The organism is Haladaptatus sp. DYF46 (assembly GCF_021083305.1).
Lineage (GTDB): Archaea > Halobacteriota > Halobacteria > Halobacteriales > Haladaptataceae > Haladaptatus.
The window spans coordinates 171,147-228,817 of the sequence record NZ_JAJFAY010000007.1; the positions used below are offsets into that span (position 1 = coordinate 171,147).

Annotated in this window: 35 protein-coding genes and 1 tRNA gene (2 of these 36 cut by a window edge); 13 read left to right on the forward strand and 23 right to left on the reverse strand. The window is 50.3% G+C overall.

Translation table 11 applies throughout. The features are described 5' to 3' along the window. On the forward strand, nt 1–1,368 hold the 3' portion of the coding sequence (locus LJF34_RS24100; protein ID WP_342765906.1) for an alkaline phosphatase D family protein. Its footprint begins 639 nt before the window's first position; 1,368 of the gene's 2,007 nt are visible here — the last part of the coding sequence; its start codon lies off the left edge, out of view; its stop codon occupies nt 1,366–1,368. Nucleotides 1,369–1,520: 152 nt separating this feature from the next. Here the strand turns inward: LJF34_RS24100 and LJF34_RS24105 are convergent, their stop codons facing one another. From LJF34_RS24105 to LJF34_RS24115, 3 genes are all read right to left on the reverse strand, one after another. Continuing rightward, nucleotides 1,521–2,762 carry an orc1/cdc6 family replication initiation protein gene (locus LJF34_RS24105; protein ID WP_231188432.1) on the reverse strand — a complete coding sequence of 414 codons (1,242 nt, stop codon included), beginning with the start codon at nt 2,760–2,762 and terminating at the stop codon, nt 1,521–1,523. Between the two features lie 810 nt (nt 2,763–3,572). Beyond that, the gene (locus LJF34_RS24110; protein ID WP_231188433.1) at nt 3,573–4,142 is read right to left on the reverse strand and encodes a TATA-box-binding protein; all 570 of its coding nucleotides are present in this window, start codon (nt 4,140–4,142) and stop codon (nt 3,573–3,575) included. A 137-nt stretch (nt 4,143–4,279) separates the two neighbouring features. Beyond that, nucleotides 4,280–4,364, reverse strand: a tRNA-Leu gene (locus LJF34_RS24115). Nucleotides 4,365–5,308: 944 nt separating this feature from the next. Here LJF34_RS24115 and LJF34_RS24120 point away from each other — a divergent pair. Next, nucleotides 5,309–6,103 (forward strand): DUF5821 family protein, encoded by a 795-nt coding sequence (locus LJF34_RS24120; RefSeq protein ID WP_231188434.1) that lies wholly within the window; start codon nt 5,309–5,311, stop codon nt 6,101–6,103. A gap of 402 nt (nt 6,104–6,505) precedes the next feature. On the opposite strand, the gene LJF34_RS24125 is transcribed toward LJF34_RS24120, so the two are convergent. Together LJF34_RS24125 and LJF34_RS24130 are read right to left on the reverse strand one after the other, a co-directional pair. Then, nucleotides 6,506–6,985 (reverse strand): acyl-CoA dehydrogenase, encoded by a 480-nt coding sequence (locus LJF34_RS24125; RefSeq protein ID WP_231188435.1) that lies wholly within the window; start codon nt 6,983–6,985, stop codon nt 6,506–6,508. After that, the gene (locus tag LJF34_RS24130) at nt 6,982–7,980 is read right to left on the reverse strand and encodes a ParA family protein (RefSeq protein WP_231188436.1); all 999 of its coding nucleotides are present in this window, start codon (nt 7,978–7,980) and stop codon (nt 6,982–6,984) included. The genes LJF34_RS24125 and LJF34_RS24130 overlap by 4 nt, the downstream gene beginning before the upstream one ends. A 719-nt stretch (nt 7,981–8,699) precedes the next feature. Here LJF34_RS24130 and LJF34_RS24135 point away from each other — a divergent pair. Beyond that, nucleotides 8,700–9,110, forward strand: a complete 411-nt coding sequence (locus LJF34_RS24135) for a TRAM domain-containing protein (protein ID WP_231188437.1) — start codon at nt 8,700–8,702, stop codon at nt 9,108–9,110. 313 nt (nt 9,111–9,423) lie between these two features. Here the strand turns inward: LJF34_RS24135 and lrp are convergent, their stop codons facing one another. Beyond that, the gene (lrp, locus tag LJF34_RS24140; RefSeq protein WP_231188438.1) at nt 9,424–9,882 is read right to left on the reverse strand and encodes an HTH-type transcriptional regulator Lrp; all 459 of its coding nucleotides are present in this window, start codon (nt 9,880–9,882) and stop codon (nt 9,424–9,426) included. A gap of 833 nt (nt 9,883–10,715) precedes the next feature. Here lrp and LJF34_RS24145 point away from each other — a divergent pair. The 5 genes from LJF34_RS24145 to LJF34_RS24165 all read left to right on the forward strand — a co-directional run bounded on the left by LJF34_RS24145 (nt 10,716) and on the right by LJF34_RS24165 (nt 16,271). Beyond that, a complete protein-coding gene (locus tag LJF34_RS24145; protein ID WP_231188439.1) occupies nt 10,716–11,126 on the forward strand; it encodes a cupin domain-containing protein in 411 nt (136 codons plus the stop codon). A 177-nt stretch (nt 11,127–11,303) separates the two neighbouring features. Continuing rightward, a complete protein-coding gene (locus LJF34_RS24150; RefSeq protein WP_231188440.1) occupies nt 11,304–12,137 on the forward strand; it encodes a phosphoenolpyruvate hydrolase family protein in 834 nt (277 codons plus the stop codon). 316 nt (nt 12,138–12,453) lie between these two features. Beyond that, the gene (locus tag LJF34_RS24155; protein ID WP_231188441.1) at nt 12,454–14,043 is read left to right on the forward strand and encodes an ABC transporter permease; all 1,590 of its coding nucleotides are present in this window, start codon (nt 12,454–12,456) and stop codon (nt 14,041–14,043) included. Nucleotides 14,044–14,180: 137 nt separating this feature from the next. Next, complete coding sequence (locus LJF34_RS24160; RefSeq protein WP_231188442.1) at nt 14,181–15,452, forward strand: substrate-binding domain-containing protein; 1,272 nt, start codon at nt 14,181–14,183, stop codon at nt 15,450–15,452. Nucleotides 15,453–15,461: 9 nt separating this feature from the next. After that, a complete protein-coding gene (locus LJF34_RS24165; RefSeq protein ID WP_231188444.1) occupies nt 15,462–16,271 on the forward strand; it encodes an ATP-binding cassette domain-containing protein in 810 nt (269 codons plus the stop codon). Nucleotides 16,272–16,333: 62 nt separating this feature from the next. Here the strand turns inward: LJF34_RS24165 and LJF34_RS24170 are convergent, their stop codons facing one another. Then, entirely contained in the window at nt 16,334–19,360 is a 3,027-nt protein-coding gene (locus LJF34_RS24170; protein WP_231188446.1) for an FAD-binding and (Fe-S)-binding domain-containing protein, read from the reverse strand. Between the two features lie 351 nt (nt 19,361–19,711). Between LJF34_RS24170 and LJF34_RS24175 the strand changes: the two genes are divergently transcribed. Together LJF34_RS24175 and LJF34_RS24180 are read left to right on the forward strand one after the other, a co-directional pair. Beyond that, entirely contained in the window at nt 19,712–20,623 is a 912-nt protein-coding gene (locus LJF34_RS24175; protein ID WP_231188450.1) for a GAF domain-containing protein, read from the forward strand. 189 nt (nt 20,624–20,812) lie between these two features. Next, a complete protein-coding gene (locus tag LJF34_RS24180) occupies nt 20,813–21,580 on the forward strand; it encodes an IclR family transcriptional regulator (protein WP_231188452.1) in 768 nt (255 codons plus the stop codon). A 96-nt stretch (nt 21,581–21,676) separates the two neighbouring features. On the opposite strand, the gene aceB is transcribed toward LJF34_RS24180, so the two are convergent. After that, on the reverse strand, nt 21,677–22,990 hold the full coding sequence (gene aceB / locus LJF34_RS24185) for a malate synthase AceB (RefSeq protein ID WP_231188455.1): 1,314 nt from the start codon (nt 22,988–22,990) through the stop codon (nt 21,677–21,679). 613 nt (nt 22,991–23,603) lie between these two features. Between aceB and LJF34_RS24190 the strand changes: the two genes are divergently transcribed. Further along, nucleotides 23,604–28,301, forward strand: a complete 4,698-nt coding sequence (locus LJF34_RS24190; RefSeq protein WP_231188459.1) for a PVC-type heme-binding CxxCH protein — start codon at nt 23,604–23,606, stop codon at nt 28,299–28,301. Between the two features lie 152 nt (nt 28,302–28,453). Here LJF34_RS24190 and LJF34_RS24195 read toward each other — a convergent pair whose 3' ends face one another. Then, complete coding sequence (locus LJF34_RS24195) at nt 28,454–29,674, reverse strand: Tm-1-like ATP-binding domain-containing protein (RefSeq protein WP_231188460.1); 1,221 nt, start codon at nt 29,672–29,674, stop codon at nt 28,454–28,456. A gap of 517 nt (nt 29,675–30,191) precedes the next feature. Here LJF34_RS24195 and LJF34_RS24200 point away from each other — a divergent pair. Then, nucleotides 30,192–34,121 carry a family 16 glycoside hydrolase gene (locus LJF34_RS24200; protein WP_231188463.1) on the forward strand — a complete coding sequence of 1,310 codons (3,930 nt, stop codon included), beginning with the start codon at nt 30,192–30,194 and terminating at the stop codon, nt 34,119–34,121. Between the two features lie 657 nt (nt 34,122–34,778). After that, nucleotides 34,779–35,822, forward strand: coding sequence for a hypothetical protein (locus LJF34_RS24205; RefSeq protein ID WP_231188465.1), 1,044 nt, complete (start codon nt 34,779–34,781; stop codon nt 35,820–35,822). 554 nt (nt 35,823–36,376) lie between these two features. Here LJF34_RS24205 and LJF34_RS24210 read toward each other — a convergent pair. The 14 genes from LJF34_RS24210 to LJF34_RS24275 all read right to left on the reverse strand — a co-directional run. After that, nucleotides 36,377–40,399, reverse strand: coding sequence for a malectin domain-containing carbohydrate-binding protein (locus LJF34_RS24210; protein WP_231188467.1), 4,023 nt, complete (start codon nt 40,397–40,399; stop codon nt 36,377–36,379). Between the two features lie 593 nt (nt 40,400–40,992). Further along, a complete protein-coding gene (locus LJF34_RS24215; RefSeq protein WP_231188476.1) occupies nt 40,993–42,627 on the reverse strand; it encodes a dockerin type I domain-containing protein in 1,635 nt (544 codons plus the stop codon). Between the two features lie 892 nt (nt 42,628–43,519). Continuing rightward, the gene (locus tag LJF34_RS24220) at nt 43,520–45,289 is read right to left on the reverse strand and encodes a malectin domain-containing carbohydrate-binding protein (protein WP_231188477.1); all 1,770 of its coding nucleotides are present in this window, start codon (nt 45,287–45,289) and stop codon (nt 43,520–43,522) included. A 208-nt stretch (nt 45,290–45,497) separates the two neighbouring features. Next, entirely contained in the window at nt 45,498–46,349 is an 852-nt protein-coding gene (locus tag LJF34_RS24225; RefSeq protein WP_231188478.1) for a sugar phosphate isomerase/epimerase, read from the reverse strand. Between the two features lie 63 nt (nt 46,350–46,412). Next, a complete protein-coding gene (locus LJF34_RS24230) occupies nt 46,413–47,324 on the reverse strand; it encodes a UbiA family prenyltransferase (protein ID WP_255666473.1) in 912 nt (303 codons plus the stop codon). A gap of 27 nt (nt 47,325–47,351) precedes the next feature. Next, nucleotides 47,352–48,227 (reverse strand): sugar phosphate isomerase/epimerase, encoded by an 876-nt coding sequence (locus LJF34_RS24235; RefSeq protein WP_231188480.1) that lies wholly within the window; start codon nt 48,225–48,227, stop codon nt 47,352–47,354. Beyond that, nucleotides 48,227–49,036 (reverse strand): TatD family hydrolase, encoded by an 810-nt coding sequence (locus LJF34_RS24240; protein WP_231188483.1) that lies wholly within the window; start codon nt 49,034–49,036, stop codon nt 48,227–48,229. Before LJF34_RS24240 ends, LJF34_RS24235 begins: the two co-directional genes overlap by 1 nt. A gap of 410 nt (nt 49,037–49,446) precedes the next feature. Continuing rightward, nucleotides 49,447–50,316, reverse strand: a complete 870-nt coding sequence (locus LJF34_RS24245) for a sugar phosphate isomerase/epimerase (RefSeq protein WP_231188485.1) — start codon at nt 50,314–50,316, stop codon at nt 49,447–49,449. A 194-nt stretch (nt 50,317–50,510) separates the two neighbouring features. Then, nucleotides 50,511–51,566: an ABC transporter permease gene (locus LJF34_RS24250; RefSeq protein ID WP_231188487.1), complete on the reverse strand. Its 1,056-nt coding sequence runs from the start codon at nt 51,564–51,566 to the stop codon at nt 50,511–50,513. Continuing rightward, nucleotides 51,563–52,699, reverse strand: coding sequence for an ABC transporter permease (locus LJF34_RS24255; RefSeq protein WP_231188490.1), 1,137 nt, complete (start codon nt 52,697–52,699; stop codon nt 51,563–51,565). Before LJF34_RS24255 ends, LJF34_RS24250 begins: the two co-directional genes overlap by 4 nt. Beyond that, a complete protein-coding gene (locus LJF34_RS24260; protein ID WP_231188492.1) occupies nt 52,692–54,287 on the reverse strand; it encodes an ABC transporter ATP-binding protein in 1,596 nt (531 codons plus the stop codon). Before LJF34_RS24260 ends, LJF34_RS24255 begins: the two co-directional genes overlap by 8 nt. A 318-nt stretch (nt 54,288–54,605) precedes the next feature. Continuing rightward, the gene (locus LJF34_RS24265; protein WP_231188494.1) at nt 54,606–55,679 is read right to left on the reverse strand and encodes a BMP family ABC transporter substrate-binding protein; all 1,074 of its coding nucleotides are present in this window, start codon (nt 55,677–55,679) and stop codon (nt 54,606–54,608) included. Nucleotides 55,680–56,110: 431 nt separating this feature from the next. Then, nucleotides 56,111–57,472 (reverse strand): nucleotide pyrophosphatase/phosphodiesterase family protein, encoded by a 1,362-nt coding sequence (locus LJF34_RS24270; protein ID WP_231188496.1) that lies wholly within the window; start codon nt 57,470–57,472, stop codon nt 56,111–56,113. Then, a protein-coding gene (locus LJF34_RS24275; protein ID WP_231188498.1) for an inositol-3-phosphate synthase crosses the window boundary here: on the reverse strand, nt 57,469–57,671 show its final stretch. Its footprint extends 997 nt past the window's final position; only the last 203 of its 1,200 coding nucleotides appear in the window; its start codon lies beyond the right edge, outside the window — the gene reads right to left on this strand; its stop codon occupies nt 57,469–57,471. Before LJF34_RS24275 ends, LJF34_RS24270 begins: the two co-directional genes overlap by 4 nt.

Genomic DNA, 57,671 nt, shown 5'->3' on the forward strand with positions numbered 1-57,671 from the left:
CTAGCAGAAGAAGAGTTGGACGTCGCCTTCCATCTCGGAGACTACATTTATGAGGGCGATTCGAAAGGTTCCCTCGATCGGGGTCATGAACCGTCACGGGAGATCCGTAGTTTGTCGGATTATCGGATCAGATACGCACAGTATAAGAGCGATTCGAACCTTCAAGAGGCTCACGCCGCGTTTCCTTGGATCGTCACCTGGGACGATCACGAAGTCGCAAACAACTATGCCGATGAGATCGACGAGGGAACTCCACCCGAAGAATTCCTCGAACGGCGAGCGGCCGCGTATCAAGCTTACTGGGAACACCAACCAATACGCCGTTCACGCATGCCCGACGGACCGGACATGCCGCTTTACCGTCGGTTTACGTTCGGGCAATTGGCGGAGTTCGATGTACTCGACACCCGTCAATACCGTGATGACCAAACTGCATCAAGCGAAGCAGCGAACGATCCTGAACGTACCATTCTCGGGGACGAACAGGAACAGTGGTTACTGGACGGGTTCGACGATACTGCGTCTACGTGGAACATCCTCGCCAATCAAGTTCCCGTTGCGGCCACGGACGAAAACGCCGATCCGACCGAAATAGACTTCGGGGGCGGAGACAAATGGGATGGGTACCGGGCCGATCGGCAAACATTGCTCGACGCAATGGCTCAAAATGACGATCTTAACCCTGTCGTCATCACCGGCGACGTCCACCACAACTACGTTTACAATCTCAAAGCCGACTTTTCGGACTCCGATTCCGAAACAGTCGGTACCGAGTACGTTGGTACATCTATCTCATCGTTTGGGGATGCATCCGGACTCACGCAGTATGGTCCATCTGCGGGCGAACCGTGGCAACGACTCTCGAATGCCGACCGTGGGTACGTTCGTTGTACGCTTACTCCCGAACAATTGCAAACGGACTACCGAGTTGTCTCGACCGTCGAGGAACCGACAGCGACGATCGACACCCTGGCATCGTTTGTGACCGAAGCTGGGACCCCTGGTGCACAGTTGGTCACTGAACGGCCCGAAGAAGAACCTATCGAAATTGTTGATATTCGTCCCAATCAGGAGGGAGATCTCAACAATGAATACGTCACGCTGCAGAACGAAGGGGACTCCGAGATAGATATGTCAAACTTCGTTCTCAGTTTTGAAGGTGGTCGTAGTCAAAACTATACGTTCGGGGATTTCTCCCTCGACGCTAGCGAGACGGTTACAATTCGGAACGGAGATGGAGAAGACACCCAGACAACACTCTATACTGGGTTTGATGGTGCAGTCTTGAACAATAGCAACCCCGATACAGTGGTAATTGCCAACGACAAAGGAGTCGTTCTCGACGATGACTCCTATCAAGCACACTAAGTAAAAATCCCACTGGTTATTTTCATTTTTAGATGTATTTTGATCAATTATACTTATTATATTTGGCTGATTTTAAAACCGATCCGAGAAGTATTCAAAGTATTCTACCACGATGAGAACGAGATCACCTCTACGAGAGGGTAAATGGCGTACTAATCATCAACTGAAGATAGAAAGTCACGAATGCGAGAATCTTGTTCGAGAACGGATTTGACTATGTCTGGTTCCTCGAGGAGACGGTGCTTAGCGTGAACCCCCTGTCCACGTCCGCGGCCCCGCCGCTCTGATTGAATCACGTTCAAGAAATCGTGCTCTTTGAGGATCTCTTGAGTGCGGCGTTCGGAGAGCATGTCGAGACCAGTACCGCGTGCAATGTTCTGATATCGACGATAGATTTCCTTGGTAGAGAACTCATCTGCTTGCTTGGACTCGGTGAGGTTAGTAAGTGCTAACAGAATTGTTTTCGCTTGCGTCGGAGCACCAGCAATCAGCTCTGCGAACCGATCGGCTTCAGTCTTTTTCTTAGCCTGACGAACGTGTTCATCAGTTACGGGCACGGTATCTGATTGAGTGGCGATACGGCCAGCATTTCGAAGAATATCGATTGCTTTGCGGGCATCGCCATGTTCTTGGGCTGCAAGAGCAGCGGTTAATGGAATAACGTCCCCCTCGAGGACGTCTTCGCGAAATGCATCACGACGATTTTCGAGGATGTCGACAAGTTGGGTTGCATCATAGGCGGGAAAAACTAGCTCATCGCGTGCAAAACTGGATTTGACGCGTTCACCGAGTTCGTCAGCGAAATTGATCTTATTAGAAATGCCAACGATGCCGATATTCGAATTGGAAATTTGCTGATTTTCACCAGCTCGAGATAGCTTTCGAAGGACTTCATCGTCTTCAAGAAGATCGATTTCATCGAGAATGAGAATTGCAACGTCACAGCAAGTATCGAGAACGTTCCAGAGACGACGATAGTAATCACCGGTTGCAAGCCCTCGTTCGGGAATTGTAATATTGCTTTGTGCAGGTTCGTTGATTTCACGCCCGATCGTCTTGACGACACCAGCTTCGGTATTTTGCTCACCGCAATCGACGTAAGCAGCTTTCACCGTAATGTCGTCTCGCTGAGCTTCGTTAATAACGCGTTCGGTCACACTTCGCGAAATCAGACTCTTGCCCGTACCTGTTTCACCAAAGATGAGAAGATGGGTTGGTTCGCGGCCAAAGATTGCAGGGTTGAGCGCTTCTGCAACTTGTTTCATATGCTTATCTCGACCGACGATCCGATCCGATCCCGGGATGTGCTTGATTTTCAACAATTCTTCCCGGGCAAAAACGGGGTCATCATATCGGAAGAGTGGGTCGCGGTCGTCTGATTCATCGGAAACCATGCGATTGACTACTACATATCCTTCATCCGTAATAAAGGGCGGGGGAGTCGCGGATGTAAGTCGGCAAGAATCACAGGTTCTAGCGGGGATTGATAGTGGTTTATATTTTTTCTAGTGGTTGGGTGGTATCGCGGATGAAACATAGAATAGCAGCCTTTCATTCTGATGTCGGACACCCCTATCGCGTATGTAAATACAAAGTAGACCAGCTACAAAAGACTCAACACGTGTAATAGAGATTGCTCGAAATCTCAGGACGAGCGAAAGCACACACACCACCATCGCGGATGTAACGGATTCATCGAAAGGGAAGTGAAGGCGTTTAACCTCCATAATATCCACATAGGAATTCATTTTCGAATCTGAAAATTGTCGGGCTAGCCGACAATTTCTAGACGTCGGATTAACACAATGGACTCTACGAGACTAACCTATAAATAAGTTTGTAATGAAATACAGATAACGTTGAGATGGCTAACCAATGGGTGGGTTCATCGAGGATTACATTCGCGATGGTGGTGTCTCTCTCGCTTAGAACGACCGACCCATCGGTTTCATAGTTACATCCGCGATGGTGGTGTGTGTGCCGACTGTAGGTGTACTCACGACTGGGAATCAAACTGCTTCAGCATTTTTCTTCACGTGACGACGAGGTACTGTGAAAATTCTATAGTTCATGACTCTATGACAATACTCAGAACAAACGAGTTCAGATGTACTTCACTGATGAACAATTTTTGAACGTTTGTACTCATTCTCGCCCTTCTCACCTTCTACATTCCTGAATTCGGAGACTCGAACGAGAGTAAGCTACGTGCTCAGAAATCCCAGTCTCGCAAGCCGCGTTTTGACCCGCTCAAAACCAGTCTGTGTTTCGGTTTCCGTTTTAGCGCCAGTGATGATGAGCTTTCCACTATTGAACAGGAGTACGACAAGTGATATCTCTTTGAGTCGGTATACGAGCCCTGGAAATTGTTCTGGCTCATACTCCACGTCTTCGAGCCCCAGTCCAATGGCAAGGGCATTGAGGTTGAATGATGTTTCAAAATCAGCACTCGAAACCAAATTTTCAACCGAAATCGATGGCTCTTCTTTCACACCGATTCCGAGATCACGAAGGTGTGTGAATAGCTCGTGAAAACCTCTTTCTACATCCTGCATACTGTTTGCACCAGTGCTCGTGATCGTTCCCGAGCGATACAGAAGCATTGTCGCGGATCGGTTCGGTGATCGAAAAATTACGCCTGGAAATTGATCGGGATTGTATGTTCCACCCGTTAGATCTGCACCGAGACGAGCAACATCGAGTTCTTGATCAATTTCAGAAGTGGCGATGATATTTTCAGTTGTGATTTGTGCCGCTGCTGAATGGGATTCCATCGAATAACTATTACGCTCATAGATAATGATTCAATTGGCATAGGGTTAGCATTGAACGGCGATTGTTCCGTTATTTGGCATGCAAGTATTACTAGTAGCCTTCCTCAAGATGTCTCTTATTACAGTATTGCTTCGAGTGCGAGGGATGGGATTCGAACCCATGGACGTCTACACGAGCGGGTCTTAAGCCCGCCGCCGTTGGCCTAGCTTAGCAACCCTCGCGTCAGTCAATCTTGTGTACTCATCTACCTAGAGCTTTGTATTTTATTGTCTACGTTTGATTTTACTGATTGATGATCACTCTCCCACACCGTCTTTGCATGAGTGATTAGTCATTAGGCCCAACTTTCTGTGATTTCAACGGCGGTCAAAGCAAACTGTCGGTCATTGAAGAGAACGTAGACACGTATCCTAATTCCATCTACTATCTCGAAGAATTAGCATAGAGTATTGATAGTTTCTATTAGTCAATTTCTGACGTAGAGATAAAGTTTAATGACTCTTGTTCCATGTTACCATATACAATGATTAGTAGTGCCGAAGATCAAATAGAAATGCTTCAACGACACCTTGAGATATTCCAACATGTACTCTCCTCCGAACCGATCGGTATTGTCAAACTTTCAAAGAAATCCGGCCATGCAAAACACAAAGTACGATATTCGTTACGGATATTGGAAGATGCGGATCTAATTATTCCGACAAACGACGGTGCGACAACGACTGATGAGAAATCCAAATTCGTCACGGAAACAAATAGCAGAATCGAAGAGTTAAAGGACCGATTTGGGGCAATGAAGATCGGAGAATAAGCGTTTTTTATGGTGGTTTGGTACGATTCTACTCTTGAGGCATTTACCGGGATTAGTATAGCATACTAACTACAGCTATCGGAGAATCAAACTGCTGCTGAGAAGGTCACGAGGTTCTAACCAGCACATATCTCCGAATTCATTGTTTCAAACAACACGAAAGAACACGGGAAATGGATGTATGAACACTTGGAAATTCGGCAAACAAGTTTATCACTTCAAAAACCAAGAACAGATAACAACGAATTCCAATCACGTCCTATTGAAATAGTCTCTTCTTCCCACTGGTTTTAGCTTATGCCTATAATTGACAATGTGAACAAAACAAAGGATGTGTAGATAATCCATCGGGGTATGTCTACAGAAGTAGCCAGATTTGATCAGGAACTTGACAAGCCTGTCCAAGCGCTTTTCGAAGAAACAGACTCTGTTCTAATTGTGAATCCGCCATCGGCGATGTTTCGAACGATCATAAAGATCGCAACATCGTTCGATGATGATCGTCCCGACCTGCAGGTGCTTGCGACATCGGAGGTATTGAAATCATCAACGGAGGACTTCATCCTTGCAAGTCAGGTAGCTGATTTGGTCGAACAAGACTTACTGGAACTCCGCACTGCAACTGACATTGCACGCAGTTCTCTGCTTGTTAGTGATTATAAGATAGTGACGGTGATCTCATTGGATACTGAACTAACAGGTCTCCAATCAGGGGATGAAGAGTTAGTGGAAAACACACAATCCGCGTTTTTTGACGCTTGGGAAGGAGGTGATTCATTCAGCTTGCGAACACCACCGCTTTCGCGTGTCCGAAAAACACTGAGAGAAGAGTTAGGAGATGAGGTCGAGAACGATTTCATGATGGTGTTTGATTCTGTTGACACTATCCCTGGCGAAGAAGATGCATTCGATGAAGTCGCGATCGCGCTGTTGGTCGGCGCAAACAATGAGATACTGCTCTATGATATCAGCAAGTGGGGCGAAGACAGTGGAGTGGCAAGTAAAGCGACATTTTCCCGAATCAAAACTCGACTGGTAGATCGTGGTCTCATCGAGACGGAAAAAGAACCGATCGATGTTGGTCGTCCACGGCTCCGGTTGCTCTTAGTTCCGGATCACTTAGAGGATGTTGAGAATCTAACCGTGTGAGGGACGATGTAATGTAATTAGAATTGCTGATACCGATCCAGTCCTGATCTTAAAAGAGCCCCAATTAAATGACAAATTTGGGATGGTAAGAAGGGACATCAGTAGAATCGTGACGTTAAACAGGTCATTAACCAAGTAGTCGGTCCTCTTAGTATGAACAGTACCCGTCGTCGGTATGCTTCTGACACAAGGTACACCGAGGAAACGTGGCTCCACCGACGCCGAAGGCTCTGGGCTGAGCTGGCCTCTCAGCAATCAATCGACCACGCCTTCCACGAAAGTTCTAATTTGTGGATCTACTGTTTCAATCGTCTGGCTTCACCTACTATGTCGTTTCAGACAAGATAATGGAATTAGGGTTCCGCAGCAGTCACGGGTTACGAGCTATGGCGGAAAAACTTCTCACTGAAATACACCATACCCCTCTTCTCGTAGTAGGTCGGCCACCTTTTCGGGATTTTGAAATGCAAACAAAAGTGCGGCTTCTCGGGCATCTGTTTTTGCTACCTCATCAACATCAAGTTCATCGGCGAGCCTATTTCGGAACGTTGGCTCGTCATTAGTCACTGTGTCTCGTACATGTAGCTCAAGTCGCTTGTCTCTTTCATCGCCAATGTTACTTCGGCGAATGTAGTAGGGATATTCCTCTGATGACGTGTTCGTGGCCAGCTCTGAATTTGATTGGTTGTTCTCTATTGGTGTGGCTTGCTCCAGCGATTCTTCGTGTCTGTTATTTGTTCCTTTTGCCGTCTCTTCTTTCTTCGACGTTTCCTGTTCGTCTATCTGGTTCTCGGTGTCGTTTTGGTCTTCACCTTCGTTTGCCTCCCCATCGTTGCTCCCGAAGTCCAGATTTCCGGACCCTGATTTAAAGGAATTCGTCATACCTCGCTCACCTCGATTTCTTCCTGATCACGAAGATCAATTGTCCGAGTACCCCGTCCGTCGAAATCCAACTCAAGTACCGGATCGATATCCATTCCAAAGGTATCTGTTGCAACAAACACTGCGAGTTGGTAGAGATCGACGAGGGTTTCGACCTCCCGATCTCGAACTTTTCGGATACCGGGTTTACTACTACCACCTTCGCTGCCATCGTCCATCGTTTTCCACCCCTCCTCGACAACCTTGAAAGCCGAGCCGCGTGCCTCCCACATGTCGTCCATCATGCTTTCACGGTCACCGATAACGACTGGTGTATCGAACGCGTCACTGTTCTCGAAATAGCGTAGATATTGTTTGTGAGCGTTTGTTCGACGAACACCCGATGGAACAACGCACGACAGACCGATCTCGATATCGAGATTCGTCTGCATATTTACGACGAGTTCCTCTAGTCCGTCGAGGCTCAGACTACCTTTCCCTGCCGGCTTAACTGGTGCGATGAGTGTACGCAATGCGTATATCGCATTGTATAGTAAGTCTTCAGCTCGAGCGTTGGGGTCAATGAGTATAGCGTCATACGATTCATTTAGGTTCTCTTTCTCCCATAGTAGCCGGTACAAGAGCTCGTATCGGGGGTAATCTTCCTTATTGATGTTCTTCATCCCACTTTCATAGGAAATCTTCTGCTCGAGGTTCGAAGTGAAATCTCCCAGCATGTCGTGGCTTGGAACGACATCCACACCTTCGTCACTCGTTTCGATGAGATCTTCAAACGGTCCGTCCGGCATCTCGAGAATGTGTTTAACGATGTTGTCTGCCTCGGGATCATTGCGGTTCTCACCGAGGTCGAACAGGCTCGTCAGGTTTCCTTCCTGGGGGTCGAGGTCTATAACTAGTACGTCTAGCCCCATGCGAACCAATGGGACGGCTAGATTCGCCGTGAGCGTCGTTTTGTACGTCCCTCCGGACTCCGAGTATACGACCGAGGTTATCATCTTGGTTCTTGTTCTGTGTTTCTATTACATAAATCCACGTCAGACAACTGTGCCAGATATCTCATTCGTATGTCTGTGCTTACTATCTGTAACAGTTGTCTGTAACGGAGGTCTGTAACGATTAACAATAATGGATATCTGTAACAATAATGTGTTCTGAAAAACTGTCTGTTATAGTTGGCTGTTATCTGTATGGGTTGTACCATTCATCTGTATCAGATATCTGTATCGAACATCTGTTCTATGTTTATGTTATGGATGTTCCATAGTCTCGCCAGCTATCAGAAAAGACTGTATGCGCTGACTTCCTCCTATACGTTGCTGTGATCGGCCGCTGTAATGCTAATACGAGACGGTACTGGTCTCCTTACTCTGACCCACTGTCGTAATCTGTCACTCCCAATACGGCGTGGTATTCACGACAATCGCATACATACGTTACAGAGAGACAGTACAGGCAACTGTTACAGATAACTTTTGGTTCAGTAATAGAAGAGGTGAAAAGGGAAGAATCAAATTGATATTCCCTGCTATTTGTGCCCTGGTTCCGAATCCGCTATTGACTCTCTCAATGAGGAATCGAATACAAACGTAGATTGCGTGTTTAAGGCGATTTCCAATCTCTGATGACATATATTTTCCATGTCCCCAATAACTACCCCACGATTCCAAGGGCATTAATACATATATTTATATTTGTGTAGCGTACGGAATCCGTTATGGAGATACCGGACGAACTACTGTGTTTGTTCACTGAGCGTATAGAGGAAAATAACGGATCCTATTGCGTCACAATTCCAGAACAAGAGATTACGAATGGAGACATTCGAGCGAATACCGACTATCGTGTTGCATTGCTCCGATCTGACCGATTAACCAAACCTCGATCGCGGACGGAGACCAGTAGCTCTGATACTGAATCGGGGCCTCCCGTCGAAGTTGGGGAATACCGAGACGTCGAGATCGAAGGCCTCGGTGATCAGGGCGATGGAATTGCCCGCATCGACCGTGGCTATATCATTTTTGTCCCAAATACGGAGGAGAATGAACGTGTGACTATCGAGATAGTCAATGTACAACCAAATGTTGCCTTTGGTGAAGTTGTTGAACGAGAAATAAATGCAGAATAATCCATGACGCAATGAGTCCGAGTAGTAATTCTGCGGGAACGACGTACATTGGTATTGGTCGTTACCGACTAACAGATGAAAGCAGACGTCTGTGAGGCGTCTACCCATCAACTACCTAGCAGACGTTCGTTTCTGAGCCGACGATAGTCCATGGCTATACGACGGCAATTGTGTGTTCATCATTCGCAGACATAATAATTACGATTGGACAGACTTGACTAATTGCTGGAGTAGAAAATCGGCATTCAAAATCAATTCTCCACTAAATCCCAGCTACCTTTAAATGCTAGTCCAATCGCTTCGTCTTTCTATTTCAATTTCTCATTCCGATATCGAATTGTTCGTATTCGGAAACCGAATTCAGGACAACACTGGTATTACTTTCGTTAATGTCCTTGTCTTCGAGTAAGGATTTTATTTTTCGGTTCATTTGGTCCGTATCTTCGAATCTTCCAATCGCGATGATGTCATGGTTCCCGGTCACCTCGTAGACACTGACCATCTGGTCTTCCCGTTGAAGTCGGTCTGTAACGTCCGGAAGTGCGGCACCTTCAACTTTGAGTTGAATGACGGCAGTCACATCATAGCCCAACGCGTCATAATCTACTATCGGTGAGAAGTCTATGATAGCACCGCTGTTCTGCAATTCATCGAGATGGTTTGAGATAGTCGTTACCGATACATCAAGATCACTAGCGAGGTCCCGAAGGCTGGCTCGTCCATCACTTTGTAGAGCGTTTAACAACTCGGCATCGAGATTTTCGTACGCCATTATTTACTATAGACAACCCCCGATACAAATAGTTAAACGATAACGCAATATGCGACTGAATCTAGAGAGACCATAGCTAAAAAATTGAGACAACGGGTATCTTTCTAACAACGAGTACGAAAACTATGGTATCGGACTTGCTCCACGAAAGCAATATTCACAATATGTAAATGAAGTGCCGCCAATTACTATCTAGTCAGTAATCACATGTGTTTCCCTATATAAGAAATTAGGGGCATAATATCATGGGGATTTGTCTTGAATTATAGAATCGAGCGAAAGTATTACAGAATTAGTTCTGTAATACTTTCGCTCGATTGATCCCCTCTAGTCCACAATAAGAGAACAATAATCGGATCTATTCGGTATAGCATTCACCTGTAGCTCAACCTCGTTACTGTCATTATATATTCGTATTTTGGACGATGGCGCGTCGGTGATAATTTCCATTATGAAAATACGGGTGGGCAATGGGATATCGACGAGTGACGTGTGAATATAGATATCGAGTGGGGGTCGACTGGTTTTAGAGGGAGGACTTGAAACCTGTCTTTAAGTAGGATTCTTTCTCAAGCTAACTCGTAGAGAGTGCTTCTCCGCCTGGGTTATTTTATTACTCTTTGTAGTACATTCACTGATACAACTCTTCAGGGATACTCTCGAACGACAGTAGAACGGGTCTATCGTCTACCGGCTGATTTTCATAATGAAAATCGGTGAGGGTGAGAAAACCCATACTCCGAGTTTTCATCTCGGCGCGAGGGACGATCATTCCTGAAATCATTCCACTGACCAAAATACTTAAACCAGCTTGCTGTATTACGATGGACGTTATGGACGAGAAAAAGAGATTCATTCGATCCGAGGATGTGGAGACAGTTCAACTCGATTGGGGGAACCTGAAATGGATGAACACACCCGAGATGACTGGGTCGGAGGCATTCAGTGCTGGTCTAGTAGTGCTGCAACCAGGAAAAGGTCATGAGCGTCATACTCACCCGGACAGCGAGGAGATTCTATATATCCTCAGTGGAGAAGGTGAACAAACAATCGCAGATGAAAAACGGTCGATAGGGCCCGGAGAGATGGTGTACATTCCCGCCGGTGTCGAACACAGTACGATGAACGATTCTTGGGAACCTCTTCGATTTCTAGCGATCTATGGGCCACCGGGACCGGAAGAAGAGATTCGAAACACTGCCGAAGCAACGGTCTTTCCACCGGGTGAATTCCCGGACTCCTGAGACAGGCCATCCTCATCCACGTATGATATATACAGTTTGGCCGTGAGAGATCGCAGAGTCTGTTTTCTCGATGAATTCGACGGCACGAGAGACGACAGTCCTGAACAGTGAGGTAGTTCAGTACAGTGATGATTCTATCGAAATATTGAAGAGAGGTGGGAGAACGTATGTAGTTGGATGAAGTACTCACGTACGGAATCGCTCGATCGCCTAGAATCGACTATTGAATCGGGAGACCCTATTATCGGTGCTGGTGCCGGAACCGGAATTTCGGCCAAATTCGCAGAGCGTGGTGGGGTTGATCTCCTGATTATCTATAACTCCGGGAGATATCGGATGAACGGCCGTGGCTCATTAGCTGGGTTGTTGCCATACGGAGACGCAAACGAAATCGTCGTGGAGATGGGTCATGAAGTACTCCCCGTCGTTGAGGACACCCCTGTGCTGGCAGGTGTCAATGGCACTGATCCGTTCCGAGACATGGACGTGTTCTTGGAGGATTTGCGCCGTCGTGGTTTCTCCGGCGTCCAAAATTTCCCGACCGTCGGACTCATCGACGAAGACAGTACCTATCGTAAAAACCTCGAAGAGACTGGGATGGGCTACGACACAGAAATCGAGATGATACGAAAGGCAGGTAATCAAGGAATGCTCACCTGTCCTTACGTTTTCACCGAGGAACAGGCAGCAGCAATGGCCGATGCGGATGCCGACGTAATCGTCTCACACATGGGGCTCACAACGTCGGGTGACATCGGTGCTGAAACGTCGCTTGACCTGGATGCTGCAGCCAACCGCGTCCAGGCCCATCATGATGCAGCAAAGGAAGTCAAAGACGATATCATCGTCATTTGCCACGGTGGTCCGATAGCGTGGCCCGAAGATGCTGAGCATGTCCTTAACAATACTCAGGGTGTCACCGGCTTTTTCGGAGCGTCGAGTATCGAACGACTTGCAACCGAGGATGCGATCGAAAATCAAGCGATCGAATTCAAGAATATTGAATTCTGAGTAATATTTGGAATCCAATTGATGTTCCCGTGTCGCTATTTTCTGAACGCAAGCACAACCCCGTAAGCACGATATTTTGTCTCTTTCTCGATATTGCCTCGCTGATCGTTCGATTCAAAGTCTCATCGATTCTGTGATCGGTGACAAATATATATTGCTGGGAAAGATATTTGTACCCTCATCTGAACTAAATGCATAGGTGTCGAAATTGGCAACAGAATCGAGGTCCACTCAGAACCGAATAGCTGCCCTCAGGTCATCGATCCTTGATCGGCGTGAATCAAGTGTCATGGTCGGATTAGTTGCGATGATCCTGTTGGGTATCTTCATCAATGCATCGTCGTTCCTCACACTCAACAATTTCGTACGAGTTCTCCGTGGTGCCGCTATCGTTGCGATGGTTGGCTATAGTATGTCCTTGCTGATGGTCACAGCGGAGTTCGACCTCTCGGTCGGATCGCTGATTGGCATCACCGCCGGGCTCGGAGCAGTCATGATTTCCAGTGGGTTCGATCCGATCTTCACCATCATACTGACGATTACACTGGGGACGATTTACGGCGTTACACAGGGATTGCTCGTAACCAAGTTCGGACTGCCTTCCCTGATAGTCACGATTGGGACACTGACGTTACTCCGGGGAGCACACTTCCTATTGTTAGGGGGACAAGCGGTCACAATCTCCGAAGAACAGGCAGGCCCGGTAATGAAAGCGATCGGTGGTACGTACAGTCTCCCATTTACGGTCACGGTGCCGTTCACGAATTTGGACTTGTTCACGATTCCTGTAATCCAGTATGCTGTTCCGTTCATTCATTCGGAGCCACAGCAGTTCGTCAGCTTTCCCGTGCAGATCATTTGGGTACTTGTCCTTCTATTCGTCTTCCACCACATCCTGTTCAAGACGACGTTTGGACGCCACGTTCGGGCGACGGGCGACAACATAAATTCTGCTGAAACAACCGGTCTCGATCCGGAGCGAATCAAAATCGCTTGCTTTGCCATCGTCGCTGCGGTCACATCGTTTGCGGGAATCTCACAACTCGCCTACATCGGGAGCGTTTCCCCGGGTACTGGATCCGGAACTGAATTGATCGTCATCGCAGCGGTAGTCCTCGGTGGGACGAAACTCACGGGAGGAGATGGCTCAATGACGGGCGTGCTAATGGGTGCACTCATTCTTGGATTCGCACAGAATATCCTGACCCTTGGAGGGTTCGGGCCAAAATTCTCACGACTCATTACGGGGCTATTCATCATCGCAGCAATCGGCCTCGACACAGTCTTCTCCGAATTCTCGCCAGAGCTCGTGCGGAACTGGTTTACGAATCCCTTGAAAAAGATGGTTGCGAGTCCACGATCGTTCTTCCAAAACGAAGCTAACGAAAAGGGACCCAATCTATCGATCGCGTTCATTGCGGTGTCGATCGTTGTTATCGGACTGCTCGTTTCGCTAATTATGATGTTGTCGGCAGTTTTTGCTCCCTCCTTTGCAGACCGATTCCTGTTCTTTATTGCAGAAGCGAATCTCTTGGGAGCGGTGATGGTCACCCTTCAGGTGTATCTCCTAATGGCACTCCTCACGCTTCTTGCAGTTCTAACGGTTCACCTCACTGCGACCCGTCTTGGCGGTACTGGTGATGTCGACAACACCATTGCTGCTGTCGGATATGGTCTAGCCCCGGCACTACTTCTGTTCATCCCGATCGTATTGCACGGATTCGCATTCCTTACCATCCTCGTGATAGTAACTCTGGCCATTATCGCGATTCTCGTCGCCGGAACACTGTTCATGGGTGTCAATTCACTCCACAATTTGACTTCGCGTGACGCAATGATTACGGTTGTCACCACATATGGCGTCTGGCTCATCGTTTTGCTATACTTTGGTAGCAATATTAGCTAGGCACAAAATATACTCTGAAAACCATTCTTCAGTTCCCATCTGTCGGATGAGAAAACCCCGATTCCCATCAACTGTCTATCCGAACATATAATGTGAAAAGAAATAAATTTAAGTTCCATAAACTATCTTTGATTATCATGGCGTTTGACCGTGACAAACTTCAGGATGACGACACCTTCTCCATCGAGCTAGGGGTGTCGCGACGAAGCCTCATGAAACAGCTCAGTGCAGTCGGGGCTGTGTCCGCATCGGCCGGTTGTTCAAGTCTCTTACAGGACCAAGGGAACAAGAGCAGCGGGAGTGACGAGAACAACGGTGGCTCCGGTTCAAACGGAGGAGGTGCAGGACCACAAGACTTTGACTACTCTCGAATTCCGATGATCAAGCCGCCATCGGCACCCATTGACAACACAAAGCCAGCAACAGGAGTTGCACGACGTGCTGAGTTCGTGATCCAGAACGTCGCCAATCCCTTCTTTACTCCTCTCATCGCTGGGTTCAACGACGCTCTCAATCAGTTCGGATGGAAAGGTGGTGTAACCGGTCCGTCCGGTGATACACAGAGCCAAAGTAAACAGATCGAGATCATCAATACACTCGTGGACGAGTTGAAAAGTGGTCAGGACGTACTGGTCACGACTATTTTGGACCGCCAAGCGTATCTCGCTCCGATTCAGCGAGCACTGGATAACGACATCGCAGTCGTGAACGGCCATTCGACTCCGGCGAAAAAAGATTGGAACAACGATTGGATGCGTGAGAAGCTCACCTACCGTGATCGGGGGGTTGTAATCCCGCACGTCGGCATCCGTGATAGAGAAGGTGGGATTGCGATGGCGGTAGAAGCATACAAACGAATGCAGGATAAGCTCGATGCCGACGAGTATAAGGTTTTGATCGGTAATGGTCTCCCCGGAAATCCAGCAGTCACTCGTCGGGTTGATCCTGGTGCACGCTCGTACTTGGAAACGAAAGACGACGTGACTCTCATCGATGAAACTCTTGACGTCACAACTGACTTCGCCGAGGCTCAAAATCGTGTGGAGAGTCGACTGTCGGCTGATCAGGATATAAACGTGGTCATGGGTGCGGGATTCTGGACTGCTGTTGGTGCTTCCCAGGCTGTCGAAAGCGGGAGTGTCAGCCGTGATCTCGTCATTTGTGGGTTCGACCTCGTGGAAGCCGTTCTGACGAGTATCAAGGACGGAAGCGTCGACTTCACCATGGGCCAAGATCCCTATGGACAAGGATTTTTGAATGTCCCGCTTGCGTGGATGTATCAAGAGCGTGGGATCGAGATGAAACATCTAGAGTTCGGCGTCACCTTCGTCGACAAAGAGAACGTTGAGTACGCTCTGCAACGGAATACGTGGAGTGAACTTCGAAACTGGCAAAAGAGCAATTTCTAATCAGCAACTATGAGCGACACGATATCCGCAGGAAACGATACGACCAGCCCAAAGGATCGAACCGTTCTCCGAACGCAAGATCTGAGTAAAAGTTTCGGTGCAATCGAAGCCGTCAAAGATGTGAGCCTCGATATTCGAAAGGGAGAAATCCTCGCGATAGCAGGAGACAACGGAGCAGGAAAGTCCACGTTCGTGAAGATGCTCTCGGGAATTCTCACACCAACTGCTGGACAGATTTATGTCCGCGAAAATGGCGTGGACCAGCCACGCCACTTCACGTCGTCAAAAGATGCAGAGAAGGCAGGTATCGCGACCGTTTATCAAGGTCAGCATCTCACTCCGACAAACACTGTTGCAACCAATATATTCCTCGGGTATGAACCTCTCAAAACCGGACTTAGAGGATCGCTGTTTCGTGAAATTGATGAAGAACGAATGATCAAAGAAAGTAATCAACTGCTACACGAGATTGGGTTTGATTTCGATCCCCGATCTCTCGTTTCGGAACTTTCTGGCGGACAACAGCAAGCTGTCGCTGTCGCTCGGGCGTTGATCAGGGACCCACCGATCGTCATCCTAGACGAACCAACGTCAGAGGTTTCCACGACGGGGACGGACAAAATCATTGACCTCGTTAGAAAGATTCCTCAAGATGGTAAAGCCGGTATCCTCATATCCCACAAAATCGACATCGTTGTGGACGTTGCCGACCGAATTGCTGTAATGCGCGACGGTGAACTCGTCGAAGTTCTCGATAGTCGTACCAACGTTGACCGTATGGATATCGTATCTCGGATGCACAAAGAGCGAGAAGTATAATCTGCCATCGCGTTCCGGAGTTCTCGAAACGGGACGTTCCTTCGTGAGTACCGTCCCAACTTTCAGCAGTCGAGTGCCTCGGCCATTTTCTCGATCGGATGTGGTGGACGGGACTCGCCCGGTCGGTCGCCGAGTTGAGAGCGACACGACGCACCGGGTGCCGTTACGACATCCCCGTCACTCCGTTCGACCTGTCTAAATAAGATCTGACCGATCCCCTGTGAAAGCTCGTAATGTTCTGATTCGTAACCAAACGACCCTGCCATCCCACAGCAACTGGAGTCGAGCGGATCGACGGCGTACCCTGCTCGCCGAAGCACCCCGACTGCGTGGTGATCCTTATTGGTGGCTTTCTGATTACAGTGACCGTGGTACGTTAAAACCTCGTCAGGCGTGTTCAATGTGAGTTTCTCATCAACTCGAAGCAAATCCAGATACTCCATGATCTCGTGAGCGGCAGATGAGACCGCGTCAACGTTTGTTCCGTCGAGCAAATCTCCGTATTCGTCCTGAAACATAACCGCATCAGAGGGCTCAACGAATACGATATTCCATCCTTTGTCGACATACGGCCGCAATATCTCGACGTTATGGTGTGCGCGGTCATTCGCCACGTCTAGCATTCCCATCGAGAACGCTGCGCGTCCACTGGGGCGAAGGTCATCGATGATCTGCACGTGAATGCCTGCCGTTTCGAGGACGCGGACGGCCGCTTTTCCGGGTGCCGGGTAGTTGTAGTTCGTGTATGTGTCGGGGAACAATATCACCTTCCTGTCAGCCTCACCGACCGAAACCGAGGAGCCACCACGTCTCGCAAACCATTCTTCGAGCGATTCGTTGCTGAACGTCGGAAGTTCGCGCTCTTTGGATATTCCGAACAACCTCTCCATCACGACTCGACTCCCCGGAATTTCGGATATGAGATTCGACAGCGGGGCCATCATACTACCGAACGCGGAAAGTCGATCGATATTCCCGAATATACGCGTCCGGAGGCTTGGTGTCTCTTCCTGATGATATTGGTACTTGATCTCCGATTTGAGCTTCGCCATATCGACGCCCGTCGGACAGTCACTTTTACATCCCTTACAGCCAACACAGAGGTCGAGCACCTCTTTCTGGAACCGGTCGGAGTAGATCTCTTCCTCCGACAGTTCACCCGAGATTGCGGCTCGGAGCATGTTTGCTCGACCGCGTGTAGTCTGGATTTCCTCTTTCGAGGCACGATACGTCGGACACATGACGTCAGAACTAGTCTGTCGGCACGTCCCACAACCGTTACACAGTTCGACGAGATGTGAAAATCCTCCCTCCTCGTCGAAGTCCAGAGCAGTTTGTGGTTCGATCGATTGGTATTCTCGTCCATAGCGGAGGTTTTCTCGCATGTCCGCACCGACACCCCGGTCATTGTTCGGTCCTGGATCATTCGTCCCGTCCCGATACACGACGTTACCGGGATTCATCATCCAGTCGGGATCGAAGGCTGTTTTGAGCCGCTTGAACGCCTCCCAGAGTTCCTCACCGTACATCTTAGGGTTGAACTCGGTTCGGGCCATCCCGTCGCCATGCTCGCCAGAGAAAGCACCGTGGTGTTCCAGAACGAGGTCGGTCACGTCGTCCGTGATCGAGTGCATCTTCTCTATTCCTTCGTTCTGTTTGAGAGTGAGGATAGGGCGGATATGTAGCGTGCCGGAACCAGCGTGGGCGAAATATGCGGCCGAAGTATCGTGTGCTTCGAGTATGGCCTCAAACCGCTGAACATACTCGGCGAGTTCTTCGGGTGGGACCGTCGCATCCTCGATGAATGGATACGGCTTTGGGTTCCCCTCTAAACTCATCAGCAACGGGATCGCGGCCTTCCGAAGCTTCCACATCCTATCTTGACTGTCCCCCGAGTAGGCTTCCAGCACCTCGAATGCTGCGCCATTATCGACAAAGTGAGAAGTCGTCTCGTCAATTGCCGCCTCGAAGTCGTCGACGAGTTCGTCGTCCCACTCGAGCAGTAGCGCCGCCTTTGAATCGTCGGGTATCGGTTCGACGTACTCGGCATACCCCTCCGATTCACGAGCCAGGCGGAACACTTCGTCGTCCATTAGCTCCACAGCGCTAACGGGAAATTCGAGGGCCTCGGGCACCGCTTCCATCGCGTCCACGAGGTCATCGAAGCAATAGAGTGCTAACGCTGTTTCGCTAGGTTGTGTGACGAGCGAAACCGTCGCTTCGACGATTACCCCAAGTGTTCCTTCGGCACCCACAAATAGTTTCGAGAGATTGATTACTTCGTCGCCATCGTCGTTTTCATAGATGACTTTTTGCAGATTGTATCCCGAGACCGAGCGCTTGAGTGACGGATATTTATCTTCGATCTCCGATTCGTGAGATTCGACGATTTCCCGAACAGTTTGATAGATTCGCGCCTCCAAGCTGTTGCCACCGGCGATCTCCTCGAACTCTTTACTGTCTAAAACGACTTCACGGGTATGTATCAGTGACCCATCCGCGAGAATGACTTGGAGTTCTTCAGTATAGGCGTCAGTGATTCCGTATCGAACCGAGTGAGCGCCCGTCGAATTGTTACCGATCCCGCCACCGATGGTCGAGCGGTTCGACGAAGCTGGATCCGGCGCGAATTTCAAGCCCTCTTTCGCAAGACGGTCATCGAGATGGTCCTGTACACAACCGGGCTGGACCGTCGCTCGTTTGGCTTCGGGATCGATGCTGACGATATCGTCCATGTGCTTCGTGAAATCGATGACGACGCAACCACGACCGACCGTCTGGCCGCCTAACGAGGAACCCGTCCCTCGCGGTAGGATGGGTATTCCATGGCTTGTTGCGACTTCGACAGCCGCTTTAACGTCTTCCGAATCCCTTGGAAGGACGACTCCAGCAGGCCGTGCTTGGTAAACGCTACCGTCCGTTGCGTACAGTATCTGTGCGTATTCATCGAACTGCACCTCTCCGGCTACCTGGTCTCGCAGTTCTTCCGCCAGCGCTGAATACTGTTCGATGTCGGGACGGCTAGACGCCAGTTCCGTGGCCGATGTCTCTACTCCGGGGGGATTATAGAACTCGTCTTCGACTGCCATCGTTACTAATACACATACTTCCAAATTAAAGTCTATGGTTTCACGATATCAATCGATTATACTTCCGACGCAATCCGGGAGCGAACACGGATATCTAACGACACGAAACCATTGTAATCCTTCCTTCCTCTTAGATGCGATTTCTTTCACTGTTATTGCATCAAGTGGTCACGATAATTCCGGATATGGTTTACTCGAATAGTACGGAGGGAGATAACGATCGCGGCACGGGAATCTGTTGGTGGTTATCGGATGTGGACACCTGCCTCAACCGGGATCAGATATGTACAGCATGAATTTAATCACTTGTGGGCGTAGGGTTTATCATCTAGTATTGGGTAATATTATTTCATGGATGATATGCTATCACAGGACAATAACGATATGACACAGTCGAATCCACTGCCGTCCGACGATCAGTACTTGGAGTTACTGGCAAGTGTGCAGAGACTCACCGGAATCGGCATTTGGTCGTATAATACCTCTACCACCGAACTGTGGTGGAGTAACCAGGCGAAGCGGATTCATGAGATCGATATAGAGCGGACGTTGACCCTTTCAGATGTTGTGGACCAATACACAGAACAGGACCAAGACCGGGTGGCGGAGAGGTTTAGCGACGCTATTGAAAACGCAAACCCGTTCGATATCGACGTAGAACTCACTGGAGAAGGAACGACTCCGAGATCGATACGATTGCATTGTGAACCCAAACGAAACGATGAGACCCTCGTTCTCTACGGTGTCGTCCGCGACTTAACCGATATGAAGCGACGGGAGCAACGCATCGAAATCCTTCGTCGAACGAGCCAGCAGTTGCGCGGTGCAAGTTCAAAACAGGAGGTTGCCGAAATCCTCGCTAATGCAGCAAAAAACATCCTCGGTTTAGTCAATACGACGGTTCGATTGGTGAACGATAGCAGAAACGTCCTCCGTACGGTCGAAGCTACCGAAGAATGTCTCGAGCGTGCTGGCGACCGTCCGAACTACTCCATTGACGAGGAGACCCCCGCGGTACGAACGTACCTAACGAGCGAACCGGAGATTCACTCGGATCACCAAAACACTGCAGATGACCACGACCGAGGCGAACTCCAATCTGGGCTTTATGTTCCGATAGGAAGTCATGGCGTACTGAGCGCCGGTGACGTCGTCGTAGATGCTTTCAAGGAACACGACCTTGAGGCTGCCAGTCTACTTGGACAACTTGGAGCGGAAGCGATCACGCGTATCGGGTGGGTTAAACGCTCACGAGCGATATGAGACAGAGTGTCTCAAAATAAATCGAGAGCACTGAATTACATCCCGGAAGAAGACGATATTGTCCGATTTTTTTGGAACCCCTCTGTGATATCTCCCCATTTCATCTCCGGGCGGATGACGGTTCGGGTATTCGAAAAGTGGATTTACATTATGGGAATGATTATATGTTATGATGATAATTGTAGGGATATGATCGGAGATATAACCGGACGACGCCTGAAAACGACTCGGACATCGTTAGAAATTCTCAGGCTCATCTTGGAACACGACGGGCTTAACCTCTCCGAGCTGGATAAGATGATAAACAGTTCGAAAAGTTCTATTTGCAGCCATCTCAATACACTCCAAGACTGTCGATACCTCGTAAAAGACGGTAAAACCTACAACGTCGGATATCGGCTAGCCCTATTAGGCGACCGAACTAAGCATCGATATCCTGACCGTGAGGTCGTAAAGGAAGCGGTAGATCGACTAGCACGAGAATCCGATCAGGAAGCAAACTTTACCATCTTTGAACACGGCCGTCTCTTGATGTTCTATGGTTCGTCGGGGAACGCGGTAAGTGGTGGAAACGACATACAGTATCGATCGGAGTACTACTTACACAATACGGCCGCGGGAAAAGCCATCCTTGCTGAATTGGGTCACAGTCAAATCGAAGAAATCCTCGACCGATGGGGGTTGCCTCGTGAGTCGGAAGCGACGATTACGAACCGCGCGCAATTATACGAATCCTTGGAGGAAATTGCGGCCCGTGGCTACGCGACTGTTGATGAAGAATTCGCCCCCGGTTTGGTAGCAGTGGGTGCGCCAGTCCACGACGAAGACGGTACGATTCTCGGTGGAATAAGCGTGGGAGGCCCAAAATATCAGATAGATTCGACGAAGACCGATCTCGAACTTGCGGGAAAGTTACTGGATGCCGTCGCACACCTCGAATCTCAGCTTCAGTCATAATCAAGTCGGTCACCCTACCGACTATTTTCTATTGGTCTGATGAACGACGGTTTCCCCTTTCTTAAAAAATTGGTGTGACGGAACAGCCGACCGAAATTAGTCGTCGTCTCCGAGGGCCATCGCGCGCTCAACGACATCAGACCCGTACATCTCTTCAATTTCTTCGTGTTGGTCCGGACGATGCGTATACACGTCTTGGAACAACGATATTGGCGTCTGAGCGGCTTGATACGTAGCCTCGTCCCACATTCGATCTTTGTTGACGTCTACCTCTACACCGTTGATGTCGAGCGTCGTTGACTGGGTCATCGCGATTGCTCCTTTTCCGTCTTCTTTAGCAGCCTCGAATTCGGACATCGAGTCAACGATATCGTCCATACTCGGGATATACGACGTCATCTTGAGCAATTCCTCGTGCAGTTCCTCACCGTCGAGTTCGTGTGTTTCTCCCTCTACTTCGAGCAGATAGCTTCCATCGTTTGTTCTTTCGAGTGACAATTCGTCGCCGCTGTAACTCTGATAGCCGTTTTCACTGTCGAGTTCAATCTCTCTATTGCCGACATTCAGCAACCAGCTTCCACTTTCCGGCGGGAGTGGCGCTTCGTTTGCAGCGATAACCTGTCCAGGAGTTAGTGACCAGATACCAGTCATGCCCTTGGCTCGGTTGTCGCTCATCCGCTCGTAATACCCCTCAATGTCACGAATGTCATCGTATGGGCCATCAACCGCGATGAGCCCAGCTGCGCTTGCACCGCGAGAGGTGTTGTGGCGAAGTTCAGGCCACGGCGGGAGTTTCCCGGTGGCAGTCATCGCTTGCATCGCCTTCGTGTAGTCCACCTGCCCGTCGACCAGTAAAAACAACCGCTCGAGGTTGTTCGACGGTTTCCCCATCTCCGTTCGTAATTCACCTGTGGCCAGTTCCGACTCGCCGCATTCAACGATTACGGACATTGAGAGGCTACCCTCTTCGAGTCCGTGTTTGTTTTCGATTATGGTGATGAACTCGTCCGCTTTCTTCCAGTCGTCGATATCACCAACCTCGGGGATAACGAATCCATCGATGTATTCGACAGCACCATTAGCAGGATCGGCCACCTGCATCATTTGTTGGAACCCTTGGTGGCGAGTTGTAGGATTATCGCGGTGCCACACTATGCGGGGATGTATTTCTCCAGGGAAACTATCCCTGTGTTCAGAAACGACACTCACGATGTTCTCCACACCTTCATCCCGCATCGATGGAGCCGTTGCATCCTCGTTGTCTGGAACCCAAACATCGGGGGCTTTCATTCCCTCAAGTTGCGCTGCACTTCGCAGCATCTTTGCAGAATCTGTTTGGCCTTCTACAGCAGTTGGTGAGGTGAAAAACGTTCGTACGAACTCACGCTCATCGCTATGTTTGCTTCTCATATTCTTCGAAGGTAACTGTTCACCATGTCGTATTAAATATTCACCTTCATTTAAAAAATCAAATGGTTTGATAATACCGCTTCCAAACGGAGTTCAACTCGTTTCAATGGGAATAGATGGAAATCGTTTACATTATGTAAACCATGAGTTGGGAATTCAGCTCTAAATTCTTGGAGACAGAGTATCTTAAATACACTCAAATCCCATTTCAATGGTGATAACGGCTATAAGCTGTCTAATGAGGCTTCTCGCAGTTGATAAAGCCGCGAGTAAAAGGGACTGTTTTGAATCATTATTCCTCCTGTTCACAATCACATTACGATCCATTATCCGTTACACGGCTAGCCGTGTAATAGAACGCTTTCTGGGACCTCACTCAGTATTTATTTTCATTATGTAAATTCTCTTCAGGAGGTTACCGCGCCGTGCCTCCCTACCTCGTCGGAAGAGAACTAATCTAATTCAGAAATCAGAGTTGATAGTTGACCATCGAGCATCAATGGCCAATTTACAATAGTGGATAATTATAATATATTAATGTTCTGTTATAGGAATTATTTGCGGGGATGGTATACGTAATGTATATTGCCTCTCTGTATTGTGTTGGGTTATCATGGCAAGCGGCGAAAACTCGACCGACCAGAGTAAAGTAAAGAACGGTGAATCGATTACAACGAGTCGACGAGACTTGATGCGATTAGTCGGCGGTATCGGAGCGGCGGGGGTCATAGCAAATAACCAAATCGGTACGGGGATGGCAGCCAGCGACAGTGTAATCAAACTCGAAGCGATCAAACAAGACCCGACAAATTCCGAGTTAGAGTGGGACATCAACGATGACGGGAGCGTCAACTACGACGACGTCGTCGATTTGTTCCATGATTTCGAAAGCGATGAGATACAGAACAACCCGGAGGCGTACGATTTCAATCAAAACGATCAACTCGACTTCGATGATATCGTTACGTTATTCAAAGACATCGATGATCAGGATGAAGGGAACTACGCTTGGGCCGGTGTCACCCCGGAAAAAATCAATGGCGAAATAAACCCGACGCTCTCACTGACGGCGGGCGAAGATTACACCGTCGAGTGGACGAACACGACCGGAGGAGACCACAACTTCGTGATCGAGGACGCCGACGGTAACGAGGTTCTTTCGAGTGAGTTGATGGGGGAGAAAGGTTCGACCCAGACGGTCGAATTCACTGCAACTGATGAGATGGCCGTCTATTATTGCGAGTCTCACCCCATCTCTCAGCGCGGTAAGATTGAAACAAGCCCGGTAACAGAACCCAGCGAAGAGACCATTAGCGTTCTGATGATGGGTGGGCCGGAGGGAGGAAGTCACAACGCGCCCGCACGCCAGTTACAAATCACGGAATATCTGATGAACCGTGGTATCGAGGTCGCCTACACCGATCGATTGGACGACCTCAAACCTGACGTTCTCCACCGATACGACGCCTGGATCATGTGCGACAACCGCTCTGGATTGACACAGTCCCAGGAAGATTCCATCATCGAATTTGTGGAAAGCGGCGGTGGGTTTATTCCGATTCATAGCGCATCCGCATGCTTCACCGAATCCGATGCGTATATCGACCTCGTCGGGGGGCAGTTCCAAGAACATGGGTACGGCGAAATGACCACGACGTTCGAGCAACCGAATCACCCTATTCTCTCCACTCTCGATCCCATCGTTTCGGAGGATGAAACCTACCGGCACACGAATCTCAACGACGACATCAACGTCCTTGCGTATGGTGATTTCCCGGACTACGGAAGTAACGAAGATCTCGAGCCATGGATCTGGACCCGTACGCAGGGTGACGGGCGAGTATTCTATACTGCATGGGGTCACGGGAGGGGAACATGGGCGACGGACGGATTCAAGAAACTTATCGAGAATGCCATCCGTTGGGTGACCCGAAACGAAGATTCGATCGGGAACGATACGCGTGTCCTCGATCAATTGGAGTTTATCGAGGCAAATATACCGTACTACCCGCCGCCGGAAGGCGGTCTTCTCCCGCGAGAGGTTCCCGAAGAGGTCGGGGAGGGAACGGATTGGAAGCGGATGCAACGGGCACTCGATCCGGAGCAGACGATCGATCGAATGATTATGCCGGAAGGATTCGACCTCCAGCCGTTTACGACCGAAGATATGCTCCCCGACGATGCGCAGGGGAACATTATGGATATGTCGTTCGACGAACAGGGCCGGGTCTGGTTGGCGGTGACGAAGGACTATCCGAACGACCTCGGCGACAATCAGGATAAAATCGTCATTGGAGAGGATACGAATGGTGACGGACAGGTCGATGAATTTTCCGTCTTCGCGGAGGGCCTATCCATCCCGACCAGCATGGTCCTGGTCGAGAACGGTGTAATCGTCGCTCACCATAACGATCCGTCCGAAAGCGGCCAGATGTTGCTGATTCGGGATACGAATGGTGACGATCAAGCTGATGAACGACAGGTCCTTTTCTCTGGATTTGGCAACGGAGACACCCACGCTGGGCCGAACGAACTCGTTCACGGCATCGATAATTGGATCTGGGGTCAGGTCGGCTACTCTGGATTTGGCGGAACCGTCGCCGGCGAACAATACAACTTTAGCTCGTCCATCTACAGGTTCAAACTCGATACCTCGGACACAGTCACCGATTTCGAAATCGTCGGCGGCTTACCCGGAAACCAAGCCGGTCTCGGGATCACCGAGGAGGGCCTCGTCTTTGGGTCGGCCGCGACGTCCGGACGTCCCAGTAATTACGTAGCGATTCCGGATCAATACTACGAGTTGATTAATGGCACGTCACCAACCGATTTTGGACCGGCGTCGGACACGAATCGGTTCCTTCCGGTCACCGATCGGGTTCGACAGGTTGACCGGCACGGTGGGTACACCGCAGCCACTGGCCACACTATCTACACCGCTCGGAAGTATCCCAGGAAGTATTGGAACAACACCGCATTCGTCGGAGATGGGACAGGGAACCTTCTCGGGACATTCTATCTGCAGCAGAATGGTGCAGGCTACAATACGCACTACGCTCACAACTTCGCAGGGAGCATCGATGCGTGGTCTGCACCATCGTATTCAGCTGTCGGTCCTGACGGGTTACTCTGGTTCATCGATTGGTACAATTACATCTATCAGCATAACCCGACGCCGGATGGATTCGAAAACGGACCAGGCAATGCCTACATTACCGAGTTGCGCGATCACGCCACATCCCGGATTTACCGCGCCACGTACGACGACGAGAGTGGGTATCAGCCCAAGGATCTGAGCGACGCTACTCCCTCGGATCTGGTGTCTGCGCTATCCGATGACAACATGTTCTGGCGGCGCACTGCACAGCGTAAACTAGTCGAACGAGGTAAAAGCGATGTTGTTCCCGACCTCGTTTCGCTGGTTACCAGCGAATCCGTCGACGAGATCGGACTTGACCCCGGTGCAATTCATGCACTCTGGACACTCGATGGTTTGGGCGCTCTTTCTGCCGAGTCCGGAAGTGATTCGGCGATAGACGCTTCGATCAATGCCTTAACCCATTCGTCCGCTGGGGTTCGTCTCACGGCACTTCGAGTTGCTCCGACAACATCGGAAACCCGAGGTGCGATTCTCGACAACGACTTGTTGAACGATGAAGACCAGCGGGTTGCGATGTGGGCACTACTTACGCTCGCGGAGACGCCCGAATCCGATGCCTCTGGTGAAGCGGTTTATCAGATGATTAGTTCCGAATCCAACTACGAGGACAACATTCTGGTTGACGCCGCATCAGTTGCTGGTGCCCAGCACGCCGATGGTTTCATCGGTGCATACGAGGCGAATGAGGACACCGACACTAGCCCGCCGGATTTGGACGATCAGCCAAATCTGTTCCAAAATCCATCGATGGAGGAACCTGCTGGTGGATCGGTAATGCCAGTCAGTTGGTCGACGACGACATACACTGGAAGTGCTGATTTCACTTACGAGGACACTGGATATGATGGAGAAAACTGCGTTCGTATCCATTCCGATGATGGGGCAGACGCATCGTGGAACACCTCATTTTCGGTCGAGCCGAATACGGACTACACCATTAGCGGTTGGATTAAAACGGATAATCTCCAGCCGGTCGATGGGTCCGGTTTCGGAGAGGGACCATTGGGAGCAACGTTCAACGTCGAGCAGATCGCCAACACCGGTTCCGGTACGCAATGGGATACGATTCCGGATGGACTGACCGGGACGAACGATTGGACAAAAATCGAGATCACGATCAACAGTGGCGACCACGAGGAGCTTTCTCTCAACCTCTTGTATGGTGGCTACGGGGAGGCAACCGGAACAGCGTGGTTCGATAGCATCTCGTTTACTGACCCGGATGGTAATAACGCGATAACCAACCCCTCGTTTGAAGAAGACGATTCTTCAGGTTCTCAAGCAGATCTCCCCGCTAACTGGGAACCGGAAACGTACGGGGGGACAGCTGAATTCTCGTACACCTCCGACGTCGCCAGATCTGGTGAGGACAGCGTCAGAATTGACTCGACCGATGGCGCAGACGCGTCATGGACTCAATTCGTTGAGTTAGAACCGAACTCCCAGTATCGATTCCGTGCGTGGGTGCGAACCTCGGATGATTTCCACAACACCGGAGATTCGTACGGTGTCACTCTTAACGTTCACTCACTCGGACGGGATTCCGTCACGGACTCGTACGCAGAACCCGTCGATGGATGGAAAATGTTGGAGACGACCTTCACAACCGGGGGAAGTTCTTCCGAGTTACAGCTCAACCTCCTCTTTGGCGGTTGGGGGAACGCGGTCGGAACCGTCTGGTTCGACGACGCAGAGCTGAAGAAGGTCGGTGGTTTCGGAAACGGCCTCGAAGTCGTCTACCAGCGGGTAATGACCCACGTTGAGTCCGGCGGAAATGACGATGACGATTCCGACGACACCACAGTCATCGACCCGGATACTACTATCGAACTGGAAGTCGAAAGCAATGAGGAATGGACAGGCGTTGCACCAGCCTCTATCGAGGGAGAAGGGAATCCGACACTCACCTTAGAGCCAGATGCCGAGTACACCGTCGAGTGGACCAACCGGAACGGTGCTCCACACAACTTCGAGATAGTGGACAGTAATGACGAGGTCGTTCAAGACGTTTCGACCCCGTATCTAGCCACCGAAGGGGAGTCACAAACGGTTTCCTTTACGTCAACCGACGAAATCGCGGAGTACGTCTGTAGAGCCCACAATCTCAGAATGAGGGGCACTGTCGAACTCGCTGGAAGTGATAGTAACTGATGCTAGCGTGAGAGGGCTATCTCTCGATCTACAACGATATTTCGATGGTCAACCGTTCTAAGTATACAGTATGGACCATACACAAAAGATCTATCTGATTCTTCGACACGTCCTTGGAGTGGTCGATGAACGAAAAGAGACTGTCCGGTAGTTCACTCGACGATTCCAGCGTCACGCATGTAGGAATCAAGCTCCTTCGCAATCGCTCGTGCAAATTTCGTATCGTTGATGTGGGCATCGACTTCTACTAATTTCACATCGTCATCGGTGTGACCTCGAAGAGAATCGAATAACGCCTCGTCCGATTCGGATTCGTGGAAATCCTCTCCTTCATCATCAAGCATGGATACCCCTTGTAAGGGTAGCACGAGCCCCGTCGGTCCCGTTGTGGCGTTGAGTTTCTCGGCGATAATTCGGCCGAGTTCTCGATTTTCCTCCGCCGTCGTTCGCATGAGTGTTACCTGCGGGTTGTGGACGTGAAAACGACGGTCGGAAAATTTTTCGGGTACCGAGTCTTTTGGGCCGAAATTAACCATGTCGAGTGCCCCGGTAGAGACGACTTGGGGAATCCCTCGCTCCGCAGCGGCGTCGAGGCGTTCCGGACCAGCACTCAACACACCGCCGACCAATTCATCTGCCCATTCCGTCGTGGTCACGTCCAGAACTCCATCGATCATACCTTCCCTGATGAGTTGTTCCATCGCTTGTCCACCAGTCCCGGTTGCGTGAAAGACGATCGTTTCGTATCCCCGTTCTTCGAGCCACGCGCGTGCTTCTTGAATGCAAGGCGTAGTGACACCAAACATCGATAGTCCGATTGTCGGTCGGTCTTCGACGGTAACGCCGGGGTCATTTGTTACCATCCCAACCATGGCGAGTGCAGCATTGGAAATGACGGTGCCCGAAAGCTGATTGATACCCTCGATGTCCGCGACGGAATACATCATCATGATATCTTGGGTGCCCACATACGGCTCCGTATCGCCGGAGGCGACCGTCGATACCATCAATTTGGGAACGCCAATGGGCAATGCACGCATCGCTGTCGTCGCAACTGATGTGTTGCCCGACCCTCCCAATCCGAGGATGCCATCGAGCGTACCCTCATCGTGGTATCGAGAAACGATGGCTGCTGCACCTTCTCCCATTGCCTCGATCGCTTTGCCTCGGTTTCGTTCGTCCCGGAGGGATTCCAGGTTGCTCCCCCCTGCCTCGGCCACCTCCTTTGCCGTTGTGTCCGGTTCGATTTCCGGTTCACCTACCACACCGGTGTCGATGATATGGACGTCAACAGCTTGTGATTCGAGGATATTTCGAGCAAAGTCGATTTCTTCTCCTTTGGTATCCAATGTCCCGACGATGACCACGCTCATTGGCCGTCTCCCCTCTGACTGCTCCATTTCACTGTCCATCGGTTGACTCGAATATTCTGGTTGCTCAGGTCGAGTGCCCACCACGATAATGATACTGCGTCACAAAACTTCCTAATCGAACGTTTCATACGATGCTATTACCGTGGTCGTTATTTAATACTCGGATTCATCTAAACTGATTTAAACGAATAGTAAACCAGTCCAGCGTCTTTAATCCTACTTCAGAGCCACAAACATCGGCCCTGATTGAATTTCGATAATCGACTGACTGTATTATTCTCTATATCTGTACTTGAGCATGAGGCATCATACAATAATATTCTGGCGAATAATAGCGTTCTGTGCCGCACTTCGTTATATCCTACCTGAATATGTGCGCTATCGTTAACAATCACCCATCTACCCGCCTTCAGTTGTCAATTTGTTATACAGAATGTTTTGTATGGTTACGGGTAATTGCTAGTAATGGACCATCTACTCATTTATAATTTATATTTTTATCATTAAAAAATTACTTATGATTGTAGTAACATCTGAATTTGTGGCCAATCAAAATTCAAGGACGAGCAGTAGAGCTCGTACTGGAAGCGTTAATAGACGAAAAGTATTACAAGCGATTGGAGGTCTCGGGGCAATCGGTCTCTCCGGTATTTCAGGGAATGCAGTCGCTGCCACCGACGAAGACGAATGGATTCAACTCTTTAACGGGGAGGACATCGATAACTGGACGCGGAAATTCACTGGAAAGCCTCCCGGAGAAGGGCATAAAAACACCTTCTCCGTTGAAGATGGGCTGCTCAAAGTGAACTACGACGAGTACGACGAGTGGAATGGCGTCTTCGGCCATCTCTTCTACGAGAACGAGTTCTCCCATTATATCCTTCGCGCCGAGTATCGTTTCGTCGGAGAGCAAGTGTCCGGCGCACCCTCATGGGCCCGTAGAAATAACGGGTTGATGGTACACGGCCAAACCCCCGAGGAGATGGGAATCGATCAGGACTATCCCGACTCCATCGAGGTTCAACTGCTCGGCGAAGAGGCGGGTACGGACAACGAGCGCACGACCGCCAACGTCTGCACTCCGGGGACGAACATCTTCATGGACGGTGAACTACACGAACAACACTGTACCAATTCCAACTCGGACACCTACCGAGGCGATGAGTGGGTAACCGTCACCGTTGTCGTCCGCGGCAATCAGGCGATCCGTCATATCGTCGAGGACGACGGCGTGGTCGTGAGCTACACGAACCCGCAACTGAACAGCGGTGTTCCGCTCGAAGCCGGCACGATTTCCATCCAATCAGAGAGTCATCCGACCGAGTTCCGCTCGATCGAAGTGAAGCCACTCGATCCGGACTCGCCTATTGGTGACGGCGATCCAACTGACCGGACCCCGGTTTGGAGCAGCTATTCAAAGACGGAACTAGCATCCAGTCTCGAACGGCCGATGGCAATCGACGTTGCACCGGATGGCCGCGTATTCTTCACTACACGTGGTCCACCTGCAAATGGCGATGGCACTGGAACCGCGAGAATTCGCGTGGTCGACCCAGAAACGAAAGAAATCACAACTGCCCTGAAAAAAGAAGTCTATCTTAGTGGCGAGGATGGAATGCAGGGTATCGTTCTCGACCCGGACTTCGACCAAAACGGTTGGTTGTATGTCTATTATTCCGTCTCGACCGAGGGTACCGGGGAAGATCCCCACAAGCAACTGTCCCGATTCACTGTCGATGGGGACACCATCGACCCTTCCTCGGAAGTACACGTTCTTCGAGTGCCGGCCGCACCCGAGCCGTGTTGCCACGTCGGGGGAGATCTCGAGTTTGGACCGGAGGGTCACCTCTACATCTCGGTTGGGGATGATACCAGTCCGTTCGAATCGGATGGTTTCTCACCGATCGATGAGCGCGATGGTCGTGTGTTGTACGACGCCCAACGTTCAGCGGGCAACACTGCGGATCTTCGAGGAGGAATCCTCCGAATCACACCACAAGACGATGGCTCGTACACGGTTCCGGATGATAACTTGTTCACTGAAGCACAGGGCTACGGTGAGGAACTTGCCGAGGGGCTGGTCCGCGAGGAGATCTACATCATGGGCTGCCGTAATCCCTTCCGGATGGGCATTGATGATGAGACTGGCGTCCTGTATTGGGGAGAGTACGGCCCCGATTCACGACAATGGGACGCTCAACGCGGACCCACTGGAATCGTGGAGTTCAACCGAGCGAGCGAAGCCGGATACTATGGATGGCCGTATGTTATCGGGCCAAACCTCCCCTATATCGACGGTGAATTCGTAGACGCGGATAACTCTCGAGGTTACATCTTCGATTCGACCGAAGAGCCATTCGACCCCGAGAACTTAGTCAATGAATCCCCGAATAACGATGGACTCACGGAATTGCCAACTCCCAACGAGGCGACGATCTGGTACCCATATTCGTGGAATACGCTCTTGAGTTCACCACCGGACTACGCGACAGAGTACCTCCCCGACGAGCCACCGTTCCCCGAAATGGAAGGAGGGGCACCGATGGGCGGCCCGGTGTATAACATTGAAAACTATTCCGGGGATCAAGCACTCGCCGACTACTTCGACAACAGGCATTTCATCGCAGAATGGGGTGCTGACTGGATCAAAACCGTCTCCTATGATGAGGACGGCGAAATACTCGACATCGACCCGTTCATGCCGAACGAGACGTTCCTATCGCCGATGGACATGACCATCGGACCGGAGGGAGCATTGTACCTCCTCGAGTGGGGAATGGGATACTCAACTCCGGGAACCGAAAAGTCCGGCATTTACAAAATCACAGGAGGTGCGGCCGCGGTCGTGTCGGTCAGCCTCGAGAGTGGCACACTTAGTCCGGAAGAAACTACGACAGCGACAGTTACCGTTCAAAACACCTCTAACAGTGAACTGTCGGATGTACAGCTCTCGCTTGAGTCTGGCAGTGATCAAGTCCAGGTTACACCTCCTTCGGAGACGACCATCGATTCTCTCGAACCACGCGAGAGTCAGGCGATCGAGTTTGAGGTCTCGACCGGCAGCGACCCCGCTCAAGGGACGTACACACTGGAGGCTAATGCGATGTTCACTCATGACGGCGATGATAAGCAAACCGCCTCGAGTACCACTATCACCGTCTTCAATGGTGAACCGATTGAGGAGGGCTTGGAAGCACATTTCCCATTCGACGGCGACACACCCACGAACACCGTTACTGGGAACGATGCAACCGTTCAGGGTGACGTCACGACCGGTGAGTCGGGAGTCGTCGGCAACGCTTACGAGTTCCACACCAACCAGGAGACCGGTGTCGAGATTCCACCGGAGGATGCCGAAGCCGGTGACGGTGTGACTACCGAACCCCTTCCGCTTAACGGAGAAGGTGCAACAGCTGGTGCCTGGGTCAACTATACGGATCACGAACAATGGGCTAGAATACCGTTCCAAGTCGGTGGTTCGATTGAAGACGGTCCGACGGACGGTTGGGATCTTGAATTCAATTCAAACGGATCTGTGATTTATCCTCAGCTCTGGCAAAACGGTAACACCGGTCGTGGTGGTGGCGGTACGGAGATTGCGATCGATCCAGAGACGTGGTACTTCGTCGTAATGGTCGTTGATGGCGGCGATGCGAGACTCCATGTATTCGACCAGGATGGTGAACTCGACACGTCACCTCAGACTTGGACCGGTGGCTCACGAACTCAATCCGATACCGAACCACTCAACATCGGTGTTGGTCAGGGCTACGATATGGCTGGCCGTGTCGATGACGTCTGGGCATACTCCCGGGCGCTCTCCGAGCCGGAGGTCGAGCAATTGTACACGCAATCGCTCGAAGGAGATAACGACAACGGTGGAGTCATCGAACCAGGAACGACGATCAAGCTAGGCGGCACGATCACCGGATGGGCTGGTCAAGCACCAAGTTCAATTGAAGGAGACACTAACCCGACATTATCGCTCCAAGCAGGTGAGGACTACACGGTTACGTGGGAGAACATCGATGGAGCACCACACGACTTCTACGTCCTCGATGCCCAAGGTGAGGAGATGGTTGGAACTGAGCTCGTACGAGATGAGGGGAAGACAGCGTCGGTTACCTTCACTGCCTCGGAAGAGATGGCCGAGTACTACTGTTCGGTGCATCCGACTCGGATGCGTGGTGGGATGTCGATTCAGTCCAACAATGACGGTGACGATCGGCCACCAGTGATCGTTGGTGATTCACGTCCGACTGATCCTGACGGCGATGGACTGTACGAAGACGTTGACGGTGACGGTGAAGTTACGTACAACGATGTGGTGGCGCTGTTCGATAACTTCGAGAGTTCAGCAGTGCAGGACAACCCCGAAGCGTTCGACTTCAATCAGAATGGTCAACTGGACTTCGATGACATCATAGAACTCTTCAACTCTATGTAATTGATCACCCAATAACCTATATTCGCATTTTATCTTCTGTCGAAGCCAATGAATACGATATTTCTTTGACGACAAAAAGAATCAGCACTCTTCCCCGAGATACTGAATTAAAGAGAACAACTATTTCGTAGGGCTTCTTTTATGACTTCTATTTTCGATAAACGAACCAGATTTCACTGAGATTGACAAATGTAAATTATATTTATAGTTGGGCGTTGTTGTTGGAAATCCCATAATAATATATGACGATAGTTCTTTACATTCTGGGGATATTTAGCCACCCCGATCATGTATGTATACTGCCATCAGTTCGAATACTTTGTGGACGGATAACCGTAACCTCTGAATCCTGGTCATATACGTCTTTATCTATAGAATAATTGACAATAGTACTACGTGTAGAGTAAATTGAAATTTGTCGGTATAACATCCGGCAGAATATTTTCATACAGATGATAAATTATGCCTGTCTCGATATAGTCCCCATTTGAATCTAGCCACGTTATATTGTTTCTCCCAAATGGATAGCAAGATAGTGGATTCCCGTAGAGATACTGGAAATGGATAGAGATCATCTGAGCTGCAATCAGCCAGAACATCACACTATTCTGACCACAACAATTAAATAACGAGGGTCTAATAATATATTCGCGTATTATGATACCAAAGCGCAAGTCCAGAATTATTTTGAGTGGCCTGCTAGTATCGATACTGCTTGTCAGTGTCGTTGCAGGTGGCTTCACAACCCAAGGAATATTGCAGCAACAGTCTCCACAGATCTCATCGAATAGCACAGACCTCGACGTCGGTGATACGGGAACTGTTGAAATCACTGCTTCAGAGCTTCCGAACGGACTTTCAGGATTTAATTTCATAGTCCGATTGGAGAATCCGGATGTTGCGACAATTACTGATGCGAAAGTCTCGGATGAATTTGGCATCTCCGAGGTTGAGGTGAGCGATGATGGATCCGAAGTGTTCCTCAAGGCGGCCGATCTCGGGAGGAATATTCAAAATGGTTCATCGGACGTTCCGATCGCCACGCTCGAAGTGAAAGGTGAGCAAGCGGGACAAACCGGTGTCGAGTTTGCGGATCAGAATATCGACTCCGAAGATGGCAGCCCGGCTGACCTCAATTTAGTCGGTGGGACGATTTCGGTCGGAGATGAAACGACGACCACTACTACAACGACTACCACTACTACAACGACTACCACTGCACCGCCAGACGACACCACGACTACCACTGCACCGCCGGACGACAACGACGATACCACGACTACCACTACAACGACAACCACTGCACCGCCGGACGACACCACAACTACCACTGCACCGCCGGACGACAACGACGACACCACGACTACCACCACAACGACTACCACCGCACCGCCGAACAACGGTGACAACGACAACGGTACGACCGCTCCGCCGAGCGACGATAACGGAGACGACAACGGTACCACTGCTCCACCGAACAACGGCAACAGCGGTGATGACGATAAGAAGGCGGTAGACGATGACTGTGATGGATTGAGCAACCAGAAAGAGATGGAACTCGGAACCGACCCGAACAACGCTGATACTGATGGTGACGGACTCACTGACGGTGAAGAAGTCAATCAGTATGGAACGAATCCGACCAAAACGGATTCGGACTGCGACGGGACTCCCGACAACGAGGAAGTCGCAGACTCCTAAACTCTAATATTTCATTTTCGAGGGATGCCACCGGGGCAGAGAGGGAAGACCGTCCCAGATCGTTCTCGAGTACATTATCGCATCGTAATTACCACGCCAATCGTTCGGTGTGTCGTTCGTTACTAATTTCGATGGGGATGCTCATCGGGAGGATCGGTGTCAAAGAGGAGGTAAGCACCTTTGTGTTGTTTGCTTCGGGGATTGTTAAGATCGGATATCGTCCATCCCAGTAATATTGCTTTACTAACTATTGGGCGGTGATGGGATTGGAGACGATTCCATACCGGCTGAAATACACGAACGAAAATGGCCCTTGACACCGGTCTTGTCATCGAGGGTCTCGACGATGTCTCCATCTGTCTAGGTGTTCGCAAACCATTGCGTTTCTCTCGAATGGCTCTCTGATGGAAGTATAAAGTATCCAATACAAAATTCAAGACTTGCTATATCCTACGGCCTTAGCGCCTTGTTCGAATACGGGCAGAATACGTTGCTGCCGGAGTCAACGTGGCGGTTGACTTCCCATTCAAAAAGCGAAAATATGGTGAAGTGGGTTACAGCGAGCGGAAGAACTTAACGATGTCAGCGAAGTCCACTCGGCCGTTATCGTTGAAGTCGTAAGCGCTCGGGTTGTCCTGCACCGCATCCTCTTCGATGTTGTCGAAGAGATCAACCACGTCGTCGTAGTTGGCATCGCCATCGCCGTTAACGTCTTCGTAGGTGCCGTCACCGTCCGGATCCGTCGGCGGTGAATCGCCCACAACTGGCGGGAGATTGTCGTCGCCTCCGGTCTTCACCTCGATGCTACCGCGCATCTGGTTGGGATGGACCGAGCAGAAGTACTCCGCCATCGCTTCAGTGACGGTGAACTCGACAGTTTTAGTCTCTCCTTGACTGTTCATGATGTCGCTGTCGAAGAGCTTCTCTCCATCCCCATCGAGAACGTCAAAGTCGTGGGGGTAGCCGTCGACGTTCTCCCATTCCACGGTGTAGCTTTCGCCTGCCTGCAAGGGGAGAGTCGGGTTGGTCTGGCCTTCGATCCTGCTCGGTGCCTGACCGGTCCACCCGGAGATTTGGGCACCCAACTTGATCGTCGTTTCCGGATCGATCACGTCTGAGCCGCCACTACCGTCAGACGGCCGGATTGCGAACCCACTGAACTTGGAGTTGTCCGACTGCGTTTCCGTACTGATGTTCAGGACGCCGTCGGTGACCTCGACGGTAACCGTCTTCTTCAGTGCGGTGTACCGATCGGTTTCGGCCATAATATCGAGCGGCGAATAGACGGATTGACCCTCGACTAAGACGTTGAATACTCGGTCACCCTCGGTAAGCGACGAGTTCGTCTCTGCGAAGTAGAGAGTCACGTCATACGTTCCATTCTCAACGCCGACGTTGTACGAGAGATCACCGCCGTGATGCTCGCTCTGATAGAGTGCGTCGTGCTCGGTACCCGCAATCGATTCATCGGTCGAGTAGGTACCCACCGCAGTGTTGGTTCCACTTGCGTTCGGATTCCCGAAGACACGGACGCCTTCGCCTGTCTCCGAGGAGAACTCGATTCCATCGATCGTAACGGAGGCGTCTCCGCCACCGGAATTGAAGCCGAACGGTACCGACACCGTCTCGGTTGGAGCAGGGCCTTCAGCCTCGCGGATCGCGAAGCCGCTAAACTTGGAGTTGTCCGACAGTGTTTCCGTACTGATGGTCAGCGTTCCATCGGATACTTCGATTCCTTTGAACGTTCGCGAGACGGCCGTATTCGTCCCGGCCTCGCCAGCGATATCGAACTCCGAGAGAACCTCTTCATCTTCGATGGAGACGTTAAAGACCCGGTCTCCTTCTCCGAGTCCCGTGTTGGTCTCCGCGAAGTAGAGGGTCACGTCGTAGAATCCGTTATCGATCGTGACGTCGAACGAGAGATTACCGCCGAACGCCTCCGTTTGGTAGAGCGCGTCGTGTTCAGTCCCGTCGATCGGATTGGGGGGGTCGGGGTACAGGTTCGTCGTTGCCGCGGTTCCGGTCGAACTCGCGCTCGAATCCCCATACATGGACACGGCGGGTGAGTTCCCGACGTACTCGAGTCCGTCAATAGAGACTGAACCATCAAGCAATTCACCGCCAGCATCGAAGCCGAACGGCGCGGATATCGGTTGAACTTCTTGACGTTCGATTCGCGAGAGTTTCGAACCCTCACCGGAGAATGCTCCGTACTCCGCGACATAGAGCATTCCTTCGGGTCCGATTTCGATGTCGATGGGTGCCTGGAGTTGAATGTTCGAGGCGAGTGGTTTGATCTCGGAGATCGCTCCTTCGGCGACATCGCCGTTCTCGAACGAGACCGTTCTGATCCAGCCAGCACCCCACTCCGCGATGATATACTCACCATCGAGCCATGGTGGGAGTCCTCGCTCGGTATAGCTGTCTTGATGGCGGAAGACCGGTCCACCGATCGGTGCTCCTCCTTGGAAGTCCGGGAACGGTACCTCGTCCGGGAGATCGTAGTCCGATGGGACGTCCTCGCGGGCCGAATCCCAGTTTCCGGGATACCATATGAGCGGATCTCTGGCCGGTGGGAGTTGTTCGATCCCACCACTGTGCGGCGAATCGTTGATCGGTGCGCTCTTATCGAAGAGCCCATTCGACGTTTCGGTCTCGTAATCGTAGTCGTAGAAGGGGTATGGACCAGTAAAGTGCGGCCACCCGTAGTTCCCCGCGCTCGACGCACGGTTGAACTCGTTGAAACCGGGTGGACCTCGTGCATCACTCCAAGTCCGTGAGTCAGCGGAATAGTCGCCCCAGAAGAGCGTCCCTGTCTCCAGGTCGACGCCCGCTTGATAGGGATTGCGTGCCCCCATAACATAAATTTCGGGAAGCACGGTACCCGCTTCACGTGCATCAGCATACTCTGGCCCAGTGAAGAGGTTGCCATCAGGAATCGAGTACGACCCATCTTCCTCAGGGATGATTCGTAAGATCTTCCCGCGGAAATCGGCTGTGTTCGCGGACGTTCGTTGCGCGTCGAAGTAGTCACGACCCTCACGCTCGTCGAGCGGTGCGAAGCCATTATCGGCGGCTACTTTCGAGTAGGAGTTGTCTCCAGTGGTGAGATATAGGTGCTCACCATCGGGACCCCACTGAATATCGCCACCCATGTGACAGCACGTGTCTCGCTGTACGGGAACGCGAAGGATTTCCGTCTCCGAGTCAGGATCGATCTCACCGTCGGACATAGTGACCCGCGACAAGAGGTTGTACGGGTTCCCGATCGACTCACTCGGTGGACGTGCGACATCATCGCCCGTGTCGCCCGCGTTGTTGAGGTATTCCAGTTCCTCCTCGGTCTCCGCGATCGCTTCGTTGGACGGAGAGTAGAAGACGTAGATCCAGCCGTTTTCCTCGAAATTGGGATCAAGGGAGATTCCCTGTCCGCCGTGCTCCATGTTGATTCCGGTGAAGACGTCCTTCTGGAATGCGACGGTGTCCTCGCCACTTTCGGGATCGATCATTCCGAGTTCCATCGTCCCGCCAACCACGCCTGCGAAATAATCTCCGCGGGTGACGTAAAATACCCGTCCGTCATCGGCGACGGCGAGGTCGATGAGATTATCCATGCGGTCGCTGAGAACCGTCTTGCTGTAACTCACCCCGTCTTCGGGGGGCTCCGGCATGGGTTCGGGATAGACTGGAAGCTTGAAGTCGAGATTCCGCTCCTCCTCGCCGGTGGTGTATGCCGACGACGCGTCCAACAAATACGGCCCGCTGTCGGCGCTCGGACGTGTTACACTCCAGGAAGCAGGTTGTGACTCACCAGCAGGGAGGCGGTCGAAGCGCGTCCCCTGTTGTGCGGACACCGTGACATCCGAATCGCTCGGCGGCGAGAGTGCGAGTTCACCCCCGGTCATGGCCGAGTCGTAGCCATTGGTGACGGTTGCTTCGATCGTACTGGTGAGACTTTCAGCGGTCAGTTGGTCGCCGTCGAACGTGACGACCGACTCCGGAGTTGGAACCGATTCGTACCAGACATTACGGAATTGAACTGGCTGGCCATGGTTCTGGATTTGGATCGGTGCCTCGACGGGATGCGGACTGTAATCGGCGACGTCTCGATAGACGGTCGGCCCGTTGAGGACTATTTGGCTCTGAACGAGTACGTCGTTCCAATAGACGGTCACGACACCCGGCGAATCAAGCTCGCCATCGTCGGTAAACCGGGGTGCTCGCCATACGATGTCGTACTTCTGCCACTTCCCTTTTGGGAGACTTGCGTTGACCAACGGCGGGTGCTGTCCGAAGACAGATGCCGCATATCCATCGGGGAACGTGGGATTCTCGTAATTGTTGAGAATCTGAATCTCGTAGCGGTTCGCCAGGAAAAACCCGCTGTTTCCAGGCTCTTGGCCGGAACCTTCGACGCTGGACGGCGTCTTCCACTCGATGTGATAGTGGCCATCACCAAACCCGTCCTTGCTAACAAGAGGTTCGTCACCGACGACAACGTAGTTGTCCTTGACTTCCCAGGTATCCGAGTTTTCCCAGTCACTCAGCGAAATCGTTCCGTTGTCCCCGTCGCCCATGAGAACGGTCGCGTCGGACGGGGGATTAGAAAAGGACAGCTCACCCGGATCAACGGCCGGCGGATGGGGTCGACACGCGTCGTGGACTTGCCACGGAGAGTCGGGTAGCTGCGGGGTGTCATTGAATCCTGGCCCTTCGCAGGAGCTAGGATAGCCGTTTCCAGTGCTGACATCGTGGTGAGCGATAGCCGGGGAGGTAAACCCGCTGGCTATCGTGAGCCCAGCAGCACCAAGTACTGATCGGCGTGAAATTTTGTGTTTATCCATATCGTATGGACCATTAACGTCAATGGTATGGGGAGCAAATAAATCATTCCCTCGTATCAATAAATCCGATACTATTGAAGCTGTGTATTCAGGACGAACGAAATCATTGAATTGTGAGACAGTCTGATGTGTAGTAGCGGCAGTCCCTTCGGATCACGACCGTTTCTGATCGGTCTTCGCACGCGTGCACATAAGATAAATTAGCGCGAATTATTGCAGTAAGGTCCTTCTCCAGGGACAATGGTACGTTGCAACCCAATATCGGGACAGAAGTCGCTACTGATTGTGAATCGGCTCTCGAAAAAATATCAGGGATGCCGTCCTGGTTATGCCGCTTGTCCCATCGACTGGAATAGCGAAACGATGTCGTTGTACGACACTGCTCCGTTTCCATCGAAGTCGTACTCTTCACTGTACTGCTGAATCGCTGGATCGTTGAAGTTCTGGAACAACACCACTACATCGTTGTACGTGACGCTACCGTCACCGTCAACGTCTTCGTACATGCCGTCTCCATCGGGGTCAGTCGGGAGGTTGGCTCCCATCACCGGAATCACATGGTGAACTGAAAGCTGATCTCCAGACGCATTGACCGCAATGGAGTTTCCGCTGTCGTCTTCGAATCGACCCACGTCGGTCACGTTCACATTCGCGTTCCCGTCTTCGGTACCGCGAAGTTCAACCGTCGCGATCGTCACGTTTTCGGCGCCCGGTTCGATGTTCTTCTCGATATCGACTGCACGTAGCATCACCGTGTCTCTATCGTCTCCGAATTCAGGTGCCAGGTTCAAGCCGAGGTCATCTCCGTAAGATGCACCCACGATTTCCGCACTACCACTGACGCCGACCGTCATGTTGAATCCGGAGAGTCCTTCGGGGACTTCCGAGACGACTACATCAGCGGTCGTCGTGTTATCGTCGGTGATGTGATTGCGCTCTAGCTCCACACTGACATCTGCACTGGATTCGTTTCCATCTCCTGGCGGTGATTGTTCTTCGACTGTAATCTGGCCGCTATCGGTTTCGGGATCGATTGCGTTACCCTCGTCATCATCAGCGTTCTCGACACTCTGAACGTTCAAGGCGGTCATTCCGGCAGACCCACCTTCGATTTCGACGGATGCTAGCGAGATATTGGTTGCGCCCGATTGAATCGTTTCGTTCAGGTCAACACCACGAAGACGGACAGTGGAGTTGTCCTCTCCGATTACGACCTCGTTGATTCCGAAGGCACTATCGACAGACGCACCGGTAATGTTCGCCACTGAACCATCCGCAAGGCTGAGCGTGACATCATATCCGGCGAGTCCGTTGGGAGCACTCGACATCATAACCTGAGTACTCGTCGAGGAACCCTCCTCCACAGTTGCATCACCGACACTCACGGTCGGCGTCGTTTGGTTAGGCGATTCGACCGAAATCTGGCCGCTGCTGGAATCCACACTGATGGAGTTTCCATTATCGTCGTCGACACGAGTGACGTTTTCCACACTCAGCGCGGCCGTACCTGCTGAACTTCCTTGGACCTCGACTGATGCGAGTGAGACATCAGTCGCGCCCGCTTGCGTTTCGTTGTTAAGGTCGAGTCCGCGGAGGTGAACGCTGGAACCGTCGTCGCTGACCTCAACGTCGCTGATGCCAAAGCTATCACTGACTGACGCGTTGGTGATGGTTGCAACAGATCCATCATCGAGACTCAACGTGATATCATAGCCAGAAAGGCCAGTAGGGACGTCTGACATCGAGACATCGACGGCAGTCGTATCTCCCGTGGAGACTGTCGCATCGCTCACGTTTACCGTAGCAGCTTGTTGGGATGCGGCTCCTACTAGCCCGACGGTACCTACGGCCGGAGCGCCGATAATCATCCCGACCATCAGAACTAGAGTAAACACCCGCAGTAGTGGTGTCCTATTTTTCAATCGATTCGATGAATCGTGACTTCTCTTTCTATCTTTCATGACTTCGTGTTGTGTACTGTTTTTTCTGTGCCTTAGTCTGAGCCAACTACCATTTTCGAGGTGTGATATTCGATTTCACATTGAAACGACGGTCATAGCTTGACTCACGTTCGTATGATCTTCTCACACTTTGGTAACAGGGGGATAGACCCTATTTCTGAATGATCTGTCTTCACCACTGTTAGCGAGTGGCACGTCTGAATAGTTTATTATACATAATATTAATATTTGTGGTCCAAATTCCTGACTCAATCACTTGGAACGGCGGAGATTGAGGTACGGTTGTGAAGCGACTGATTCCCGTCTACTTACTCGGAATCTTCGATACGGACGCAATATCCTCGAGGCTCTCACTTGATTTGAGAAATGAGCAGCGGTTTCACGCCGAACTCTCGTTTGGATCGACGAGTCGAGATGTGCCATTGGGGCGGTATCCGCGGGAATTGTAGAATCACAAATCAACTTTTTTATATTCAAGATACAACTGCAGAGAGACTTCGAGGATCTATTACACTCCTAAATATGTAATGGGAATTACGAAGTTAGGTCTGTAATGGGGGTGTCAATCTTGAACCACTATCCCATTATTATGATCTACATGTTCTGATTTCTACTTAGAATATTAGGAAAAACATTTTCATATAATCAGAACGAATTCGAGCACCTTCCGTTCTAAGATCCGGATTCAACCGGTGAATTCGTCGCTGAGAAAACAGGGAGCGTCCCTCTCAAAACGAAACGATTCAAACCGGGAGTAATACCGCTAACAGATAAGGGACCCAGTGGATAATAGGGAAACTCGACTCTGGCGAACTTCGTACGTAGAAATGTAGCGGGTCGACAACTATCGATTACTCACGGAAAATAAAACGCGAAGGAGTATTGTTCTCGACTACTGTGAACGGAAGAGCTCGACGATATCGTCGAAATCTAGCTGTCCGTTTTCATTGAAGTCGAATGCATCCGGATTCTCTTGGACGACCGAATCATCGTAGTTATGGAAGAAATCAACGACGTCGTCGTAGTTCTCCTCGCCGTCACCGTTGATATCTTCGTACTTGCCATCACCATCCGGATCTGTCGGTGATTTGTCTCCAACGATGGGGTCGAGTTCCTCGTTATCCCCTGCAGGTCTGATTACGAAGCCACTGAATTTCGAGTTCTCTGCATACGTCTTCGTAGTGATTGAGAGATTCCCATCGGTGACTTCGACGTCCTGCACTGTCTTCGTGAAGGCGGCGTCATGACCGACTCTCGCATAGATATCCAACTTGGAGAACACCTGATCTCCCTGGACAGAGACATCGAATACTCGTGACTCTTCGCCTCCCCCGGTTGGACTTCCGTTGAAGTCGCCGCCGAAGTAAAACTCTGCAAATTGAAGTGTTACGTCATATGTGCCATTTTCGATGGAGACGTCATATGAGAGATTGCCACCGTACTGCTCACTCTGATAGAGCAGATCGTGTTCTGTTCCCTCGATAGGATCAGAACTCACACCTGTTTCTACAACGGCACCATTGGAACTCGCACTCCCATCTCCGTAAGCTTCCACGGCACCCGATTGCGAGACGAACTCGATTCCATCGATTGTGACCGTACCGGACGTTTCCGTTCCTCCCGCATCCCAACCGAATGGTGCAGAGATCGGTTCCGCTTCTACCTCTCCGCTGAGATTTCCATTGTAGTCTGGTCCTCCTACGTCTTCAAATTCCAGGCATTCGAGCCCGGGACGTCCATCGAGGAACGAAAGTACACCTGCACCAGTTCCGACGGACCCGGCGGGGTTTTCCGGCTGGTCGTGTTCATACACCAAGTACTCAACGTTGGCCTCTTCTCGTGCGACTTCGGCAATCGTTTCTAAGTCGAGTGCACCCTCTCCGAGCTCATAGAAACCGCCGTCCTGCATATCTTTCATGTGGATCAATTCGGTACGGGTGCTGTACTTGCGAATCACCTCGACTGGGTCGTGTCCGGCAGTATGAACCCATCCGACGTCGATTTCGAAGATGACGTTGTCATTCAGGTTCTCGTCTAGAACCTCCAAGATTGTTCTGCCGTCAATCTCCTCGAATACGGCGTCGTGATTGTGGAAACCGAACCGTGCATCGTATTCCTCTAAGTTTGCTGCAACATCGTTCATCCGCTGTGCAACGCTCTCGGCCTTCTGCACGGAATCGATCGATGGGAGTCCCGGTGTGACGAACATATCGACACCGAGGTCCGCGTACGTCTGGGCGATACTCTCAAAGCTATCTCCTTCTAGACTCTCGAGACCGATATGAGCAGATGGAGCAGAGAGTCCTACCTGATCGAGGACGCTATTAACTTCCTCTGTGCTCGCGCCACCCAATCCAGCGAACTCAACGGCGTCATATCCCGGCCCTCCGTTATTGTCAACACTTCCCACTCGCTGGATCAGTTGAGGTACGGAATCCGGGAGATTACGGAGTGTGTACAGCTGAATCGATATAGGAACCCCCGATGATTCATCTCCATCATCGTCACTGCTTCCGCCGTTCTGCTGTTGAGCGGCCGCAGTTCCGATCGCACCGCCACCTACGCCAAGCGCAGCAACCCCTTTAAGTAATGATCGGCGGTGGACGTCAAGTGACGTTCTCTCTTGGCTAATCTCTTCTCTATCTGTATGTTTTTTTGACATTGTTTTATCTCTCGGCTTCGTTTATTCCCGTTCTAGTTGACCGTAGTGTCGCTAGCCCAGTGTCACGGGATACCATATATTATATGCCTATCAAAATAAATGTTTATATCAAAATTCTAATCTATATAAACAGTAATTGAGATATAAATTATCGATCGATTTCCGTGCGATGTGGATTCGGATAATCTACGGCCATAGTCGAGCGTTTTCAGTCGAGATATTGGCTGAGTTCGTCGTACGCTCTTTCGGCTGCTCGGTCTGGTGAATTCGGATACGTGTACAGCTCTAGCGTTGCAAATCCATCATAACCGATATCATCGAGTGCATTGAATATCGACCCGAAATCTAGGTCCCCATCGCCAGGAATCCGATGATAGTGTTTACCACGTATGCCTCCTCGAATATCCTCTAAGTGGACTCCAGTAATGTGACCCGCACATTTATGTATACTTTCGGCAGGATCATCGCCGTAGACCGCTGCATGTCCGATATCAAGGTTGACCCCCAAGGATTCGCGGTCGACTTCTTCGATAAGTTCCAACACTTCGTCGGTGCACTCGACAAGGAGTTCGGGTTCGAACTCAATTCCCACGTCGATATCCTTGGTTTCCGCATAATCGAGTATTTCGTGAAGTGAGTCGTGCAAGTACTCCCGTGCTTGTTCTGGGGGATTCCCGGGTAGTGGACGGCCAGTAGCAATACAGACAGGAGGTGAACCGACCCTTGTGGATAAATCAATTGCATCTTTCGTGTACTCGATTCTCCAATTCCGATCGTCATCTTCCGATGTGATGATGGTCGGATCAAAAAATGACGATTCCGGAGCATCTTCATAGTACCCACTCGCAGTGTTTGCGTTGATATTCGATACGGAGAGAGTCGACTTCTCAAGTGCCATCTCTAAATCATCCGTATCTTGGTGGTCGAACTCGGGAAAATATGCATGTGGTTTGTCAGCTAATAATTCGATCCCGTCGTAACCATGCTGTTCAATACGTTCAATTGCCTCCGGAAGTTCAAATTGAGTATAGGCGTTCGTAGAAAACGCTAGTTGAACCATACCGATAGATTGTATTTTATAATTAAATAGCTTTCCCCGGAAAACCCACTGAAGAATGGCGGATTAGGTAACAGAGATCATCTGGGAGAATCCGATACTAGGTATGAGAAATAGAAGTGTAATTAACGCCCACTTTGAGCTGACTGTCGCGGCGAATGCGGCGTCCAGGATTGTCAATCCGAGAACGCAACGTCCAACAGCTGGGCCAATCGTCTTTGGTGAGGGATGGGCATAGGCACTCCACAAAGGTTGCCCCGTCCAGATGATGAACACGAGGAGAAGCACCATTACAAGAGCGGTATTTAACAACGAGGTGGGATGAACGATGAGAAAACCGATGGCTCCGACAGTGGCCAACACCGTTCCCCCTATAGCAATGAAGACAGAAGTTCGATCGCTCTCTCCTGTCTCTTGTTCGGCCATGTACGTCACGCTGGCGATGTATATGAGGATGAGTAGCGGTATCGTCAGTAATCGAACTGGAATCTTAGCGACGACCTCGACTATAGCCATTCCCAGGAGTACATTTAGTGCTCTGCTGCTCCCCATAAACAGGAATCCGGTAATCGTTCCGTTAAAGATGCCATCGTAGATGAGGATGACAAAGGCGAGAACTCCAGCTATTATACCCGCTACTGATCCACTGACTATCGATGCGGTTATAATTCCGCCGAGTAGAAAACTGATCCCGACAACGAATGCTCTATCTCTCTCGATAACCCCCGACGGAAGGGGTCGCTCTGGTCGATAGTGAGCGTCCTCAGTCACATCAAAACAATCGTTCAGGGTCGTTCCTGCTGCATACAGTAATATAGACGCTACCGAAAGTCCGATAACTGCCCAAATGGGGAATGTATCGCTCACACTAGCGACGAGAGCGGCACCTAAAATGATATCCGGCGGGGCTGTGAAAAGGTTTGGCAACCTGACCAAGGTAGCGTACGCCCTCAGTGATCGAGGACTTCCATTACTCATCGAAAATCAGATAGAGCGATCATTTGACTACGCCCACCCGTTTTCTTCTAAAAAGTGCATGGCTTCGTGAGCTGTCTCAGCTGCTGTTTCTCCGTATGGATACAATTCAATCGTAACAAAGCCATCGTAACCAGTACTTTCGAGACTTTCGAGGAAACCATTGATATCTATTGCTCCCTCCCCAAGTTGTGTATGCTCGTGAGTTCTATCCGCAGGGATATCTTCGAGGTGGTAGTGACCAGTGTACGAGCTTAGTTTATCGATGAGTGGAACTGGATCTTCGTTGACGGAATAGAAATGACCGACGTCAAAGTTACACTTGAGTCTTGGTGAATCAATTTTATCAACGAGCGTCAAAAATTCGTTAGAAGTTTCGATTAAAAGTTCTGGCTCTGGCTCGACTAACACATCCACATTGACTTCTTCGGCAGTTTTCAGGGCATTCTGTAACCCTTCAGTGAACATGTCCATTGCCTCATCACGGGGAATCTGTTCTGGTACTGGTCCACCAGGTGGAATCGAGATGTGCGGCACGTCGAGTGCTGCTGCCGTTTTTAGAGCGGCCTTCGTGTGCTCCACACGTTTTTCCCGATCCTCTTTTACGGGTTCGACGAATGATGGATGGTGGAAAAGCTCTGTGTCCCGTGAATATTTCGCTTCGAGACTTTCTTCGGATCGCTCCATCGCGCTAAGCATGAACGCGTTACAGTTACTGATGGCGAGTTCACGATCATCGAGCATGGTTAGAACTTGCTCTATTCTTTCATTATCGGCGGTCGGTGGATAGAGATGTGGATCGTCGAGCAATATTTCGACTCCATCGTATCCGGCGTCGGCTAACGCATCAAGCGCTTCTTCGAGTTCATATTCTCGAAATGCATTCGAGGAAAATCCAAATTTCATTATTTGAGCTCGTAGTTAAAGTTCGAGGATTGGTTGAAGAACTCGAATGGGTTTTCCCAAACGACTTTCCTGACTTCCTCGCGGCCCCATCCTCGATCGAGCATCTTGTCTCGTGCTTTCGGCACAGCGAGCGGATCGGAGGGGTCCCAGTCAGCGGCACTGTTGAGTAGCATTTTGTCACTCCCATACTCTTCCAATAGATCGATGGCTTTGGTATCCGTTATTTTCCCAGGATAGAGAGTAAAGCCGACCCAACAATCTGTCTGCAGTGAAGTCTCGATCGTGTTTTCCGTGTTGTGGTCGATGATTATTCGTTCTTCTGTAACATCTTCTTCCTTGATCATCTCGACAAGCCGCTCGGTTCCTTCCGGCTTACTTGTATGAGGGGTGTGAATTATGACCGGAATCTCTCTGCTTTCGGCCATCCGCAACTGACGCCGAAACGCATCTTCTTCCGCCTCAGTTCCTTGATCGAGACCGATTTCGCCTAGACCGACAACATTCTCTCTGTCCAGATAATCTGGGAGTGCCTCCAAAACCTGGTCGGCCATTTCTTGGTAATTTGCCTCCTTTGGTTCCAGACCGATGGTGACATAGTGGTCTATACCTGCGGTTCGATCCGCTCGTTCAGTTTCGAAGTCGATTATTTGCTCGAAATAATCAAAAAATGATTCTGGGTATTGTTTGTCCGTTCCACTCCAAAATGCAGGCTCAATACAGCATTCCACCCCTGCCAGTCGTGCCCGTTGGTAATCACTGCTCGATCGAGATATCATATGCATATGCGGATCGATTATTGGAATCGACATACTGTAGGGCTTATGCCTCATTACTATTAAAATTATGTATAGGCACAGTACATCATTTAAAGGGTAGACCGATGGGATAGTTATTTTTAAATCAACGGCCTATCGACTACCATGCCCGAGATATGCCCACACTGCCGGGAACCAATCACTTCAGTACGAAAGGAGCCGAAAGATGGACGGCCATTTGAAGTTTGGAAATGTGAAAACTGCGAAGAGGAATGGCGTCATCCACAAGAAACGATCCTCAACAACGATCTGGATTTCAGCGAAAGTCAGGATCAAATATCACGGCGGAATACGGATGCTGACTTGGAGTGGTGATTACACTCGACAGGGAATTTGGACGACCAATTTTGAATACTCATCGTCGTTCATCGCGGTGTCGACCTGCGAGTAGTCGTTTCCTACAACTATGTACTCTCACTCAAATCGCCGTCATAATTTTCCCCGCCGATATCAGAGATGCCGATGCATTCTAGATTTTGGGACCCATCGACGAGGGACAGGAATCCTGCCCCTGTCGACGCCGAGCTAGCGGGATTATCCGGCTGGTCATGTTCGTAAACCAGCACGTCAACGTCGGCGACATTTCGTGCGGTTTCAGCTACTTCCCTCATATCGACATCTCCCTCGCCGATTTCAGCGAAGGCATGTTGGTCATTGTCACCCGTCATATCCTTCATGTGAATCAGCTCCACCCGATCGCTATACCGCGAGATGAGGTCCGCGGGGTCGTAGCCGGCAACTAAAACCCATCCGACATCGACCTCTAAAATCACGCGATCGTCCGTCGCTTCGACGAGTACGTCGTACGCCGTCTGATCGCCCAGCATCTGAAACTCGTGATTGTGATTGTGATACCCGAGCCGGATGTCTTCTTCTTCTAGTCGAGCGGCGGCACTGTTTAACCGCTCGGCAAGCTCGTTGACCTTCTCACGACTACTGAACTGCGAGGGGCCAATGTAGGGGATGATAAATGTATCACACCCTACCTGACTGTATGCGTCTACGGTCGCTTCGAAATCGTTTTCTATTGGATCGAAGCCGATGTGAGCACTCGGTGCGCTCAAATCGTTTTGATCGAGTATCGTAGCAACCTCGCTCGGATCCGCGTCTCCCAATCCCGCAAATTCTACAGCATCATATCCTGGCGCGCCATTGTTGTCCACACCTCCGACTCTTTGAACCAGTTGCGGGACCGAATCGGGTAGGTTGCGGAGCGTATACAGTTGAATGGAGATCGTTACACCCGTCGAGTTGTTGTCATCGGTTTCTGCCATGTATGTGTCCGTTTGGTTCTCCCGCTCGTGTGAATCCATCCGACCGAATCCATTGTCACGGTGTGACATAGAATTGGAAATGTACCATAATAAATCTTATCGTCTAAAGTATTTTCATTTCGCGATTATGCCGTTAGTGATACGCTCGAACTCGCCGAGGAAGTGAGTATAAATAGGGGATCGATCAGAGTTTTTTACTCATCGGTTTCGTACGGTTCGCCGGCGGCAGAAGGTGTACGAGTCCGGCCAACTAATGCGAGCACGAGTAGCACCGCCACATACGGGAACAGACTCGTGAGACTTTGCGGGAAGCTGATTCCGATCGTTTGGAATTGGACCTGCAGCGCATCGGTTCCACCAAACAGTATCGAGGCACCGAGCGCGCCGAGCGGATTATAGTTCCCGAACATATACGCAGTGATTGCAATCCACCCACGTCCATCAACCAGCGTAGTACCGGTTCCAGTGAAGCCGCCAGCAAATCCGACTGCCAACGCAGCACCTCCTAATCCGGCCAGGGTACCCGAGAAAATCACAGCCAAATAGCGGACGTGATTGACATCTATTCCTGCGGTTTCCAACGCCTCGGGGTTTTCACCTGCGGCCTGAACCCAGTAGCCAAAACGCGTGCGGTAGAGATGAACCCATGCTGCGATGGAAACGAGAATCGTGATCAACACCATTGGAGATACCGCGAACAGGATCGGACCAACGATCGGTATTTTCGACAATCCGGGAATCACGATATCGTTGATGTTCGGCATGGGCGGACTCGAAAGGTCCTGCCAAATGAGACTAGCAGCAAACGGCGTGAAGCCTAACCCGACAAACCAAACGCCGAGACCAGCAACGATCTGATTTGCCTTATACCGGATCGTGAGAATCGCGTACAACAACCCGAGGAACGTACAGACGACGACCGCAACAATTACACCGAGCCAAAGATGGAACTGGGAAATGGAACTACCACCAGAGATGAACCAAGCGGAGGCCGTCGCGGAGAACGCTCCGAAGATGAGAAAGCCTTCAAGACCGATGTTGAATACACCACTCTTCTCCGCATACAGACCACCTATCGCTGCCAATGCCACTGGCGCAGCTGCGCGAAGAGTTCGCTCAATGACACCCACGTTGAGAATATTACTCACCGCAATATCTGTGAAGAGTACGGTCAATATCCCAATTACAACGAGGGCGATCACCGAACCGATCGTTGAGTTTCGGCGAGTTACTAAGTCTGTTACGCTCATTTGTCCACCTCATTATTTCGGGTGTTCCTCCAAAGGGTGACCATTCTGAATAGTTCAGGAGTTGCAACAAATACGATTATCAAGCCGACGATCCCATCGACCAACTGCCGTTGAATATCTAAATTATATCCAATATACTGTTTGCCAGCCTCTAAACCGCCAAAGAGCAAGCCAGCAGGAACGACGGCCAGTGGATTATTAGCGGCTAATAAACTCACAGCAATAGCGTTAAATCCAATCTGGGGAAGGGTTCCCGGATCACTATAGTATCCCAACACCATCACAACAAACACGGCACCGGCCAAGCCGGCGAACATTCCTGAAAAAACCATCGTCCCTACGATGTTCTTTTTCGGGTTCACTCCCGAAAATGCTGCTGCAGGTGCTTGTTTACCGCTGGTTACTAAGTCATAGCCGAATCGCGTTCGATTCATTATTAGATGAACGCTGATTACGGCTACAAGCGCGATCAGGACACCAATCACAGAAAAAGATGGGCTTCCAAAGACGATCGACGGGAGCATTGCGTATGCTGGGATGCTCTCAGTATTTGTTGCCGAAGCATTTGCTGCCTTAAAATGCTGATCGATAAGGTAGAATGTGACACCTGTAGCGATAAAATTGAGCATAATCGTCGTTATCACTTCATTCGCGTCTGCATACGCTTTCATCAACCCCGGGATCGCAGCATACATGCCTCCGGCGAGGATACCGGCGACGGTTCCAAAAGCGACCAACAATATACCGCCGATGACTCCCGAAGGGACATAGGGGGTCAACCAAAGGATTCCGATGGTCGTAGCGAAACCACCGAGGACGAATTGGCCTTGGACCCCGATATTGAATAAGCCCGCTTTAAACGAAACGGCGACGGCGACTCCTGCGAGACAGAGGAGCGTGGCTTGTTGAAGAGTCAAAGAGAGGTTTGAGGTCGTTCCGATTGCACCATAGAGAAGTGCATAGACGAACATAACGGGGTTGTTTCCGGTCGCTGCGACGACTATTGATCCAAGAAGTAGCGCCAGAACGACCGCAGCGAGTGCTATGAATATCCGATCCAAGGCACTTGCTGAGAGTATTCGACTAACGATGCGATCAGTAATTTCTTGTTTCCCGGTGTTTGTTTCACTCATTTTTGAACTCACTAGTGTCATTTGCTTTCTCTTGCTTCCTCTCATCGAGGCTTTTCACAGTGGTCGGTTGACGACCAGCCATCATCAATCCGAGATCCTCTTCAGTAACCGAATCCGGATCCACTATGTCGACTATTTTGCCCTCGAACATCACCCCGAGTCGGTCGGAAAGCTTCTGGACTTCATCGAGCTTCGACGAAACCAGAAGAACTGCTTTCCCTTCTTGACAGATCTCCAATAGCTGATTGTGAATGAATTCGGTTGAGCCGATATCGACCCCTCGAGTTGGAAAAGCGGCGATAACTAAGTCCGGGTCGTGTTCAAGTTCACGACCGACGATGAACTTTTGCTGATTTCCGCCAGATAAGGAGGAAGAAACAGCATTGGCGTTCGGAGGCTTCACACTGAATTCGTCGATGATTTTATCGGCATGACTTTGGACTTCATCCCAGTCTATGATACCGTTGTCGGCAAAGGGTTCAATGGTTTGATTACCCAATAATGCGTTCTTACTAAGGGAGTAGTCGAGAACGATCCCTCGCTTCTGCCGATCCGCGGGGATATATGCAATCCCGGACTCGATACGGCGCCGTCGAGGCATATCCGTAATATTTTCGTCTGAAAACAAGATTCTCCCTGAATCAACGGGTTGAAGCCCCGCAATAGCTTCGATGAGTTCTAATTGCCCATTCCCCTCGACTCCAGCAATCCCAAATATCTCCCCTTGCTTTACTGAGAAATTAACCAGGTTCACTTGTTCTACATCACGGTTGTCCGTAACACGAAGACTATCGATATCGAGGACCTTTTTACCGGTCTCCACGGATCGGCTATCGATTTCGAATAGGACATCCCTTCCAACCATCATCCGTGCGAGATCTTTGCGAGTCGTATCGTTCGCGCTTACAGTAGCTACAATCTCGCCGTCTCTCAACACGGAGATATCATCGGCCGCTCTCAGCGCTTCGTCTAATTTATGCGTGATGAAGATGATCGAATGGCCTTGCTCGGTGAGTTTCTCCATCATCCCAAAAAGCTCCTCAACCTCTTGAGGGGTGAGAACAGCGGTCGGCTCGTCGAGGATCAATGTACTTGCCCCTCGAAATAGGGTTTTCAGAATTTCAACGCGTTGCTGGGTGCCAACACTGAGTTCTTCAATCTTTGTATCTAATTCCTGGTCTACATCGAATCCATAAATGGAACACAGTTCCTTTATGCGCTCGCGTGCAGCATTAGTATCCACGAGGCCACCGGAGGATGGTTCATGTCCAAGTATGATGTTTTGCAGTACCGTCATAGAATCCACCAACATGAAATGTTGATGGATCATTCCTATCTCCGCTTCGATGGCATCTTGTGGTGAGTCGAAGGATCGTGAGTTACCATCGATATACACTGTCCCTTCATCGGGGGTGTATAACCCATGGAGGATATTCATCAATGTGGTTTTCCCAGCACCGTTTTCACCGATGAGTGCGTGTACGGTACCTTTACGCAGGGTGAAGTCCACGCTATCATTCGCTACGATGTCTCCGAATCGCTTTGTGATCTCGCTGAGCCTAACCGCATTCGAACTCGTTTCACTCATTATTGTACTCTTGTAGCCCAAACATGATTTTAAATCCTTTAATATTATTACTCACGGTCCGAATGATATCTACTCCCGGATCATTGAATGTGGAGTGCACCGAACTTAACGAATGCTCGCCACCCCGTGCCTGTATTGGTTCTGACAGTACCCATTTTTCAGTAGCATAGTTCGCGTATTCGTGTTTAATCATACATAGTCAATTTTTATCTAGCCTCTTCACTTAACCATTTCTTCGACATTCAAACATTTATATAAAAAATTATAGTTTTACTTGTCCCAAATAACTGAATTCGAATTCTGATTCGTCACCTTTTCTTAGCTATTACACCCGGACGCAGTACATGGCACTTTGACATCCCCGTCAACAATCGCTTTACGAGAACTATCGAGATTCTTCTGCACCTCTTGGGGAAGTTCGGACCCGACCGATTGTCCGAGAACTAGTTTTACACCGTTATCATCGAGTCCAAGAACGTTTTTCCCTTGGACGGAATCCCATTTGTCATTGTTGACCGCTTTAGCAACCTCAAAAGTACCTTTATTAATGTACTTTACGCTGGATCCCATAATGACGTCCTTATACTCCGATAGCGTCTTGGACTGGTCTGCATCCGTTCCGATTCCGAAGCGGTTTTTCTGTTGTGCCGCTTGGAAAATGCCTTGCCCAGTGGCCGCTGCAGCGTGGAAGACGATATCAGCGCCGTTATCATACTGTGATAGTGCAATCTGTTTCCCTTTCTGTGGACTGGTGTAAGTACCCGCATATCCGACATTTACGTTGATATTTTTATCCATACGATGAACCCCGGCTATGTACGATTTCTCGAATGCACGAATGAGGGGGCTATCTTCCCCACCGACGAATCCGACCGCTTTTTTATCCGGGTTGGTGGAACTGTTCTTATATGAGAATGATTTCGTCGTCATCGTACCGGCAAGGACACCTGCTTGATAGGCCATCTCGTTATTAGCCCAGATGTAACCCGCAACGTTGGGTCTATCGATCGTGTCATTGATCAGCATCCAATTTTGATCCGAATACTCCTTTGCGTTAGTCTCCAATGCTTTCGTATGGTTATACGATACCAAAACGATAACATCGTAATTGGGATCCGAACTCTCCGCCAATCGAGATTGGACGCTCTGATACTGTGATTGATTCGTCTCTTGGACTTTTTGAATATTTGCTCCGAATTTCTTCTTAGCTTTCTGTAGACCTTGGAGAGCCAAATCGTTGAAGGCTTTGTCACCAAAACCGGACGGGCTCGATACAATCGCCAGATTTAATTTTTCGCTATCTGATCCCGAAGGATTGCCAAGACATCCAGCGAGTGAAGTACCAACTATTGCTGCACTACCTTTTTTCAGAATATCGCGACGGCTTGTCATTAACATTCTAAGTGAATACTTGCAGTGCTATTAAATATATTTATAAAATAACCTATACAAACTCCTTGAGATATAATTTACTACGGAAGCAAATAAAAACCGGAATGCAAACAGATTCCCGGAGTATGGACGGGTTTCGACGGCCATTTTCTGCATATCTCCAGTGATCACACGAATCCTCATAACCTTTTAGTAGTAATACGCTCACGGTTAATCAGAGGAATAAAAATGGAATGTGCAGTTTGTGGAAGCCCCGTTCACCAGTATGAACAGATCACAACGAATCACGAAACTACGGATTACTATTTTTGCTCGGACGAACACAAAGAGGAGTTCGAGAGTCTCTCGGGTGAGTTCACTAAGTAGAAGAAAGGCCGGTAAGAGGGACACTATTCAGCAACCCGCTATCTAGACTTCGGATCGATCCTTTTCTATACCACCGGTGGCTCTTCGAACTGGAGTTCCTCTTCGATTCCCAGAACTTTTGCTATTGTTGGCGCGACACTCAGAGCATCTATCGATTCTAGTCGATTGAGGTCAAATTCGGAAGCTGCAGGACCTCCGATTCCATATACAGGCCACGTATTCGAATCGATTCGGCCGTGGGATCCCCCTACTTTGGATGGGTCAAGCGAAACTAAACTGCTATCCCCGACAAAGAGCTCGCATGGGTCAAATCCTGGTTTAGCGTGAATATCCATATCCACGGCATAGTGCGGGGCTTCGTCCGAAGATTCCCACCAATAGTACTGGAACCATGCATTTGGTTCCGCGACTAATACCAAGTCACCTGCATTTGGATGTGCGATATCGAACGTTTCTTTCCCTTCCTGGTCAAGGACGGAATCTACTCCCTCGAGATTTTCGAATAGCTCTTTTACCTCGTTAACCGACTCATCATCGGTGTAAATATGAGCAATCTGGTGGTCGACCATGGCGAAGGCCTGTGAGGATTCCAAATCGACCTCCCTGCCACCCTTTTCATAATCAGTAACTGACAGCAGATTTGCCTGCCGCAGTGCTTTATTCGGGAGCAAAGGTGTATCGACCGAGTGAAAGCCATATTCGCTAACGACATTAACGACTGTTTCTTCCCATCGAGGGGTCTCTCTGAGTTCAGTGAGGAACTCTCCTATGAGTTCATCGACGACACGCACTTCGTCCTGTAATTCTTTCCCTGGACCTTCTCGGAGACCCGTATAGTCCAAATGTGGGACGTAAACCCAGAGAAGATCAGGATCGAAACGATCTATCGCCTCGGTCGCTGCATTAAATATCCATTTGGTGCTGGTTTTGTCAGCAGCCGGCCCCCAGTAGTTTAATAGTGGAAAATGGCCGAACTTCTCTTGAAGTACGTCGTAAAATTCATCCGGATTCGACCAACAGTCCATTTCGATGAGATTGTTATCTTCATCTTCTATTGGAGAGGGGGTAACTACAACATCTCCATTTGATCCGATCAAATGCTGGAAGAACAATGCTCCGGTCGTCAACCCCGCTTCGTGAGCAGTTTCCCACAGACGATTTCGTCCGCCACGGTCCCGTTCCCAGAATTCCGCTTCTTTCCGGTCGCGGTCGAATTCGCCACTTGCCACGTCTCCATGATCCCCAGGGGATTGCCCCGTTGCTAACGTTGTTTGGGCGGGGACGGTCAATGCGGGGAACGCCGGACGCATAGGGATCACTTCATCAAGGAGATTCGCAAGATTCGGAGCAAGTTCTGACGAAATATGATCCGGTTGGAGGCCGATGATATCCAAGACTATCACACGGCTTGCTTCTGACTCCGTCATTTATTCCTCTCTTTGTTGTGTTCTCTGGTGTAGTCGTCGAGAAGTTCGAACTGTCGAGACAAGTCGTGTTCCGCCACTCCAAGCGGTGACTTGAAAAACGAGGCGAGTTGAGGTTGAAGACCTCCGTTCCCGTAATCGTCTGCATGAGCTGTTAACCGGATAAGATCCAATATGAGTGGTGCAGCTAACGCCGAGTCAG

Bases quoted from the DNA above. Each gene is read 5' to 3' on its own strand.
- LJF34_RS24105 (WP_231188432.1), bottom strand. From the start codon at position 2,762: ATGGTTTCCGATGAATCAGACGACCGCGACCCACTCTTCCGATATGAT.
- LJF34_RS24110 (WP_231188433.1), bottom strand. From the start codon at position 4,142: ATGGAATCCCATTCAGCAGCGGCACAAATCACAACTGAAAATATCATC.
- LJF34_RS24120 (WP_231188434.1), top strand. From the start codon at position 5,309: ATGTCTACAGAAGTAGCCAGATTTGATCAGGAACTTGACAAGCCTGTC.
- LJF34_RS24125 (WP_231188435.1), bottom strand. From the start codon at position 6,985: ATGACGAATTCCTTTAAATCAGGGTCCGGAAATCTGGACTTCGGGAGC.
- LJF34_RS24130 (WP_231188436.1), bottom strand. From the start codon at position 7,980: ATGATAACCTCGGTCGTATACTCGGAGTCCGGAGGGACGTACAAAACG.
- LJF34_RS24135 (WP_231188437.1), top strand. From the start codon at position 8,700: ATGGAGATACCGGACGAACTACTGTGTTTGTTCACTGAGCGTATAGAG.
- lrp (WP_231188438.1), bottom strand. From the start codon at position 9,882: ATGGCGTACGAAAATCTCGATGCCGAGTTGTTAAACGCTCTACAAAGT.
- LJF34_RS24145 (WP_231188439.1), top strand. From the start codon at position 10,716: ATGGACGAGAAAAAGAGATTCATTCGATCCGAGGATGTGGAGACAGTT.
- LJF34_RS24150 (WP_231188440.1), top strand. From the start codon at position 11,304: ATGAAGTACTCACGTACGGAATCGCTCGATCGCCTAGAATCGACTATT.
- LJF34_RS24160 (WP_231188442.1), top strand. From the start codon at position 14,181: ATGGCGTTTGACCGTGACAAACTTCAGGATGACGACACCTTCTCCATC.
- LJF34_RS24165 (WP_231188444.1), top strand. From the start codon at position 15,462: ATGAGCGACACGATATCCGCAGGAAACGATACGACCAGCCCAAAGGAT.
- LJF34_RS24170 (WP_231188446.1), bottom strand. From the start codon at position 19,360: ATGGCAGTCGAAGACGAGTTCTATAATCCCCCCGGAGTAGAGACATCG.
- LJF34_RS24175 (WP_231188450.1), top strand. From the start codon at position 19,712: ATGGATGATATGCTATCACAGGACAATAACGATATGACACAGTCGAAT.
- LJF34_RS24180 (WP_231188452.1), top strand. From the start codon at position 20,813: ATGATCGGAGATATAACCGGACGACGCCTGAAAACGACTCGGACATCG.
- aceB (WP_231188455.1), bottom strand. From the start codon at position 22,990: ATGAGAAGCAAACATAGCGATGAGCGTGAGTTCGTACGAACGTTTTTC.
- LJF34_RS24190 (WP_231188459.1), top strand. From the start codon at position 23,604: ATGGCAAGCGGCGAAAACTCGACCGACCAGAGTAAAGTAAAGAACGGT.
- LJF34_RS24195 (WP_231188460.1), bottom strand. From the start codon at position 29,674: ATGAGCGTGGTCATCGTCGGGACATTGGATACCAAAGGAGAAGAAATC.
- LJF34_RS24200 (WP_231188463.1), top strand. From the start codon at position 30,192: ATGATTGTAGTAACATCTGAATTTGTGGCCAATCAAAATTCAAGGACG.
- LJF34_RS24205 (WP_231188465.1), top strand. From the start codon at position 34,779: ATGATACCAAAGCGCAAGTCCAGAATTATTTTGAGTGGCCTGCTAGTA.
- LJF34_RS24210 (WP_231188467.1), bottom strand. From the start codon at position 40,399: ATGGGCGACGGGGACAACGGAACGATTTCGCTGAGTGACTGGGAAAAC.
- LJF34_RS24215 (WP_231188476.1), bottom strand. From the start codon at position 42,627: ATGAAAGATAGAAAGAGAAGTCACGATTCATCGAATCGATTGAAAAAT.
- LJF34_RS24220 (WP_231188477.1), bottom strand. From the start codon at position 45,289: ATGTCAAAAAAACATACAGATAGAGAAGAGATTAGCCAAGAGAGAACG.
- LJF34_RS24225 (WP_231188478.1), bottom strand. From the start codon at position 46,349: ATGGTTCAACTAGCGTTTTCTACGAACGCCTATACTCAATTTGAACTT.
- LJF34_RS24230 (WP_255666473.1), bottom strand. From the start codon at position 47,324: ATGAGTAATGGAAGTCCTCGATCACTGAGGGCGTACGCTACCTTGGTC.
- LJF34_RS24235 (WP_231188480.1), bottom strand. From the start codon at position 48,227: ATGAAATTTGGATTTTCCTCGAATGCATTTCGAGAATATGAACTCGAA.
- LJF34_RS24240 (WP_231188483.1), bottom strand. From the start codon at position 49,036: ATGTCGATTCCAATAATCGATCCGCATATGCATATGATATCTCGATCG.
- LJF34_RS24245 (WP_231188485.1), bottom strand. From the start codon at position 50,316: ATGGCAGAAACCGATGACAACAACTCGACGGGTGTAACGATCTCCATT.
- LJF34_RS24250 (WP_231188487.1), bottom strand. From the start codon at position 51,566: ATGAGCGTAACAGACTTAGTAACTCGCCGAAACTCAACGATCGGTTCG.
- LJF34_RS24255 (WP_231188490.1), bottom strand. From the start codon at position 52,699: ATGAGTGAAACAAACACCGGGAAACAAGAAATTACTGATCGCATCGTT.
- LJF34_RS24260 (WP_231188492.1), bottom strand. From the start codon at position 54,287: ATGAGTGAAACGAGTTCGAATGCGGTTAGGCTCAGCGAGATCACAAAG.
- LJF34_RS24265 (WP_231188494.1), bottom strand. From the start codon at position 55,679: ATGACAAGCCGTCGCGATATTCTGAAAAAAGGTAGTGCAGCAATAGTT.
- LJF34_RS24270 (WP_231188496.1), bottom strand. From the start codon at position 57,472: ATGACGGAGTCAGAAGCAAGCCGTGTGATAGTCTTGGATATCATCGGC.